Source organism: Serratia sp. Tan611, assembly GCF_905188235.1.
Classification (GTDB): Bacteria; Pseudomonadota; Gammaproteobacteria; order Enterobacterales; family Enterobacteriaceae; genus Serratia_B; species Serratia_B rhizosphaerae.
Genome location: NZ_LR994655.1, coordinates 115343 through 173013, shown reverse-complemented (window position 1 = coordinate 173013; position 57671 = coordinate 115343). Strand labels below are relative to the sequence as shown.

Annotated in this window: 41 protein-coding genes and 5 tRNA genes (1 of these 46 cut by a window edge); 10 read left to right on the top strand and 36 right to left on the bottom strand. The window is 59.7% G+C overall.

What is annotated here, in order from left to right; genetic code table 11:
* On the bottom strand, positions 1-833 hold the start of the coding sequence (locus TAN611_RS00695; protein ID WP_187043820.1) for a class I adenylate cyclase. The gene continues 1723 nt to the left of window position 1, outside the view; the window shows 833 of its 2556 coding nt (coding positions 1-833); the start codon lies at positions 831-833; the stop codon falls past the left edge of the window.
* Positions 834-1149: 316 nt separating this feature from the next.
* On the opposite strand from TAN611_RS00695, the gene hemC reads away from it, so the two are divergent.
* From hemC to hemY, 4 genes are read left to right on the top strand one after another with little or no spacing between them, the layout of a single operon-like run.
* Complete coding sequence (gene hemC / locus TAN611_RS00690) at positions 1150-2091, top strand: hydroxymethylbilane synthase (protein ID WP_203067097.1); 942 nt, start codon at positions 1150-1152, stop codon at positions 2089-2091.
* Positions 2088-2828 carry a uroporphyrinogen-III synthase gene (gene hemD, locus TAN611_RS00685; RefSeq protein WP_105229337.1) on the top strand — a complete coding sequence of 247 codons (741 nt, stop codon included), beginning with the start codon at positions 2088-2090 and terminating at the stop codon, positions 2826-2828. The genes hemC and hemD overlap by 4 nt, the downstream gene beginning before the upstream one ends.
* A 23-nt stretch (positions 2829-2851) precedes the next feature.
* Complete coding sequence (hemX, locus tag TAN611_RS00680) at positions 2852-3979, top strand: uroporphyrinogen-III C-methyltransferase (protein WP_197950246.1); 1128 nt, start codon at positions 2852-2854, stop codon at positions 3977-3979.
* Positions 3980-3982: 3 nt separating this feature from the next.
* On the top strand, positions 3983-5176 hold the full coding sequence (gene hemY / locus TAN611_RS00675; RefSeq protein WP_203067096.1) for a protoheme IX biogenesis protein HemY: 1194 nt from the start codon (positions 3983-3985) through the stop codon (positions 5174-5176).
* Positions 5177-6251: 1075 nt separating this feature from the next.
* Here the strand turns inward: hemY and TAN611_RS00670 are convergent.
* From TAN611_RS00670 to trxA, 17 genes are all read right to left on the bottom strand, one after another.
* Positions 6252-6328, bottom strand: a tRNA-Pro gene (locus TAN611_RS00670).
* A gap of 75 nt (positions 6329-6403) precedes the next feature.
* A tRNA-Leu gene (locus TAN611_RS00665) sits at positions 6404-6490 on the bottom strand.
* A 48-nt stretch (positions 6491-6538) separates the two neighbouring features.
* Positions 6539-6614 (bottom strand) — tRNA-His (locus tag TAN611_RS00660).
* A gap of 59 nt (positions 6615-6673) precedes the next feature.
* Positions 6674-6750 (bottom strand) — tRNA-Arg (locus tag TAN611_RS00655).
* 135 nt (positions 6751-6885) lie between these two features.
* Positions 6886-8289 (bottom strand): amino acid permease, encoded by a 1404-nt coding sequence (locus TAN611_RS00650; RefSeq protein WP_203067095.1) that lies wholly within the window; start codon positions 8287-8289, stop codon positions 6886-6888.
* 360 nt (positions 8290-8649) lie between these two features.
* Positions 8650-9390 carry a lipopolysaccharide N-acetylmannosaminouronosyltransferase gene (gene wecG, locus TAN611_RS00645; RefSeq protein ID WP_203067094.1) on the bottom strand — a complete coding sequence of 247 codons (741 nt, stop codon included), beginning with the start codon at positions 9388-9390 and terminating at the stop codon, positions 8650-8652.
* A gap of 8 nt (positions 9391-9398) precedes the next feature.
* Entirely contained in the window at positions 9399-10781 is a 1383-nt protein-coding gene (wzyE, locus tag TAN611_RS00640; protein WP_105229331.1) for an ECA oligosaccharide polymerase, read from the bottom strand.
* Positions 10778-11863 carry a TDP-N-acetylfucosamine:lipid II N-acetylfucosaminyltransferase gene (locus TAN611_RS00635; RefSeq protein ID WP_203067093.1) on the bottom strand — a complete coding sequence of 362 codons (1086 nt, stop codon included), beginning with the start codon at positions 11861-11863 and terminating at the stop codon, positions 10778-10780. Before TAN611_RS00635 ends, wzyE begins: the two co-directional genes overlap by 4 nt.
* The gene (gene wzxE / locus TAN611_RS00630) at positions 11860-13110 is read right to left on the bottom strand and encodes a lipid III flippase WzxE (RefSeq protein ID WP_111736208.1); all 1251 of its coding nucleotides are present in this window, start codon (positions 13108-13110) and stop codon (positions 11860-11862) included. The genes TAN611_RS00635 and wzxE overlap by 4 nt, the downstream gene beginning before the upstream one ends.
* A 1-nt stretch (position 13111) precedes the next feature.
* On the bottom strand, positions 13112-14242 hold the full coding sequence (gene rffA / locus TAN611_RS00625) for a dTDP-4-amino-4,6-dideoxygalactose transaminase (RefSeq protein WP_105229328.1): 1131 nt from the start codon (positions 14240-14242) through the stop codon (positions 13112-13114).
* Positions 14229-14951, bottom strand: coding sequence for a dTDP-4-amino-4,6-dideoxy-D-galactose acyltransferase (gene rffC / locus TAN611_RS00620; protein WP_105229327.1), 723 nt, complete (start codon positions 14949-14951; stop codon positions 14229-14231). The genes rffA and rffC overlap by 14 nt, the downstream gene beginning before the upstream one ends.
* Positions 14952-15048: 97 nt before the next feature.
* Positions 15049-16311: a UDP-N-acetyl-D-mannosamine dehydrogenase gene (wecC, locus tag TAN611_RS00615; RefSeq protein ID WP_105229326.1), complete on the bottom strand. Its 1263-nt coding sequence runs from the start codon at positions 16309-16311 to the stop codon at positions 15049-15051.
* On the bottom strand, positions 16308-17438 hold the full coding sequence (gene wecB / locus TAN611_RS00610) for a non-hydrolyzing UDP-N-acetylglucosamine 2-epimerase (RefSeq protein WP_105229325.1): 1131 nt from the start codon (positions 17436-17438) through the stop codon (positions 16308-16310). The genes wecC and wecB overlap by 4 nt, the downstream gene beginning before the upstream one ends.
* Before the next feature lie 83 nt (positions 17439-17521).
* Complete coding sequence (wzzE, locus tag TAN611_RS00605; RefSeq protein WP_105229324.1) at positions 17522-18574, bottom strand: ECA polysaccharide chain length modulation protein; 1053 nt, start codon at positions 18572-18574, stop codon at positions 17522-17524.
* Between the two features lie 21 nt (positions 18575-18595).
* On the bottom strand, positions 18596-19678 hold the full coding sequence (gene wecA, locus TAN611_RS00600) for a UDP-N-acetylglucosamine--undecaprenyl-phosphate N-acetylglucosaminephosphotransferase (protein ID WP_105229323.1): 1083 nt from the start codon (positions 19676-19678) through the stop codon (positions 18596-18598).
* A gap of 302 nt (positions 19679-19980) precedes the next feature.
* Positions 19981-21240, bottom strand: a complete 1260-nt coding sequence (gene rho / locus TAN611_RS00595; protein WP_015344121.1) for a transcription termination factor Rho — start codon at positions 21238-21240, stop codon at positions 19981-19983.
* 539 nt (positions 21241-21779) lie between these two features.
* The gene (gene trxA, locus TAN611_RS00590) at positions 21780-22106 is read right to left on the bottom strand and encodes a thioredoxin TrxA (RefSeq protein WP_105229322.1); all 327 of its coding nucleotides are present in this window, start codon (positions 22104-22106) and stop codon (positions 21780-21782) included.
* 132 nt (positions 22107-22238) lie between these two features.
* On the opposite strand from trxA, the gene rhlB reads away from it, so the two are divergent.
* Complete coding sequence (rhlB, locus tag TAN611_RS00585) at positions 22239-23528, top strand: ATP-dependent RNA helicase RhlB (RefSeq protein ID WP_105229321.1); 1290 nt, start codon at positions 22239-22241, stop codon at positions 23526-23528.
* Between the two features lie 123 nt (positions 23529-23651).
* The gene (gene ppx / locus TAN611_RS00580) at positions 23652-25151 is read left to right on the top strand and encodes an exopolyphosphatase (RefSeq protein WP_199776392.1); all 1500 of its coding nucleotides are present in this window, start codon (positions 23652-23654) and stop codon (positions 25149-25151) included.
* A gap of 45 nt (positions 25152-25196) precedes the next feature.
* Here ppx and rep read toward each other — a convergent pair whose 3' ends face one another.
* Positions 25197-27221: a DNA helicase Rep gene (rep, locus tag TAN611_RS00575; RefSeq protein ID WP_105229319.1), complete on the bottom strand. Its 2025-nt coding sequence runs from the start codon at positions 27219-27221 to the stop codon at positions 25197-25199.
* Between the two features lie 146 nt (positions 27222-27367).
* Here rep and ppiC point away from each other — a divergent pair, with 146 nt between their 5' ends.
* Positions 27368-27649: a peptidylprolyl isomerase PpiC gene (ppiC, locus tag TAN611_RS00570; RefSeq protein ID WP_105229318.1), complete on the top strand. Its 282-nt coding sequence runs from the start codon at positions 27368-27370 to the stop codon at positions 27647-27649.
* 32 nt (positions 27650-27681) lie between these two features.
* Here the strand turns inward: ppiC and TAN611_RS00565 are convergent, their stop codons facing one another.
* The 10 genes from TAN611_RS00565 to bcsR all read right to left on the bottom strand — a co-directional run bounded on the left by TAN611_RS00565 (position 27682) and on the right by bcsR (position 45283).
* On the bottom strand, positions 27682-29169 hold the full coding sequence (locus TAN611_RS00565) for a pitrilysin family protein (RefSeq protein ID WP_105229317.1): 1488 nt from the start codon (positions 29167-29169) through the stop codon (positions 27682-27684).
* A 253-nt stretch (positions 29170-29422) separates the two neighbouring features.
* Positions 29423-30715: a dicarboxylate/amino acid:cation symporter gene (locus TAN611_RS00560; protein WP_105229316.1), complete on the bottom strand. Its 1293-nt coding sequence runs from the start codon at positions 30713-30715 to the stop codon at positions 29423-29425.
* Positions 30716-31005: 290 nt separating this feature from the next.
* On the bottom strand, positions 31006-32385 hold the full coding sequence (locus tag TAN611_RS00555) for a DASS family sodium-coupled anion symporter (protein WP_105229315.1): 1380 nt from the start codon (positions 32383-32385) through the stop codon (positions 31006-31008).
* Between the two features lie 156 nt (positions 32386-32541).
* Positions 32542-34551, bottom strand: a complete 2010-nt coding sequence (gene hmsP, locus TAN611_RS00550; protein WP_105229314.1) for a biofilm formation regulator HmsP — start codon at positions 34549-34551, stop codon at positions 32542-32544.
* Positions 34552-34841: 290 nt separating this feature from the next.
* Positions 34842-38312, bottom strand: coding sequence for a cellulose synthase complex outer membrane protein BcsC (bcsC, locus tag TAN611_RS00545; protein WP_203067092.1), 3471 nt, complete (start codon positions 38310-38312; stop codon positions 34842-34844).
* Positions 38294-39403 carry a cellulose synthase complex periplasmic endoglucanase BcsZ gene (gene bcsZ / locus TAN611_RS00540; protein WP_203067091.1) on the bottom strand — a complete coding sequence of 370 codons (1110 nt, stop codon included), beginning with the start codon at positions 39401-39403 and terminating at the stop codon, positions 38294-38296. Before bcsZ ends, bcsC begins: the two co-directional genes overlap by 19 nt.
* A 4-nt stretch (positions 39404-39407) precedes the next feature.
* On the bottom strand, positions 39408-41705 hold the full coding sequence (gene bcsB, locus TAN611_RS00535) for a cellulose biosynthesis cyclic di-GMP-binding regulatory protein BcsB (RefSeq protein WP_203067090.1): 2298 nt from the start codon (positions 41703-41705) through the stop codon (positions 39408-39410).
* Positions 41706-41762: 57 nt separating this feature from the next.
* A complete protein-coding gene (gene bcsA, locus TAN611_RS00530) occupies positions 41763-44366 on the bottom strand; it encodes a UDP-forming cellulose synthase catalytic subunit (protein WP_197950262.1) in 2604 nt (867 codons plus the stop codon).
* Complete coding sequence (bcsQ, locus tag TAN611_RS00525; RefSeq protein ID WP_105229310.1) at positions 44363-45088, bottom strand: cellulose biosynthesis protein BcsQ; 726 nt, start codon at positions 45086-45088, stop codon at positions 44363-44365. The genes bcsA and bcsQ overlap by 4 nt, the downstream gene beginning before the upstream one ends.
* Before the next feature lie 3 nt (positions 45089-45091).
* Complete coding sequence (gene bcsR / locus TAN611_RS00520; protein WP_105229309.1) at positions 45092-45283, bottom strand: cellulose biosynthesis protein BcsR; 192 nt, start codon at positions 45281-45283, stop codon at positions 45092-45094.
* A gap of 202 nt (positions 45284-45485) precedes the next feature.
* Between bcsR and bcsE the strand changes: the two genes are divergently transcribed.
* Genes bcsE through bcsG form a run of 3 tightly spaced genes read left to right on the top strand, consistent with a single transcriptional unit; the run spans position 45486 to position 48900 of the window.
* Complete coding sequence (bcsE, locus tag TAN611_RS00515) at positions 45486-47042, top strand: cellulose biosynthesis protein BcsE (RefSeq protein ID WP_105229308.1); 1557 nt, start codon at positions 45486-45488, stop codon at positions 47040-47042.
* Positions 47039-47242: a cellulose biosynthesis protein BcsF gene (gene bcsF / locus TAN611_RS00510; RefSeq protein WP_105229307.1), complete on the top strand. Its 204-nt coding sequence runs from the start codon at positions 47039-47041 to the stop codon at positions 47240-47242. Before bcsE ends, bcsF begins: the two co-directional genes overlap by 4 nt.
* Positions 47239-48900 carry a cellulose biosynthesis protein BcsG gene (gene bcsG / locus TAN611_RS00505; protein WP_111736200.1) on the top strand — a complete coding sequence of 554 codons (1662 nt, stop codon included), beginning with the start codon at positions 47239-47241 and terminating at the stop codon, positions 48898-48900. Before bcsF ends, bcsG begins: the two co-directional genes overlap by 4 nt.
* A gap of 306 nt (positions 48901-49206) precedes the next feature.
* Here the strand turns inward: bcsG and dppF are convergent, their stop codons facing one another.
* From dppF to eptB, 7 genes are all read right to left on the bottom strand, one after another.
* Complete coding sequence (dppF, locus tag TAN611_RS00500; protein WP_105229305.1) at positions 49207-50193, bottom strand: dipeptide ABC transporter ATP-binding subunit DppF; 987 nt, start codon at positions 50191-50193, stop codon at positions 49207-49209.
* On the bottom strand, positions 50190-51170 hold the full coding sequence (gene dppD / locus TAN611_RS00495) for a dipeptide ABC transporter ATP-binding protein (RefSeq protein WP_105229304.1): 981 nt from the start codon (positions 51168-51170) through the stop codon (positions 50190-50192). The genes dppF and dppD overlap by 4 nt, the downstream gene beginning before the upstream one ends.
* Before the next feature lie 14 nt (positions 51171-51184).
* Positions 51185-52087: a dipeptide ABC transporter permease DppC gene (gene dppC / locus TAN611_RS00490; RefSeq protein WP_111736199.1), complete on the bottom strand. Its 903-nt coding sequence runs from the start codon at positions 52085-52087 to the stop codon at positions 51185-51187.
* Between the two features lie 11 nt (positions 52088-52098).
* Complete coding sequence (gene dppB / locus TAN611_RS00485; RefSeq protein ID WP_105229302.1) at positions 52099-53118, bottom strand: dipeptide ABC transporter permease DppB; 1020 nt, start codon at positions 53116-53118, stop codon at positions 52099-52101.
* Between the two features lie 176 nt (positions 53119-53294).
* Positions 53295-54902, bottom strand: a complete 1608-nt coding sequence (gene dppA / locus TAN611_RS00480) for a dipeptide ABC transporter periplasmic-binding protein DppA (RefSeq protein WP_105229301.1) — start codon at positions 54900-54902, stop codon at positions 53295-53297.
* A gap of 738 nt (positions 54903-55640) precedes the next feature.
* A tRNA-Pro gene (locus tag TAN611_RS00475) sits at positions 55641-55717 on the bottom strand.
* A 123-nt stretch (positions 55718-55840) separates the two neighbouring features.
* Positions 55841-57580, bottom strand: a complete 1740-nt coding sequence (gene eptB, locus TAN611_RS00470; protein WP_105229300.1) for a kdo(2)-lipid A phosphoethanolamine 7''-transferase — start codon at positions 57578-57580, stop codon at positions 55841-55843.
* Positions 57581-57671: the final 91 nt, after the last annotated feature.

Here is a 57671-nt window from a genome sequence, read left to right as displayed (position 1 = left end):
GTGTTCGGGTATTCCCAGGAGTAAGCTTCCAGCAGCAGGGTTTTCAACACTGCCTTATACGGCGAGTCGATGCTTTTATACAGCTGCCACAGGCTGGCGCCGAAGTACTCTTCCGCCGACAGCGTGCCAAGCCCGCCGAGATCCAGCCACTCGTTCGGCGTCAGCGCACCCTGCGCGTACAGCGACAGCACATATTCATCGTAATGCGCTTCTTCTTCGCACGGCACCATATTCCACAGGATGCGTTTGCCGGCCAGGCGCACGGCGGTACGGTAAAACTCGTCAAGCAACAGGATATGCTGCGTAGAACCGCAGTCTTCACCGCCCAGGCTGCCGCTTTCATTATGGCGGAAGCGGTTTTCGTCGATCAGGAAGAAGCTGACTTCCACGCCCATCGAGGCCGCCCACTTCTCCAGCAGGCTGCATTTTTGCTGCAGGCGATTACGCTCTTCGTTATCAAGCCAGGATTGGTGGCAGACCCAGATATCCAGATCCGAACTGCAGCTCTGCCCGATCGAGGAGGTGCTGCCCATGGAGTAAACGCCGGTGATCGGCAGTTCGCCGCTGGCCAGCGTTTCAAACGGACTACCCCACTTGTCTTCCAGATCGTGCAGATAAGATTGTTGGTTTTCATCAGGCGTGTAGAGGCAAATGCCATGGGGAACGTTACCATTCAGGTAACCCGGCATCAGCGGGTGGTGGTGGTGCAGTAAGGTAGGCAGCAGACTGTATACCCGTTGAAAGGCAGGTTTCATGGCCGCCAGGGCGCGATCGACACGTAGTTGGTTGATCGCATCCAGTCTCTGCTTCAATGTCTCGATATAAAGGTACAAGACGTCTCGCCTGATTATCCCGGTGCTTAGAAAAAAACCCGTATTCCATAAGCGTCGTTAGGTTAGAAAGAGTATTTGACGACTTATTGCTGGAAACGTGATCAATTTAACACCTTGCTGATTGACCGTAAAGAAAGTAACGCGACACACTTATTATCGCCTCACCCTAAACGACGTATCCGCGGTGTTAACTGCCCAAAACACATCACACGTCCTGTTGATTCCGTTGTCCTTTTCTGGCCCCCTTCCTTCTTGCACTGACAGTTTTCGTCCTCAGTGGTAGGATGGCTGGCGAAATATAAAAACGGTAACAAGCATGTTAGACAAAATTATTCGAATTGCCACCCGACAAAGCCCTCTGGCGCTCTGGCAGGCGCACTATGTGCAGCAACGCCTGATGGACAGCCACCCCGGCCTGCAGGTAGAGCTGGTGCCGATGGTGACGCGCGGCGACATCATTCTGGATACGCCGCTGGCGAAAGTCGGCGGTAAGGGTTTGTTTGTCAAAGAACTTGAGCTGGCGCTGCTGGAAGGCCGCGCCGATATCGCCGTGCACTCGATGAAAGACGTGCCGGTAGAATTCCCGCAGGGGCTGGGTTTGGTGACCATTTGCGAGCGTGACGATCCGCGCGACGCATTTGTATCAAACCGTTTCGAATCCCTCGACCAACTGCCGCAGGGCAGCGTGGTCGGCACCTCCAGCCTGCGTCGCCAGTGTCAGCTGCGCCAACGTCGTCCCGATCTGATCGTGCGCGATCTGCGCGGCAACGTCGGCACCCGCCTGTCCAAACTGGATAACGGCGAGTATGACGCCATTATTCTGGCGGTCGCCGGCCTGAAGCGGCTGGGGCTGGAGCAGCGCATCCGCAGAGCGATGAGCCCGGAAGAATCCCTGCCGGCCGTCGGTCAGGGCGCTGTCGGCATCGAATGCCGGCTGGATGACGAGGTGACCCGCGCGCTGCTGGCGCCGCTGAACGATGAGGCGACCGCCCTGCGCGTCAGCGCTGAACGCGCCATGAACACCCGCCTGGAAGGCGGCTGTCAGGTGCCGATCGGCAGCTATGCCGAGCTGGATGGCGACACGCTGTGGCTGCGCGCACTGGTCGGCGCGCCGGACGGCAGCCAGATGGTGCGCGGCGAACGCCGCGGCCCGGCGGCGCAGGCGCAGCAAATGGGCGTCTCGCTGGCGGAAGAGCTGCTGGCCAACGGCGCCCGTGAAATCCTGCAGGACGTGTATCAGGGGAATCCGCCGGCATGACGATTTTGGTAACCCGCCCTTCCCCCTCCGGGGAGCAACTGGTCAGCCGGCTGCGCGCGCTCGGCCGGGTTGCCTATCATGCCCCGCTGATTGATTTCGCCCCCGGTGCCGATTTGCCGCGGCTGGCGTCGGCGCTGCACAACCTGAGCGCCGGCGATTTGGTGTTCGTCCTGTCGCAGCACGCGGTGAATTACGCCGACTCGGTGATCGGGCGCACGGGCATCGCCTGGCCGGCCCAGCCCGCCTATTACGCCATCGGGCGCACCACCGCGCTGGCGCTGCACCGCATCACCAGCCTGCCGGTGGACTATCCGCACGAGCGCGAAATCAGCGAAACGCTACTATTATTACCCGCGCTGCAAAAACTGACGGGCAAGCAGGCGCTGATCCTGCGCGGCAACGGCGGACGCGAGCTGCTCGGCGATACGCTGCGCGAGCGCGGCGCCAATGTCAGCTATTATGAATGTTACCAGCGCAGTCCCGTCCATTATGACGGCGCGGAACAGAGCGCCCACTGGCAACGCGTGGGCATTGATACGCTGGTGGTCACCAGCGGTGAAATGTTACAACAGTTGTATACTTTAGTTCCTGATTACTACCGTTCTTTATGGCTGCTGCGTTGCCGCCTGGTAGTGGTCAGCGAACGTCTGGCTACCCTGGCCCGGGAACTGGGCTGGAGCAGCATTCGGGTAGCTGAAAATGCCGATAATGACGCGCTGCTACGCGCGCTACAATAAACCTGACAATGGGATGCGCCACTATGACGGAACAAAATACCCCATCCGCACCGGTTGAAGAGAACAACCAGGCGGTTGAGAGTCCCCAACAGCCAGAGACCGGCAGCCGTAAAAGTAAAAACAGCGGCCCGGTGCTCGGCGCGATCGCCATCGTGCTGGTTATTGCGCTGGCCGCCGGCGGTTACTACCACACACACCGACAGGCACAGCAGCTGATTGCGGCAAACCAGTCTCTGCAGCAACAGCTGGCGGATCTGAAGCAGAGCCAGCAGCAGGAGAAGAGCGCGCTGGAAGGGTTGCTGCAGCAGCAGGGTAAAACCCTCGATGCCGCTGACCGCGAGCAGACCTCGCTGGCGCGTCAGCTCAGCGAACTGCAGGAAAAAGTCGCCACCATTTCCGGCAGCGACGCCAAAACCTGGCTGTTGGCGCAGGCCGACTTCCTGGTCAAAATGGCGGGCCGCAAGCTGTGGAGCGATCAGGACGTGACCACCGCCGCCACCCTGCTGAAAAGCGCCGATGCCAGCCTGGCGGATATGAACGATCCCAGCCTGATGAACGTGCGTCGCGCCATTACCGAAGATATCAGCGGGCTGTCCACCCTGTCCCAGGTCGATTTTGACGGCATCATTCTGAAGGTGAACCAGCTGTCTAACCAGGTCGACAACCTGCGCCTGGCAGATAACGACAGCGACGAAGCGCCGATGGATGAAGACAGCGGCGAACTGTCCGCCTCGCTGAGCGAATGGCGACAGAACCTGAGCAAGTCCTGGCATAACTTTATGGCCAACTTCATTACCATCCGCCGCCGCGACACCGGCGCAGAGCCGCTGCTGGCGCCGAATCAGGACATCTACCTGCGCGAAAATATCCGCTCCCGCCTGCTGGTCGCCGCCCAGGCGGTGCCGCGCCATCAGAACGAAGTGTATAAGCAGTCGCTGGAAACCATCTCTACCTGGGTGCGCGCCTATTTCGATACCAGCGATCCGGCCACCAAAGCCTTCCTGGAAGAGCTTGACGCCCTGAGCCAGCAGTCCGTATCGATGGACGTGCCGGATCAGCTGAAGAGCCAGCCGCTGCTGGAAAAACTGATGCAGACCCGGGTACGCAATCTGCTGGCGCAAGGCGCTGCCGCCACTCACCAGGAGGGATAAGCCATGTTACGCGTGTTATTCCTGTTTCTGGTGCTGATCGCCAGCGTGGTGCTCGGGCCGATGCTGGCCGGTCATCAGGGCTATGTCCTGATCCAGACCGACAACTACAACATTGAAACCAGCGTCACCGGTCTGGTGATCATGGGCATTCTGCTGTTTGTGGCGCTGTTTATTATCGAATGGATCCTGCGCCGCATTTTCCGTACCGGCGCCCGCACCCGCGGCTGGTTCCTCGGCCGTAAACGCAGCCGCGCGCGCGCGCAAACCAAAGCGGCGCTGATTAAGCTGGCGGAAGGTGACCATAAACAGGTCGAACAGTTGCTGACGCGCAATGCCGATCATGCCGAACAGCCGGTGGTGAACTACCTGCTGGCGGCAGAAGCGGCACAGCAGCGCGGCGACGAGTTCCGCACCAACCAGTATCTGGAACGCGCCGCCGAAGCGGCAGACACCGACCAGCTGCCGGTCGACATTACCCGCGTACGCATTCAGCTGGCGCAGGGTGAAATACATGCCGCGCGCCACGGTGTCGATCGTCTGCTGAATCAGGCGCCGCGCCACCCGGAAGTGCTGCGTCTGGCGGAGCAGGCCTACCTGCGCACCGGCGCTTACGCTTCTCTGCTGGAAATCCTGCCGTCGATGAGCAAAATCAAGCTGCATGACGAAGAGAAACTGCAGGCGCTGCAACAGCAGGCCTATCTCGGCCTGATGAACCAGGCGATGGCGGAGGAAGGCAGCGACGGTCTGAAACGCTGGTGGAAGAATCAAAGCCGCAAAGTACGCCATGAAGTACCGCTGCAGATCGCCATGGTGGAGCACCTGATCGAATGCAACGATCATGAAATGGCGCAGGAGATCGTCCTCGACGGCCTGAAACGCCAGTATGACGAGCGCCTGGTTCTGTTGATTCCGCGCATCAAATCCGGCAACCCGGAGCAGTTGGAAAAAGCGCTGCGTCAGCAGATCAAACAGCATGGCGCCACGCCGCTGCTTAACAGCACGCTGGGTCAGCTGCTGATGAAGCACGGTGAATGGCAACAGGCCAACGACGCCTTCAAAGAAGCGCTGAAACAGCGTCCGGATGCCTATGACTATGCCTGGCTGGCCGACGTACTGGAAAAGCTGCACCGCTCCGAGGAGGCAGCACAAATGCGCCGTGAAGGCCTGATGCTGACCCTGCGGCAAAACGGCGAATAACGCCGGATAAACCGCTGAACAAAGCGTGGCTACGGCCACGCTTTTTTTCGCCCGCGTCCCTTTACGCGGCAATATGCCCTAAATAATTCGAGTTGCAGGAAGGCGGCAAGGGAAGGAATCCCGATGAGCTGACTCAGGTCAGTGATTCGGGTGACTGAGCGCAGCCAACGCATCTGCTGTTTTAAGTATGGCGGGTAGATACCCTAAATAATTCAAGTTGCAGGAAGGCGGCAAGGGAAGGAATCCCGATGAGCTGACTCTGGTCAGTGATTCAGGTGACTGAGCGCGGCCAACGCATCTGCTGTTTTAAGTATGGCGGGTAGATACCCTAAATAATTCAAGTTGCAGGAAGGCGGCAAGGGAAGGAATCCCGATGAGCTGACTCTGGTCAGTGATTCGGGTGACTGAGCGCAGCCAACGCACCTGCAGCTTGAAGTATGACGGGTATGGGCAAAAAAAAACACTTGCCGGTCCGGCAAGTGCATAAAGAAGCAATCAGGTCTAGGACAACAGGGGTGGTGCCTCACTCAACGTTGTGCCCGCAGTGTGATGTCGGCGTCGCAAGCGAGGCTTTCATCGTTCTGGTGGGCAATAGGCACCCTAAATCGGCTCTGCGTCATTCCCAGGGTTTATGAGGCCTAGGGCGAACATAAGAAGTGGAATGAGCATCTACGCTATAGATATTGCACTTCGCGTGCCAACTCTCCCATTCTGGCGTCAGTCTTGTAAAAAATAAATTTAATCACCTGAATTCAAAAGGTTTATTTTTAACTTTCCTATCACCCTGCGGCCGGTGCCTATCCATCCCGTCATCGCGGCCATCGGCCCGCCTGTCGCCAAAAAACGACGACTTAAGGTAAAGTTATTTTTTATATTATTTTTCAATGCATTGCGTGTCTCTCACCGACGACAGGCGGCCCTTCTGTTGTCGCTAAAAACCAACGGCAGACAAATAGCGGGCATGCCCACGGTCTAAACAGCGGGTGGATGCGGCGGATGGACACGGAAAAGATGGCAGGCGGAGGATAAACTACAGACGAAAAAAAACCTGCTTTAAAAAGCAGGTTTTTCGAATTGGTCGGCGAGAGAGGATTCGAACCTCCGACCCACTGGTCCCAAACCAGTTGCGCTACCAAGCTGCGCTACTCGCCGATTCTGTGGTGCTGATACTACAAGATTTTAAAGCCCATGTCCATGTAATCGTTAAGATTTACATGACGTTTTGTGTGGTGCGAAGAGAGGGACTTGAACCCTCACGTCCGTAAGAACACTAACACCTGAAGCTAGCGCGTCTACCAATTCCGCCACCTTCGCACGGTCACAAAACAGCTTTTTATCTTCTACTCTACCCCTAGGGTAAAGTGGGGTGGCTAATGGGACTCGAACCCACGACAACTGGAATCACAATCCAGGGCTCTACCAACTGAGCTATAGCCACCATTTCTTTACTACTTCACGCGGTAATCATACCACCGCAGCTCTTGCGCACAAACTAAATGGCGCGCCCGACAGGATTCGAACCTGAGACCTCTGCCTCCGGAGGGCAGCGCTCTATCCAGCTGAGCTACGGGCGCGTAGCGCCGTTGCGGGTGGGGATACTACGGATTTAAAGCAATCCTGTCTAGTGCTTTTTCGCAGAAATGTTGCGTTTGATTACGCTTTGCTCACTCCTACGCATAAAAGCGCAATCCGCAGCCCCTTTTTCACCTTTACTGCTGGTTTTTTATCCCAATTTCAGCCTGATGGCGTTTTTTATGCATCCCGCAGGCGAAGTAGCACAGGCTAACCGCCGCCAGGAAAATCGCCCCGACCAGCAGAGAAATACGCGTATCCGGGTTAATGCCCATGCCAACCAGCACACACGCCAGGAAAGCGATGGTCAGGTAGTTCACATACGGGAACATTATCGATTTAAAACCGTGGTTTTTGATCGCCTCTTTATGTTCACGGCGGAAGTAGAGCTGGCTGATCAGCACCACAAACCACGGCACCATGCCCGGCAGTACGCTGGCGCTGTAGACATACACAAACACCTGCTGCGGGTTCGGGATAAGGTAATTCAGCGCCGACCCGGCCAGCAAACAGACGATGGTAATGGCGATGCAGTTTACCGGCACGCCGCTGGCGGACAGTTTGGTGAACACGGAAGGCAGCTGTCGGTTCTTCGCCAGCGCATACAGCATGCGTCCGCCGCTGTACATACCGCTGTTGCAGCCGGACAGCGCTGCGGTCAGCACCACAAAGTTAATGATGCCGGCGGCGGCCACAATGCCGATTTTGGCAAAGGTCAGCACAAACGGGCTGCCTGCGGTGCCGATGCCGTTCCACGGGAAGATAGTGACGATAACGAAAATTGCGCCGACATAGAAAATCAGGATGCGCCACAGAATATTGTTGATGGCGCGCTTCAGGGTAACCTGCGGGTTCTTCGCCTCACCGGCGGTAATGCCCACCAGCTCTACGCCCTGATAAGAGGCCACCACGATACACAGCGCAAACAGGAAGCCTTTCCAGCCGCCGGCAAAGAAGCCGCCGTGCTGCGTCAGGTTGGCGAACCCGGTCGGTACGCCGCCGTTGCCAAAACCAAAGAAGATGACGCCCAGCCCCACCAGAATCATTACGATAATGGTGGTGACCTTAATCATCGCAAACCAGAACTCCAGCTCGCCGTACAGCCGCACCGCCGCCAGGTTGGCCAGCGCCACCATCGCCACCGCCAACAGCGCCGGCAGCCACTGCGGGATCTCCGGGAACCAGAACTGCACATACACGCCGATGGCGGTAATTTCCGAAATCCCGACCGCAATCCACATAAACCAGTAGCCCCAAGCGGTCAGGTAGCCGAAATAAGGGCCCATATATTTGTGGGCATAGACCGCAAACGAGCCGGCCACCGGCTCCAGAAACAGCATCTCGCCCATCGAACGCATAATAAAGAACACAAACAGCCCGGCGATAATGTATGCCAGCAGCACCGAAGGCCCTGCCCATTTCAGGGTGCTGGCCGAGCCCATAAACAGGCCGACGCCGATCGTGCCGCCGAGCGCGATAAGTTCAATGTGCCGGGCTTCCAGCCCGCGATGTAGTCCTTGCGGTTTATCTTTAGTTGGCATAGATCCTCAGTCGTTATGTCTGCGTCGTGCGTGCATCGACCTGCAACGGCCTTATTGTTTTAAACAGAAAGCGGCATCACTCCCGCCGGCGCGACCGATCGCCAGCAAGGATGAGGGCAAATTGACAGCGAAAAATAGGGTATTCAGCACTGCGATTAGCGGCATCAGCGGCCTGGGGTGATTTCCGGACGGTATCGTTCCGTATTTTGCTGCTATAAGCAAACCGCGAATTAAAACTTTATGGAATAAATGAAGGGATAATTCTTAGATGAGGTTATAGTTGTGCGGCGATTTTATACAACTGCCGCACAATAGCGGCGAGCAGCCATGCCGGGGCAGCATTAGCCCCGGCCGGCGAGGTTACAGTTTGCCACCGTAATAGTAGCCGACAAAGCGCAGCAGTTTGATCTGCCGGCGGATGCGGCTTGGCTGCGACAGCAGGCGATACAGCCACTCCAGCCCGAGGTTCTGCCACACCCTTGGCGCCCGCTTCACATGGCCGGTAAATACGTCATAGGTGCCGCCTACGCCCATATACAGCGCCTGCGGATGCACCTTGCGGCAGTCGCGCATCAGGATTTCCTGCTTAGGTGACCCCATCGCTACGGTTACGATCGCCGCACCGCTGGTATGAATCCGTTCAAACAGCGCTTCACGCTGCTGCGCCGTGAAGTAACCGTCCTGGCTGCCGACAATGTTGACGTTCCATTGGCGACGCAGTTTCTCTTCGGTTTCCGCCAGTACCGCCGGTTTACCGCCGACCAAAAATACCGGCGTACCCTCCTGCCCGGCACGCTGCATCAGCGCCTCCCACAGGTCGGCGCCCGCCACGCGCGAAACATCGGCCCCCGGATATTTACGTCGCATCGCACGCACCATGCTGATGCCGTCGGCATATTTAAATTCGCAGCCGTCCAGCAGCGCCCGCAGATTAGCGTCCTGCTCCGCCGCCAGCATTTTCTCGGCGTTCATCGCCACCAGCGTCCCCTGCTTCATCCGGCCGCCGTCAAACAGGAAGTCCAGGCAGTGCGCCATATTGCGAAATCCCCAAAGCTTAATGCCGCGCAGCGCGTACTCTGGAGCCGAAACCTTTGTATCCATTATTCTCATTACCTTTGCAGTAGGCTGTCGGACCCCGATGCGGCGGTCGCTTGCGCCGCAGGCGGGCGGGGGCCCATACGCGTCTTGATCAGACCTGCCGTATCAAGCAGCCAGTACAGCAACTTCGCCAGCACCAGACAGGCGCCGAAAATCAAACAGAAAAACACCACGCGCGAAACGAACGAATCCAGCCCTTCGCGCGCCAATACAATGATGTTGAACACCGCGCCAAAGCAGAAGCCCTGCAAAATGGCCGCCTTATAGCGGTTTGGCTCATGGCGTCCCAGCTCGTACAGCCAGTCGAACCATTTGATGATAAGCCCGACCACCACCGCGCCAAGCGGAATAAACAGCGCGCCGCCCATCACCACCAGCGATCCGATCAACGTCGGTGAAATCGCCAGGCCGGAGTTATTCTCCAGTACTTCCCAGGTAAAGTAGTTGGCGGTATTCAGCACCACGTCCGGCCGCCCCGGCCACAGCCAGGAAGGGATGAAGACGTAGAAGTCGCGAACGATCGGCGCCAGCCCCTGGAAGTCGATTTTGTCGTAGTTCTGCAGCAGCAGCGCCAGGTTCTCCCAGGGGGAGAAGGTGTCGCGCGTTAAATACAGGAAGGTGTAAAACGCTTCATCGCCGCTGACGTCCAAACCATAGCGTTTCAGCGCCAGCCAGAACATGCCGACAATGCCCATCACGCCCGCCGCCGCCAGCATCCACAGCGTGATCCAGCCACGCACGATGCCGATAAACAGGAACAGGGCAAACGCGATAATGATATTGGCGCGCGTGCCGCCGACGATCACATAGGTCAGCAGGCCGAACGACACCGTCGCCACCAGGAAGAAGAACCAGGCGCGCAGACTCTGTCTGAGGAAGAACACCACCAGCATCGCCGGGATAAAGAAGTAGAAGAAGCGTTTAAGCGCCACGCCGGAAACGTCGCTGGAAAAGATCTGGCTGTAGGAGTTCAGTTTAAACAGCAGGAAACCGTTCTGCATAAAGAACAGGCCCACCGTGCCGATCGCCACCAGCGCCAGCAATCCCCAGGTCAGATTGGTTTCCACCCGGTTCATGTTGAACAGCGGCTGACGCGGCTCGGTGCTGCGCTTGCGCAGCCGGGTCTTATAGCTGACGTAATAGATAGCATAGAAACAGGTGGCGGAAAGCATGGCGTACAGCAGAAACTCGACCGGCACGATAGCCACGTCAAAGCGGAACACCAACAGACAGCTGAGCGGAAAACCGAAGTAAAACGTCAGCAGGAACAGCAGCGAAAAGAATACGTTAAAGTTAAAACGAATGCGCCGGAACTCCTGATAGGTCACCGTCAGAATAAAGGTGACGCTAATCAGGTAAACCACCAGCAAACCGCCAAATTGGGCCAGCGTCATGCCGTTTCTCCCGCCGCCAGCGCCAATGCCTGCCGCCAGCCGTCAACATAGTTCGGGTTAAAGAAGGCAATATCCTGCTTGTCCACCGACGCCAGCTGACGCTGCGCTTCACGCACCACCGCCTCATCCAGCGTATCGCCGTAAAACAGCACCGGCAGGTGCTGCTCGGCCAGATCCTGCCAGAACGGGTTCTGCCGGCTGAGCACAAACGGCACGCCGAACTGAATCAGCAGGCAGAGCGTGCCGATGCCCTGCTGGCGATCGAAGATAAAGTAGCCGAGGTCGCACTCGCGCAAAATATTCAGGTAATCGTCAAACGCCACCTGCTGGGTGAGCAGCTGCAGATTTCTTTCGCTGAACAGCCGCAGGCCGGCGCTGCGCACCTGCTCGATATAGTCGTCGTTATTGGCCGGATAGCCCATCGGCACAATCACCCGCACATTTTCGCCGAACTGCTGATGGATAGCAGTCAGCGCTTCGATATGGCGGTTGGTGCGGTCGCCGGAGTTGCCCACGAGAATGGTCATCGGCCCGGCGACGTTTTTCTCGACCTCAACGCCGGTCAGCGCCGGATCCATACGCGTCGGGAAGTAAAGCAGCGATGCCGGCACCCGCGCATGGCGCTGCTGATAGTGAATCAGATCGCCGCGCGTGGCGAACACATGCCCAACCCGCCCCTGCGCCACCCGGCGCAGCAGATAGAACAGGCGGAATTTCCAGTCGGTGGCGTTTTCATACAAATCGGCCCCCCAGATATGCCAGCTGACCTGCTGCGGCTTGATTTTACCGCTCAGCAACGCCAGCCACAGCGTCGGGTTAAACTGCCCGTGCCAGAAAAAACGGCGGCTGCGGTCGGCTTTGGCGCAGGCGATCACCGCCTCCGCCAGGCTCTTCTTATCCGGATAGCTGTCAATCGTCAACGCCGGGTACCCCCCCAGCGCGGCCACGTCTTTGGCGGCGACCATAAACCGGCTCACCTGCTGCGACGGCAGTTGGTTGGCCAGCACGTCGTTGAAGAAGCGCAGCACCGTCTGATTATGGTGCGGGATATCAGATCCCAATACGTGAATCAGTGTGGTCATACTCGTCTACGGTAAAGAATAAATACGCAGCTACACAGCGTAAAATACACGATGTAAGTTGCCATATAAGCCTGAGCCGCCCCCAGCGCCCCGTGCTGCGGGATCAGCCAGTGCGAGAACAGCGTCAGCAGCAGGAACTGGCTGACCTCAGTCATAATATAAAAGCGCAGCGACGCCTTGGCGATCACCAGATAGCCGTACACATAGGCGCCAACCTTCAGCACATCGCCCACCAGCTGCCAGGCGAATAAATCGCGCATGGCGATAAACTTGTCTGAAAACAGCAGCCAGATGGCGAAATCACGCAGCAGCCACACGGTAAAACTGGCCGCCGCCACCGCCGGCAGCACGAACTTCAGCGCGCGGACGATTTCACGGCCGATCGCCGCCTTATCGCTCAGCCGCGACAGCGTCGGCAGCAGATATACGGTGAAAGAGGCGGTAATAAACTGCAGATACGCGTCGGAAATGCTGCTGACGCCCTGCCAAATGCCCACTTCATCCCAGCTATAGTGCGCCGCCAACAGGTTACGCATCATGACATACGCCACCGGCAAGGTCACGGAGGTGATCAGTGCCATAATGGTGAACTTGCCCAGGTGGCTGGCCAACGCCTTATCCCACGCCAGCGCCAGATAGCGCAGCGGCAGGGTTTTACGCCGCCACAGCAGCGTAGCGGCCGGCAGCGCCACCAGCGCCGGTACCAGCGCCAGCCCCGCCAGCGCACCTTCATAGCCGCCCAGTTTAAAGCACAGCACAAAGGCCACCAGACCTATCAGGCTGCCGCCGATCACCGCCAGCGCGTTGCCCATGGCGTCGCGATAGCCTTTCAGAATCGCCAGAAACAGGTTGGCGTAGGCGATGCCCATTTGCATAAACGCCAGCGCGCGCACCACGTTGATATAGCGCGTATGGCCGAACAGCCCCTGGCTTATCGGCTCGGCGGCAAACAGAAACACCAGCGCCAGCAGGGTAGAGAAGCCCAGCACAATGCTGGAGCCGGTGCCGACTGCCAGGCGTAAACGCTGCGGATCCTGATGATATTCCGCAACATACTTGGTGATGCCGTTGAAGATGCCGGCGCCGGACAGTACGCCCAGCACGGTGATCAGCTGACGGAAGTTGCCCGCCTGCCCCACGCCGCTCGGCCCGAACGCCACCGCCAGCAGTTTCACCACCAGCAGCCCCACGCCGATTTTGACCAGCGTGGAACCGGCGGTCCAGATGGATGCTTTTGCCAGGGACATATCAGGCGAGGAAGCTCAAAATGGTATGAATCACCGTACGTTGGTTAACATCGGACATGTTGTAATACAGCGGCAGACGCACCAGACGCGCGCTCTCGCTGCTGGTAAAGCGGTCTTCGCCGGCAAAGTGGCCGAACTTCTCGCCCGCCGGACATTCATGCAGCGGAATATAGTGGAACACCGCCATGATTTCCGCCTCTTTCAGGTAGTTGATAAACGCCGTACGATCCTGCACGTCTTTCAGCTTGATGTAGAACATATGGGCGTTATGGCGGCAGTCCTTCGGCACCACCGGCAGCTCGATGCGCCCGGCGTCAGCCTGCGGCTTCAGCGCATCATAATAGTTTTGCCACAGCTTCAGCCGGCGCTGGTTGATACGCTCGGCCGCCTCCAGCTGCGCCCACAGGTAGGCCGCCTGCAGGTCGGCCATCAGGTAGCTGGAACCGATATCGCGCCAGGTATATTTATCCACCTGGCCGCGGAAGAACTGGCTGCGGTTGGTGCCTTTCTCGCGAATGATTTCAGCCCGGTCAATCAGCGCCGGATCGTTGATCAGCGTCGCGCCGCCTTCGCCGCCCGCGGTATAGTTTTTGGTTTCATGGAAGCTGAACGCGCCGATATGGCCGATGGTGCCCAGCGCCTTGCCCTTGTAGGTCGACATTACGCCCTGCGCGGCGTCTTCCACAACGAACAGGTTGTACTTTTTCGCCAGCGCCATAATGGCGTCCATTTCACAGGCAACGCCGGCGTAGTGCACCGGTACGATCGCGCGGGTTTTATCGGTGATGGCCGCTTCGATTTTGCTTTCATCAATATTCATCGTATCCGGACGCACGTCGACAAATACGATGGTGGCGCCGCGCAGCACAAAGGCGTTGGCGGTGGAGACAAAGGTAAAGCTTGGCATGATCACTTCGTCGCCCGGCTGGATGTTCAGCAAAATCGCCGCCATCTCCAGCGACGCGGTGCAGGACGGCGTCAACAGCACTTTGCGCGCGCCGAAATGCTGCTCCATCCACTGCTGGCAGCGGCGGGTAAAGCCGCCGTCGCCGCACAGCTTCCCGCTGCCCATGGCAGCCTGCATATAGTCGATTTCCGTGCCAACAACCGGTGGTGCGTTAAATGGAATCATGTGAACCTCTGTATAACCAATACGCGGTGCTGTCGATAACGGCACCGTGCCGTTGATAAAGCCGTAGCGCGGCAATATTACTGATTTGTGTCGCTACCCGCAGGCGCTGTAATTGTTGTTGCTGACACCAGGCGGCGGCGGCGGTCATCAGCCGCGAACCAATACCTTTGCCACCGGCGCCGGGGAACGCGGCCAGCAGGCCGATACGCGCCTCACCGTCGCCAATATCCCGCAGGCTGACAAATCCTTCCGGCTGCCCCTGACGATCCAGCGCCAGCAGGCAAAGGTGGTCAAACGTGCCAAGCACCGCTTTCTCAATCCAGGTGGCGTAAAATCGCCCGCTGTCCGCCGGCTGATACCAGGGGGCGCGGAAACGGCTGGCGGCGAACGCCTGCGCGGCGGCGGCCTGTAAAACGGGAATATCGTCGGCCGCCGCCGATCGCACGTCGGAAGCCGTTTTAGAAGCAGTTTCCGTGCCAATCTGCATAACCAGATCGACTTCCCCTTCCGCCAGCTGAAAACCAAACGTAGTCAGGGCATCAGCGAGATCGAGGCGGTGAGACGGGATTTTAGCCTGAACCAGCGTAAAGCGATCCAGCGCGGCGGCGGTCAGCGGCGGCGCCGATGCGGCAATATTCAACCTGGCGCTGTTAATACGGAAATAGTCGCTTTCCCAGGTTAACGGGTCGACGGTAGCGCGGAGAATCATAGCGTTATCCATTCAGTTGATGACCGACGTCTGCGCCAGAGTGTAGGAAACAAGCTCCGCCCCGGCGGCTACTCTGCCGACGGGGCGAAGGCGGCGCTTAACGCCAGACGCCTTTGGTATCGACGATCCAGTTCTGCTTGACGGCTTCCGGCGCTATGGCCTTGAACTCATTGTGATCCACCAGCATCACCAGCACATCGGCCTGCTGCAGCGCATCGCCGATGCTTTTCAACGTGACCTGGCCGGCCAGCGCCTTCGGCAGTTGCTCCACGTTCGGTTCTACCGCCAGCGTTTCGCCCTGATGCCAGTCGGCAATCAGCTGGGTCACTTCTACCGCCGGGCTTTCACGCAGGTCATCGATATTGGGTTTGAAGGCCAGACCGAAGCAGGCGATTTTCAGTTCGGACGCCCGCTTGTCGGTGGCCGCCAGGCAATCTGCCACTGCCGCTTTCACGCGGTCGACCACCCACAGCGGCTTGCCGTCGTTGACCAGTCGCGCCGTGTGAATCAAACGCGCCTGCTGCGGGTTCTGCGCCACGATAAACCACGGATCGACGGCGATACAGTGGCCGCCGACGCCCGGACCGGGCTGCAGAATATTGACGCGCGGATGGCGATTGGCCAGGCGAATCAGCTCCCAGACGTTAATCCCCTGATCGGCGCAGATCAGCGACAGTTCATTGGCGAAGGCGATGTTGACGTCGCGGTAGCTGTTTTCCGTCAGCTTGCACATTTCCGCCGTGCGCGAGTTGGTGATCACGCACTCGCCTTCCAGGAAGATTTTATACAGCGCGCTGGCGCGCTCGGAACATTTTGGCGTCATCCCGCCAATCACGCGGTCATTCTGAATCAGTTCCACCATCACCTGCCCCGGCAATACGCGCTCCGGGCAGTAGGCGATGTTGATGTCCGCCTCTTCGCCGGCATCCTGCGGGAAGCTCAGATCGCTGCGCGCCTGCGCCAGCCATGCGGCCATCTGTTCGGTAGCGCCAACCGGCGACGTCGATTCCAGAATCACCAGATCGCCCTTTTTCAGCACCGGCGCCAGCGATTTGGCGGCGGACTCCACAAAGGCCAGATCCGGCTCGTGATCGCCTTTGAACGGCGTCGGCACCGCGATCAGGAAGGCATCCGCCGCTACCGGCTTGTTCACCGCCTGCAGATAACCGCCGTCGACCGCTTCCTTCACCACTTTGTCCAGATCCGGCTCGACGATGTGAATCTCACCGCGGTTAATGGTTGCCACCGCGTGGGCATTAACATCAACGCCGATGACTTGCTTCTTGCGTGAGGCAAACGCCGCCGCCGTCGGCAGGCCGATATAACCCAGGCCGATAACTGAAATCGTGTCAAAACTCATAATGTCACCTGATAATTCTTTAACGCTTCGAGGATACGCTGGCAGGCATGACCATCGCCGTAAGGGTTATGCGCCCGGCTCATTGCGTGATATTCGTTTTCATCCGTCAGCAGACGTCCCACCGCTTCGACGATCTTCGCCACGTCGGTGCCTACCAGACGCACCGTGCCGGCATCAACCGCTTCCGGGCGTTCGGTGGTTTCACGCATCACCAATACCGGCTTGCCAAGCGACGGCGCTTCCTCTTGAATGCCGCCGGAATCCGTCAGGATAATGGTCGATCTGGCCATCAGATAGACGAACGGCAGGTAATCCTGCGGGTCGATCAGCATGATGTTGTCGATGCCTTTCAGAATACGGTTAACCGGCTCGCTGACGTTCGGATTCAGATGCACCGGGTACACCACCTGTACGTCAGGGTGCTGACGGGCAATTTCCGCCAGCGCGCTGCAGATACGCTCAAAACCGCCGCCGAAGCTCTCACGGCGGTGGCCGGTTACCAGAATCAGTTTCTTGTCATCATCCAGGAAGGGGTAGCGCTGCGCCAGTTCATCGCGCTGCTGCGTATCGCTCATCACGCGATCGCGCACCCAGAATAATGCGTCAATCACCGAGTTGCCGGTGACAAAAATCTGGCTGTCCGGCACCTGCTCACGCAGCAGGTTCTGACGTGAATTCTCCGTCGGCGCGAAGTGGAACATCGCCAGGTGGCCGGTCAGCGTGCGGTTCGCCTCTTCCGGCCAGGGGGAATATAAATTGCCGGTACGCAGGCCGGCCTCGACGTGGCCGACCGGAATGCGCTGATAAAATGCCGCCAGGCTGGTGGCCAGCGTGGTGGTGGTATCTCCGTGCACCAGCACCACGTCCGGTTTAAACTCTTCCAGAACGCCCTTCAGCCCTTCCAGAATGCGGCAGGTGATCTCCGTCAGCCCCTGCCCCGGTTGCATGATATTGAGATCGTAATCAGGAACAATTTCAAATAAGCGCAAGACCTGATCCAACATCTCACGATGCTGGGCGGTCACACAGACTCTTGCTTCAAAGGCTTCGTCCTGAGCCAAGGCATGTACCAACGGGGCCATCTTGATGGCCTCAGGTCGGGTGCCGAAAACGGTCAACACTTTCACAGCGGATCTCTTTTGGTCAGTTATCGCAGGCAAACCTGCAAAGAGGGCGCTTACGCGCCCATCAACGAATTATTATAATATTTTCAATTGCGTGAACGACGAACCAAAGCCACCCCGGCGCCGGCCATCGCACCGATAGCGCCCCATAGGATCAGCCAAAATACTCTTCTTGGACTATCACGTTTTACCGGCTCTTCCGGCGTGCGCAAATAGCGGTAAGTCTGAAACTGTTTATCCAGCGTCGGGCCGACGTTCAGCGTCGCCAGCATGGCGCGGTTTTGATCGTAATCCAAATCATAGCTTGGACCGGAGGCTTGTAAACCTTCCAGACGCGCCTGCAGCATCGGTTTGCCCAGCAGGAACAGGTCGGAGTCCGGCAGCTGTTCGGCCGGCGTATCGGTCTGCGCACGGGCGATGCCCTGCTGCTCGGCGATTTTCAGCGCCTGCTGCACCGAGCTCAGCTGACGCTTATAAATCGCGTCCGCCACCGCTTCCTGGCGCTTAACCTGCGCTTTCATCGAGGTGGTGCGCGCCGCCCAGGCGCCCTGAATCTCTTCGTTCAGATGCAGCGCCGCGCGATGGCTGGCAAACAGCACATATTCGCGCAGTAAACGGTTGGCATCCGACGCCGTTTCAGCCGTCAGTTTAACCCCGTCGTTCGGCACTTTGTTATCATCACGCGGCGTAAACTGAATATTGGCGATCAATTCATCAAGTAACGCGGCATCCGCGCGCTCATCCCCTTCCTGCCGCTGCTTGTAGTAATCGCTCTGCAGCCAGAAATCGCGCCGGGTATCGTAGGCCGCCAGCTGCATGATGAACTCTTTGTAGGCTTCATCGGCAATGCTCGGCTGGTCGGTCGCCACGGCCGGCATGGTGCGCACATCCAGATTCCTCAGGAACTGCTGCTGGGAGTAGTATCCGCCCAACGCATTCACGGTCGGCCGATCGGTGATCGCCGTTGCGCTCCACTCCTGTTTGACCAGGTAAGAGACCGCCAGCGCGACCGCTGCAAACAAAACGGCAAGACCAATAATCCAGACCTTGCCGCGCCACAAAGTGCGGCACAGGCCACGAATATCGAGTTCGTTATCTACCGCCGGGCGGTTCTTGTCTGACGTTGTATCTGGAATCATCACTGCCCAAAAGCCTCTGGTTTAAGGTACTTGCTTATTGTCCACCGAGCGACGCATACGGCGTTTGATGCGCTTAATATAACGCGCAACACGCCAGGCGCGCTTGATGCAATAACCGTAGAACAGAAATGCTAGCAAGAATAATGCCAACATGAACCATTCCGGGATAAATGTTAACCATTCGCCCAGCACGCCGACCGCCGCCAGCAGCGCTGCAGCCAGGGTAATCAGGACAAAAGCCTGACGCGGCGTAAAGCCGGCACGCATAATCAGATGGTGAATATGCTGCCGGTCGGGGGAAAACGGACTCATGCCCTTACGCAAACGGCGATACATAATGGCGATCATATCCATCAGCGGAATCGCGATGATCCACAGCGCGGTCACCGGACGAATCGCCGGCGTCTGGCCTTGCGAACTTTGCAGCAGCAGCCAGATGGCGGTAAAGCCGATCAGCGTACTGCCGGCGTCGCCCATAAACACTTTATAGCGACGGCCAAGAATGCCGAGGTTCAGCAAGATATAGGGAACGATGGCGGCGATCATGGCAAAACACCAGAATGCCAGCTCAGAATGACCGTTGAGATACAGCAGCACGCCCAGCGCGCCGAATGACACGCAGGACAAACCGCCCAGCAGGCCGTCGATGCCGTCCACCATATTGAAGGCGTTAATCGCCGCCCACACCGCAAACAGCGTTACCAGATAGCCGAACGGCCCCAGCTGCATTTCCCATCCGCCCAGAATATAGCCGAAGCTATGCAGGTACAGGCCGGCAAACACCATCATAATCACGCCGACCAGCGCCTGAACAAAGGCACGGATTTTTACGCTGATATCGAAACGGTCGTCCAACACGCCGACAAATACCAGCAAACCGGCGCAGGCGAGATATAACTTGCTGTGCGCAATCGTTTGGTCAGAGATCAGGAAGGCAAAACACAGTCCGGCATAAACCGAAATCCCCCCGACCAGCGGAATTAACCCCTGGTGACGCTTGCGATAATTGGGTTTATCCACCAGGCCGATCGGTTTCGCTGCCTTACGGGCAACAAATAAAAATGCCAAGGAGAATAGAAAAACAAATAGAATTTCAGTACTCATGTGAGTAGTTCACAGTTAACAGATCTCTGAGAAGATAAGGCAGCTTAACACGGGCTGAATCTGGCACCAGATGTCTCGCTTCCTTTCAGTCATTTCCTATGACGAACGCGATTGAGTTTCATTGCACTATATAGCATTTCTCATCGTGAACGACCGATGCCGCAAATGGATATGTGCGTAACCCAATCAAACACGCCGCGATCAGAAAAGTAAATTAAATTTCTATTTCTGCCGCGTATCCTATCTGCCAAAAGCAAAAAACGCCACGGCTTGGCGTGGCGTTGATTAAATTTTTTATGTAATTATGAGCGCTTCATCATATCGAAGAACTCATCATTGGTCTTGGTCATCGCCAATTTATTAATGAGGAACTCCATCGCGTCGATCTCCCCCATCGGGTGGATAATCTTGCGCAGGATCCACATCTTCTGCAGCTCTTCAGAACTGGTGAGCAGCTCTTCCTTACGGGTACCGGAGCGGTTGTAATCAATCGCCGGGAAGACACGTTTTTCCGCAATCTTACGCGACAGGTGCAGTTCCATGTTGCCGGTGCCCTTGAACTCTTCGTAAATCACTTCGTCCATCTTCGAGCCGGTATCCACCAGCGCAGTGGCGATAATGGTCAGGCTGCCGCCCTCTTCCACGTTACGCGCCGCGCCGAAGAAGCGCTTCGGACGGTGCAGGGCGTTGGCGTCCACACCACCGGTCAGCACCTTGCCGGAAGCCGGCACCACGGTGTTGTAAGCGCGCGCCAGACGGGTGATGGAGTCAAGCAGGATAATCACGTCCTTCTTGTGCTCAACCAGACGCTTGGCCTTTTCGATCACCATTTCCGCAACCTGCACGTGGCGGGAAGCCGGTTCGTCGAAGGTTGAGGCGATCACTTCGCCCTTCACCAGACGCTGCATCTCGGTGACTTCTTCCGGACGTTCGTCGATCAGCAGCACCATCAGCACGCAGTCCGGGTGGTTGTAGGCAATGCTCTGGGCAATGTTCTGCAGCAGCATGGTCTTACCGGCTTTCGGCGGTGCGACGATCAGGCCGCGCTGGCCGCGACCGATCGGCGATGCCAGATCCAGTACGCGAGCGGTCAGGTCTTCGGTTGAACCGTTGCCGCGCTCCATACGCAGACGCGAGTTGGCATGCAGCGGCGTCAGGTTTTCGAACAGGATTTTACTGCGGGCGTTTTCCGGTTTGTCGTAGTTGACTTCGTTAACCTTCAGCAGGGCAAAGTAACGTTCGCCTTCTTTTGGCGGACGAATCTTACCGGAAATGGTGTCACCTGTACGGAGGTTGAAGCGGCGGATTTGGCTAGGGGATACGTAGATGTCGTCGGGGCCTGCGAGGTAGGAACTGTCTCCGGAGCGGAGGAAACCAAATCCATCCTGCAATATCTCCAGCACGCCGTCACCGAAAATATCCTCTCCGCTTTTCGCATGCTGCTTGAGAATGGAAAAGATAATGTCCTGCTTACGCATGCGGGCCAGGTTTTCCAGCCCCATATTTTCGCCGAGTGTGATCAGGTCAGAAACCGGCGTGTTCTTTAATTCGGTAAGATTCATAGTGGTGGGTTCTTAAAATCGGGGTATGTCTCGAACTTTAACGTGAATAGTATGGCAGCGTGATGTTCCCGCATCGGGATTTTCGTGCCTGTTTACTGGACGTTCAATCACCGGGCCGCTTAGCCGTCGTGGTAAGAGATGGCTTACATTGGACGCGCACGCTGGCGGTTTAGGATCGAAGGTGCCTTAAAACTGATTTTTGCAAAACCATTGATTGTCAACGCGCGGGCCAAGTCCAGGTATGAAGACAACGCCGATGCTATGACACAGAGTAACGCTTTAGATTCAAACTCTTTAGACTTAAAACTTCGGGCAAGTTCTATATGCAGTGTGATTAAACTTAACACGCTTCTCGGCGGGCGTCTATAGCCGCCGCAAGCAAACTGCATCTTTAGTCGCAGACGGGCCATGTTTACCCACATCGCCGTGCGGAGCCTGCCTGGAGAGCCGCGGACACTGCTGCCGCAAACCGGAAAAATTGGGCCGGCGCCGATGCGAAAACTCGCGACCGGACGCCAGACCCGGGGCATCCCGCCCGGTTACAGATTGGCGGTCAGGAAATCTTTCAGCTGACCTTTGGACAGTGCGCCCACTTTGGTCGCCGCCACTTCACCGTTCTTGAACAGCAACAGCGTTGGGATGCCGCGGATACCGTACTTAGGTGCGGTAGCCGGGTTCTCGTCGATGTTCAGTTTGCTGATAGTCAATTTGCCGTCGAACTCTTCGGCAATTTCATTAAGAATCGGAGCAATCATCTTGCACGGACCACACCACTCAGCCCAGAAGTCGACCAGGATTGGCCCTTCGGCATTCAGCACCTCTGTAGCAAAGCTGTCGTCAGTCAGGTGAATAATTTTATCGCTCATGTTCTACTCCACAGGATTATGTCTACCTTGTTGGTGTAGCATTAAACCAACTCAAGGTGATTTTATTTCACCGCGTTTATTTCAACGGATGTGCTTTCGTAAAGCAATAGTTAGCTGATATTCTACCACACTATGAGCAAAACACACTTGACTGAACAGAAGTTTTCCGACTTCGCCCTGCACCCGTTAGTCCTTGAAGCCCTTGAAAAAAAAGGGTTTCACAACTGCACGCCTATTCAGGCGCTGGCATTACCGCTCACGCTCTCCGGGCGTGACGTTGCAGGTCAGGCGCAAACCGGTACCGGAAAGACGTTGGCATTTCTGACGTCTACTTTTCACTATTTACTCTCCCACCCGGCGAAACAGGATCGCCAGACCAACCAACCGCGCGCCTTGATCATGGCGCCTACGCGCGAGCTGGCGGTGCAGATCCACGCCGATGCGGAAATGCTGTCGCAGTCCACCGGACTGAAGCTGGGCCTGGCCTACGGCGGCGACGGCTACGACAAACAGCTGAAAGTGCTGGAAAAGGGCGTAGATATTCTGATCGGCACTACCGGCCGACTGATTGACTACGCAAAACAAAACTATATCGACCTGAGCGCCATTCAGGTGGTGGTGCTGGATGAAGCCGATCGCATGTACGATCTGGGCTTTATCAAAGATATCCGCTGGCTGTTCCGCCGCATGCCATCGGCCGATCAGCGTCTGAACATGCTGTTCTCCGCCACCCTCTCCTACCGCGTACGCGAGCTGGCGTTCGAGCAGATGAACAATGCCGAATATGTGGAAGTCGAACCGGAACAGAAAACCGGCCACCGCATCAAAGAAGAGCTGTTCTACCCGTCCAACGAAGAGAAAATGCGCCTGCTGCAGACGTTGATTGAAGAAGAATGGCCGGATCGCGCCATCGTCTTCGCCAACACCAAACACCGCTGCGAAGACATCTGGGGCCATCTGGCCGCCGACGGTCACCGCGTGGGCCTGCTGACCGGCGACGTCGCCCAGAAAAAACGCCTGCGTATTCTGGAAGACTTCACCAAAGGCAGCCTGGATATTCTGGTGGCCACCGACGTTGCTGCGCGCGGCCTGCATATTCCTGCGGTTACCCACGTCTTCAACTACGATCTGCCTGACGACTGCGAGGACTACGTCCACCGCATCGGCCGTACCGGCCGCGCCGGCGCCAGCGGGCACTCCATCAGCCTGGCCTGTGAGGAATATGCCCTCAACCTGCCGGCGATCGAAGCCTATACCGGCCACAGCATTCCGGTCAGCAAATACAACAGCGACGCACTGCTGGATGATTTGCCGGCGCCGAAACGCCTGTCGCGCCCGCGCGGCGGCAACAATTCGCGCCGTAATTCGTCGCAACGCCGCAGCGGCGGCGCGCCGCGCAACAACCGTAAACGTTCAGGCTGAGATAACTCCATGAATTTCACATTGCATCCCGACAGCCAAGGTTACTTTCCCCACAGTCCGGCGCCGCTCGGCAACGGCGGGCTGACAGCCACGATGCGATGTGAAACTTCAGGGAGATAAATTATGCTCAGTTCCAGCACGCTGTATGCCGCCATCGATCTGGGGTCCAACAGCTTCCATATGTTGGTAGTGCGCGAGGTCGCCGGCAGTATTCAGACGCTGGCGCGTATCAAACGCAAAGTCCGGCTGGCGGCCGGGCTGGATCGGGACAATAACCTGTCGCACGACGCCATGCAGCGCGGCTGGCAATGCCTGCGGCTGTTTTCCGAACGTCTGCAGGATATTCCGCGCGAACAGATCCGCGTGGTGGCGACCGCCACGCTGCGTCTGGCGAATAACGCCGATGAGTTCCTGCATACCGCACAGCAAATTTTAGGCTGCCCGGTACAGGTGATCAGCGGCGAAGAAGAGGCGCGCCTGATTTACCACGGCGTGGCGCACACTACCGGCGGCCCCGATCGGCGTCTGGTGGTCGATATCGGCGGCGGCAGCACCGAACTGGTGACCGGCAGCGGCGCCCAGGCCGAGCAGCTGTACAGCCTGTCGATGGGCTGCGTCACCTGGCTGGAACGCTTCTTCAGCGACCGTAACCTCGGGCGCGACAACTTTGACCGCGCCGAACTGGCCGCGCGCGAAATGGTGCGACCGATTGCCTCCGCTTTACGTGAGCACGGCTGGCAGATCTGCGTCGGCGCCTCCGGCACCGTGCAGGCGCTGCAGGAAATCATGGTGGCGCAGGGTATGGACGAACGCATTACCCTGCCGAAATTGCGCCAGCTCAAACAGCGCGCCATCCAATGCGGCAAGCTGGAAGAGCTGGAAATTGAAGGCCTGACGCTGGAGCGCGCGCTGGTGTTCCCCAGCGGGCTGTCGATTCTGCTGGCGATCTTCCAGGAGCTGGGCATTGAGAGCATGCTGCTTTCCGGCGGTGCGCTGCGCGAAGGGCTGGTGTACGGCATGCTGCACCTGCCGGTGGAGCAGGATATCCGCCACCGCACCATTCGCAATCTGCAGCGGCGCTACCTGCTGGATACCGAGCAGGCGGCCCGCGTTGCCCAGTTGGCGAGTAACTTCTCACAGCAGGTAGCCAATGAGTGGCAGCTGGATACCCGCAGCCGTGAACTGCTGCACGCCGCCTGTCTGATTCATGAAATCGGTCTGAGCGTCGACTTCAAACAGGCGCCGCAGCACGCCGCCTATCTGATTCGCCATCTGGCGCTGCCCGGTTTTACCCCGGCGCAGAAAAAACTGCTGGCCGCCCTGCTGCAAAACCAGAGCAACACGCTCGATCTCACGCTGCTCAGCCAGCAAAACGCCGTGCCGCCGCGCATCGCCCAGCATTTGTGCCGCCTGCTGCGCCTGGCGATTATCTTCGCCAGCCGCCGCCGCGACGACACGCTGCCGGCGGTCAGACTGCGCGGCCACCAGAACGACGACGCGCTGCGCGTGATTGTGCCGCACGGCTGGCTGGAGCAGCATCCGCTGCGTGGTGAAGAGCTGGAGCAGGAAAGCCGCTGGCAGAGCTATGTCCACTGGCCGCTGATGCTGGAAGAACAGGCCTAACCCGATGCGGGCTCGCCCAGGCGAACCCCGCTTTTTCCCCGCGACTCAGCCGCCGCCCTTGGCCTTCGCCAGCATGGCGCGGATATTGGCGACGTTGCTCTGCCCCTTTTGCATCCGTTCCTGCGGGCTAATTACCTTACGCTCCGTTTCCCACGCCAAATCATCCTGCGGCAGCTCCAACAGGAAACGGCTCGGCTCCGGACGCACCAATTCACCATACTGTCGGCGCTCACGGCACAGGGTGAAAATCAGCTCTTTTTGGGCGCGGGTTATCCCCACATAGGCCAGACGCCGCTCTTCCTCGACATTATCTTCATCAATACTGCTCTGATGCGGCAGTAAACCCTCCTCCATCCCCACCAGGAACACATAGGGGAACTCCAGCCCCTTGGAGGCGTGCAGCGTCATCAGTTGCACCTGGTCCAGCTCTTCCTCGCTTTCGCCGCGCTCCATCATGTCGCGCAGCGTGAAGCGGGTGACCACCTGCGTCAGCGTCATCGGCTCTTCCAGATCGCTGCCTTCCAGCATTTCCGTCATCCAGCCGAACAGCGTATTGACGTTTTTCATGCGCATTTCCGCCGCCTTCGGGCTGGCGGAGGTTTCAAACAGCCAGCTTTCGTAGTCGACGCCGCGAATCAGGTCGCGCACCGCCGCCACCGGCTCGCGCTCGGCCTGCCGGGCGATGCCGTCCATCCACTGGGTAAAACGCTGCAGCGACTCCAGGCCGCGGCCGGTAAGGTGCTGGCCCAGCCCCACGTCGAAGCTGGCGGCAAACAGGCTCTTATTGCGCAGGTTGGCCCACTCTCCCAGCTTCTGCAGCGTCGCCGGGCCGATTTCCCGCTTCGGCGTATTGACGATGCGCAGAAAGGCGCTGTCGTCGTCCGGGTTGGTCAGCACCCGCAGGTAGGCCAGCAGATCCTTGATTTCCGGGCGGGAGAAGAACGAGGTACCGCCGGAAATCTTGTACGGGATGCGGTTCTGCATCAGCATTTTTTCGAACACCCGCGACTGGTGGTTGCCGCGGTACAAAATGGCGTAATCGCCATAGTTGGTCTTCTTCACAAAGTGGTGGGCGATCAGCTCGCCAACCACCCGCTCGGCCTCGTGGTCTTCGTTATTGGCGGTCACTACTTTCAGCTCTTCACCGTAGCCCAGCTCGGAAAACAGCCGTTTCTCAAACACGTGCGGGTTATTGGCGATCAAAATGTTGGCCGCTTTCAGAATACGCTCGCTGGAGCGGTAGTTCTGCTCCAGCTTAATCACCTGCAGCGCCGGGAAATCCTCTTTCAGCAGCACCAGGTTCTGCGGCCGCGCGCCGCGCCAGGAGTAGATTGACTGGTCATCATCGCCCACCACGGTAAAACGGGCGCGGTTGCCCACCAGCAGCTTCACCAGCTCATACTGGCTGGTGTTGGTATCCTGATACTCATCCACCAGCAGATAGCGCAGGCGGTTTTGCCAGCGTTCACGCACCTCTTCGTTGCGCTGCAGCAGCAGCGTCGGCAGCAGGATCAAATCGTCGAAATCCAGCACGTTACAGGCGCGCATATGCGCATGGTACAGACCGTAACAGTGGGCAAATAGCTTGTCGCGCTCGGAGCGCGCCAGCTCGGCAGCACGCTGGGGGTCCACCAGATCGTTCTTCCAGTTGGAAATGGTGGAGATCAGCTGCGCCACCAGCGTTTTGTCATTTTCCAGCCATTTTTCCGTCAGCTCTTTCAGCAGCGCCAGCTGATCCTGGTCGTCAAACAGCGAGAAGTTGGACTTCATCTCCAGCGCTTTATATTCGCGCTTGATGATCTCCAGCCCCAGCGTATGGAAGGTCGAAATCATCAGGCCGCGCGCCTCTTTCCGCCCCAACGTCTGCGATACGCGCTCTTTCATCTCGCGCGCCGCCTTGTTGGTAAAGGTCACCGCGGCGATATGCCGCGCCTGATAGCCGCAATGGTGGATCAGGTGGGCGATTTTATTGGTGATTACGCGCGTCTTGCCCGAGCCGGCGCCGGCCAGAACCAGGCAGGGACCGGTAACGAATTCAACGGCTTGTTGTTGGCTGGGGTTTAATCGCATGGGGCTTTATGGCTCGACAATCTTAACGTGGGACAGGCAGTGTAGCAGAAAGCGCCGGCAAGATTGATACCCGTCGCGTCAATGCCGCCCTGCCCGGATAAAACGGGTATAATGCGCCCTCCACCGTAAGCACACAGGGTAATACCATGGCGAAGAGCGCATCCGCACTGCATATTTTGGTTGATAACGAGAAGCTGGCCAATGAACTGCTGGCCAAACTCAAGCGCGGCGTCAGCTTCGACACGCTGGCGCGCAAATACTCGACCTGCCCGTCGAAACGTAACGGCGGCTCACTGGGCGAATTCAACAAGGGCGCGATGGTGCCGGCGTTTGATAAAGCGGTGTTCAGCATCCCGCTGCTCAAACCGTACGGGCCGGTGAAAACCCAGTTCGGCTACCACATTATCAAGGTGTTGTACCGAAACTGACCGGCAGCGCCCGAAGGGGCGCCGCCGGGGCGTTATTGCGCGCCGTTCTCCGGCGTCGCCGCTTCGCCTTCAGGCTTCGGCTCTTCGCTCACCACCGCCGGTGGCGGCGCCATAATGCCGTTGTAAACATCCTGCAGCTGCTTCATATTGGTTTCCGCTTCGCCTTTCGGCTGCTGCAGCACCAGCGTAGCGTCCTGCGACAGTTGCAGTTTCAGCGCCTGGTGCAATGATTCCGGCGTCAGCGACGCCAGAAACGCCTGACGCAGCTTCTGATACATCTCCGGGGAAATGTCCACCACGCCGCTCTGCTGCGAACGCAGACGCTGGCTCATCAGCACATCGGTATCGGTACGGGCATAGGTGGCGAACAGCTTGCTCAGCTGATCGTTCTTCTGCGCCAGCAAATCATCAAATTCCTGCTGGCTGAGCCCGTTATCACGCACCGCCGCCATTTCCGTCGCCACAAACTCCAACGCGGACTTCAGGTTGGCGTTGCTGGTGTTGAGATGAATAGCGCACTGTGAACGCTGATACTGCACCCGGCAGTCGAAGCCCAGCTGCGCATCCTTCTGCGGGCTCTTTTCCAGCGCGCGCTGCAGGTGCCAGAACAGCGCCTCGCGCGCCAGATCGCTGCGCCAGTAGCGGCTCAGCTGCTGGGAGTCGCGAATCGGCTGCCACGGCGTATCCCACATAATGGACAGCATATCCTGCTGGATAGACTCATTCATCAGGCTGACCGGCTGCGGCGGCAGCGGCGCCAGGGTCGGCATGGTGGCAGGCGTTTCCCGTTTGCCGCTCAGCGGCGAAAAGGCCTTGTTGATCTGCTCGCTCAGGCTGCGGCTGTCCACCCGACCGACCACATACAAGGTCATCATGTCCGGGGTGTACCACTGCTGGTAAAAATCTTTCAGCTGTTCAAGATTGACCGGCCGCTTCACCGCCTGGCCCGGGTCGTGCGCCAGCAGCGTAGAGCCTTTCAGCCGATAGCGCCACCAGGCATCCTGGGTATTGGCAGGGAACAGGCCGATCGGATCGGCACCGGAATTCACCACCTTATGCACCGTCTGCTCGTCGATCGGCAGCTTGCCGCTGGTTTCCGCCAGCCAGCTCAGCGCCTCTTTCAGCAGATCCGGGCGGTTATTCGGCAAACTCAGGTTATAGAGGGTGAAATCATACGAGCTAATAGCCGGCGGCAGCGGCTGTTCGTCATCCACGCCCTGCTGCCACAGCGAACGCAGCTGCGGCGAACTTTCGTTGCGCGCCATCGCCAGGCGCGGCAGCAGGTGGGCGAAACCGATCTGCTGGGAAGATTCGACCAGCGATCCGGTATTCACCAGCAGCCGCAGTTCAATGCGGTCGCTTGGCCGCTGCGGCGTATCCAGCACCTGCCAGGAAAACCCGTTATCCAATTTTCCCTGCTGCCAGGCAGGATCGGGTTGTAGCGCTTCAGCCTGCACGCCGCCGCTGGCGGCCGCCAACAACAGCCCACCCACAAGAAGATGAATTCTGGTGCCCTGCATGTGAACCCCTACTTAATGGCTATCCAATTTATCTTTGATACACGTATTCCATTCACTGGAATCATAAAAGCACGCCCTGAGTTTCACAGTGGGGCGGAAAGTAGAAAGTGTACCATTGTGTTGGACCGCGCGCCTTGTTCGATGTTACCCAATGCGGCGAAAAATAGTCGTTGAGGGAGTTTTACAAGCGGAAAAGGTGGAAAACGCCATCGGCCGCCACAACAGCCGATGGCTTGACTTCAACAACCGGCCGTCACGTCGAGCGTTGGCTCTCGTCCGCCACGCCGGCAGGCCGTTTGTTATTCAGCGTATCTTTCAGCTGCTGGCTGTCCAGCTGGTTGCACCATTTGGCCACCACCACCGTCGCCACGCCGTTGCCCACCAGGTTGGTCAGCGCACGCGCCTCCGACATAAAGCGGTCGATGCCGAGAATCAGCGCCAGCCCCGCCACCGGAAGATGACCGACTGCGGAAAGGGTCGCCGCCAGCACGATAAAGCCGCTGCCGGTCACCCCCGCCGCCCCTTTCGAGGAGAGCAGCAGCACTATCAACAGCGTAATCTGATGCATAATATCCATATGAGCATTGGTGGCCTGGGCGATAAACACCGCCGCCATGGTCAGATAAATCGAGGTGCCGTCCAGGTTGAAGGAGTAACCGGTCGGGATCACCAGCCCCACCACCGATTTCTTGCAACCCAGCCGCTCCATCTTGTCCAGCATGCGCGGCAGCGCGGATTCGGACGACGAGGTGCCCAGCACGATCAGCAACTCTTCTTTGATGTAGTTAACAAACTTGAAGATGCTGAAGCCGTTGGCGCGGGCAATCGCCCCCAGCACCACCACCACGAACAGGATACAGGTGAGGTAGAAGCACAAAATCAGCTGCCCCAACTGCACCAGAGTGCCCACGCCGTATTTACCGATGGTGAACGCCATCGCGCCGAAAGCGCCCAGCGGCGCCAGACGCATGATCATATTGATGATGCCGAAAATCACGTTGGAGAAGCTTTCGATCACATTAAAGATCAGCTGCCCCTTTTCTCCCAGGCGATGCAGCGCAAAACCGAACAGCACCGCAAACAGCAGCACCTGCAGGATATTGCCGCTGGCGAAGGCGCCGATCACACTGCCGGGAATAATATCCAACAGGAACGGAATAATCCCCTGCTGCGAGGCCTGTTCGGCGTACACCGCCACGGCTTTGGCATCCAGCGTAGCGGGATCGACGTTCATCCCCGCTCCCGGCTGTACCACGTTCACCACCACCAGGCCGATAATCAGCGCGATGGTGCTGACTATCTCAAAGTACAGCAGCGCAATGGCACCGGTGCGGCCGACGGCCTTCATGCTCTCCATGCCTGCGATGCCGGTTACCACGGTACAGAAGATCACCGGCGCGATAATCATTTTGATTAACTTAACAAACCCATCACCCAGAGGTTTCATCTGAGTGCCGAGGTCAGGGTAGAAATGGCCGAGTAGCACACCCAGCGTAATGGCCATAAGCACCTGGAAATAAAGGCTCTTAAAGATATTTTTTTTCATATGAACATCCTTTGAAGGGGACGCGGACAGGCGGTTATCGGTACTTTTCATGCCTGCTCAACGCCTGCGCGAAAATAACACCCGATTAACAAGATGGGAACAATTTGCTGAGATCGCGCCTGTCGTTGATATGAATTTAAGAGCTGAAACGGTACAGCAGAAATGAAACGAAAAAACAGCGTAAAACCGGGTTTACGCGCGTTTTTTACAGAAGATTGTATTGTGGCCCCGCAGACCGGGGCGCAGAGATAGACAGCCTGCCGGCGGCAAAACGCCGCCGGCAGCAGGGGTCAGCGCCAGATAAACCAGGCGAACAGCGACACCACCAACACGCAGAGGATATTCAGCCAAAAGCCGACTTTCACCATCTCGCTCTGGCGGATCTCGCCGGTGCCGTAAACAATGGCGTTCGGCGGCGTCGCCACCGGCAGCATAAAGGCACAGGACGCGCCAATGCCGATCACGATGGTCAGCAGCGCCGGCGGCATGCCCAGCGCTTCCGCCACCGTAGCGAACACCGGCACCAGCAGCGCGGCGCTGGCGGTGTTGCTGGTGAATTCGGTCAGGAAAATAATAAATGCCGCCACCGCCAGAATAATCACAAACCAGTGGCTGGCGCCAAACAGCGACGCCATCCCTTCAGCCATCACCGCACTGGCGCCGGAGTCTTTAAGGATCACGCTCAGCGTCAGGCCGCCGCCGAACAGCATCAGCACGCCCCACTCGGTGTTCTGCTGAATCTGCGCCCAGCTGGCCACGCCGCTGATGCCGATCAGCACCGCCGCACCTACCGCCACCAGGGTGTCGAACTGCTTCACGCCGCCGAGCAGCGCGCTGATCTGGCTGCTGAGGATCCAGCAAAAGACCGTCAGCAGGAAAATACCCAGCGTAATCCAGCGTGGTCGCGTCCACGGGAAGTTTTCCAGCGTGATGTCAAAGCGGTGCTTCAGATTCGGCCGCATCATCAGGTACAGCGTGCCGACCATCAGCGGCAGCAGCACGATCATCACCGGCACGCCGAACTTCATCCAGCCGACGAAATCCAACCCCAGCTGCGCTGCGGCAATGGCGTTCGGCGGGCTGCCGACCATGGTGCCCAGGCCGCCGATACTGGCGCTGTAGGCGATGCCCAGCAGCAGGAAGACGTAAGTATTGTGATCCCGTTCGCGGTCAAGGTTGCTCAGGATCCCCATCGCCAGCGGCAGCATCATCGCCGCCGTCGCGGTATTGCTGATCCACATCGACAACACCGCCGTCGCGCCAAACAGCATCAGCGCCGCCAGCAGCATTTTACCGCCCGCCAGCAACAGCAGCCGGTTGGCGATCAGCCGGTCCAGCTTTTGGATATGCAGCGCCGTCGCCAGCGCAAAGCCGCCGAAGAACAGGAAGATGGTCGGGTTGGCGAACGACGCCAGCGCCTTATCGACATTCATCATGCCGAGCGCCACCGCCATCACCGGCACCAGCAGCGCCGTCACGGTGACGTGGATCGCCTCGGTCAGCCAGAGAATACCGATAAACGCCAGCAGCGCCAGGCCGGTATTTTCCTGCGGGGAAAAAGGCAGCGTGTAGAGCAAAACCGCAAATAGCACGCAGTCGGCCGCCAGAATCAGCAGCCCGCGCCGCGTCGCCGGCGAAGAAGTAGAGGGTGTCAGAGGAGTATCAGCCATGAATTTCGCATCCCTTGGTCATCAAATGTGGCAGCTTGTAACAAAATGTGCCAACCAAGACGCCAGCATAAGGGTTGTTTACGGCCTTGTTGAGAAAAAGTTTCTATTTATGCGAGCAGTAACACACCGATAACCGCAGATGGACGCAATAACGGCCTATTTATCGCCGCCGGCGATAAACCGCCGTTCAAACTCGTCGCGCGGCAGCGGGGCCGAGAACAGGAAGCCCTGGCCGTGTTCGATACCGTTTTGCAGCAGCCAGTCGCGCTGCGCCGCCGTCTCCACCCCTTCCGCCAGCACCGGCAACTGCAGCACCTGCGAAATCTGGCCGATAATACGCGCCATGGCATCATCCGCCGGCAGGCTGCAGATGAAGCTTTTGTCGATCTTGATCTGATCGACCGGCAGGCTCTTGAGGCGGTTGAGGTAATGCAGGTTGGAATACCCCATGCCGAAATCGTCCAGTGAGATAGACAAGCCCAGCTCATGCAGCTCGCGCAGCTTCGCCAGCAGGTGGTCAAAGTCGTCGATACGCACCGTTTCGGTGATTTCCAGCTGCAGCTGACGCGGGTCGATCTGGTGCTGCGCCAGCAGCTGTTTCAGGTGGGGGATAAACCCGGCGTCGCGCATCTGCAGCGGTGAAATATTTACCGCCAGCGGCAGGCCGATGCCCCGCGCCCGCCAGTCGGCCAGCATGCGGCAGGCCTCTTCCAGCACCCAGTTGCCCAGCGGCACCATCACCCCCAGCTCTTCCGCCAGCGGGATGACATCCGCCGGCAGGCTGAAGCTGCCGTCATACTGCTGCCAGCGCAGCAGGGCTTCCGCGCCGACCGGCGTGTTGCTGCGCATCGCCATCTGCGGCTGCAGGAACAGGGCAAACTGGTTATGTTCGATACCGTGCAGAATTTCGCTTTCCTGCGTCAGGCGCTTTTGCGTGCGTTCCGTCAGCCGCGGCTCAAAGAACAGGATGCGGTTCTTGCCGTCGCGGTGGGCCGACATCATCGCCGACATGGCGCTGCGCAACAGCTGTTCGGCGTTTTCCCCCGGCTGGAGGTAATGGGCGATGCCGATGCTGGCGCTCGGCCGCAGCGACAACGGCTCAATGCTCAGCGGCGCATTAAGCTGCCGCATGATGCGCTGCGCCAGCTGCATGGCGTGAAACGGCCGTTCAACGCCCTTTGCCAGAATGGCGAACTCGGCATTGCTCAGCTGCGCCAGCAGCGAATCCTTATCCAGGCACTGGCGTAATTTTTCTGTCAGCGCCAGCAGCAGCTTTTCCCGCTGCTGCTGCGACAATACGCCGGTCGCCTCATGCAGCGTTTCAATGCCGATCACCAGCAGGTTAAACCGCTGGGGACGCAGGGTCGACGCGATATGCTGCTCCAGCAGGGCGGTCAGCAGTACCTGATTCGGCAGCCCGGTGACCGAGTTGCGCGTACTGAGGCGGCTCATATCCGCATATGCCCGCGCCAGCCGCTGCTGATTGCGGTTGTAATTGCGCACCAGCAGGCCCAGTTCGTCATCCTGATGCAGCGTCGGCAGCATCAGCTGATGATACGGCGCATCCTCTTCGGAGATATTTTCCAGCTCTTTCGCCATCGCGCGCAGCGGATAGACCATCAGCCGGTTCATGCACCAGGTGATGGCGATCGACAGAATCAGCGCCAGCAGCAGATAGGTCGACAGCATGGTCGACAGCGCGCTGAGGATAAATTTGTACATGCGGTAGGAGTCGGCCTGCAGCACCAGATAGGCCAGCGGCTGCGGATTGGCCGGCACCCGCTCCAGCGAATAGAGCGGCACCGAGATGCGCACCGGCAGGTCGAACAGCCGCGCGATCGCCGCCGGCACCGGGCGTTCCGGCGGGAAGTTGGCGTGCAGCGCCTGCAGTTCATTCGGCAAGACAATATCTGCCTGCGTCAGAATACCGACCGGCAGCAGCGAGTTCAGCACCCGTTTGCTTTCCCGCATATCCATGCGCAGCACCGCGTCCGCCAGCGGCTGACGCACAGAATGGGCGATATTCTCCAGCTGTTGGGCGTAGTCATCCCTGCGCTGCTGCACAAAATGGAACAACTGAATCACGATAAAAATACAGATCGTCACCAGCGCCACGCCGGACACCGTCGCCATCTGCTTAATCGTTAATGAACGCCTGACGCGCAAATCTGCTCTCCGTTAATCGGACTGAAAGAATAATCAGGGACGAGAGTCACGCCACGCCCTTTTTGAATCGGTTCGAGTATACGCGATCGCTGCGTGTTTTTATCTTGCCATTGTTATGGAAGAACTTAGAAATACGCGGGTTTCAGTCTTTTCCTAACCTGAACACAGGGTAGCAAAACTACCCTGTGGGCGACACTCTGAATCTGTCTGATTATTTCCGGGGGCGGACGGGGATGAAAAGAGGCCGGCGCGCCGTTACCCCGGGAGGGGAACCCGCGCCGGCCAGCGCATTACTTGAAGTCGGCGTACGGCGTTAGCGGCTGCGGCGGCAGATCCAGATCGCCCTGCCAGCCGCCCTGCGAATAGCGCAGATAAATCAGCGCATGGCTTGGCGTGTAGTCTTTCGCCTGCTGGATATCCACGCCGGCGCCGAGCGTCCAGTGCGACGTCAGGCGGCGCTCGACGATGGCGCGCAGCGTATAGCCCACCCCGGTGGAGGAGCTGCCGCTTTCGACGGCCTGTTTATCCGGCAGCGAATCCGGAATCAGCCCCTGCAGCGGATAACGCCGCTGGCTGTCGGTTTTCGAGTGGGACAGCGACACCGAACCGCCCACCTCAAACGACCAGTTCTCGGTGCGCTGGCGATAGTTGACCGGCAGCGCCAGCGACATATAGCGCTGCGGGCTGTAGTAGCCGCCCTGCCCCAGCGAATAGCCGCTCAAATCCTTCTGGTAGTGCCACAGCATGGTATTGAGGCCGATGGTCGCCCGCCGGTTGTCCTCGTTGATCAGCTTGTAGTAATAGCCGGCCATCAGACGTTCACGCTGGTTATCCGCCACGTTTTTACCGGTCAGTTGATGAGCGCTGAGATCGGCCCAGACGCCGTGCGCCTCGCCGCGGTCGTAGCTGGCGCTCAGGCTGACGCCGGTGGCGCGGACGCCGCCCCAGGTTTTGCCGGTATTGGGATCGCGGGTGCCGCCATAGGCCAGCAGCGAGCTGGAGATCGGCCGCTTTGATGCGCCGAGCGTCCAGCCGATATGCCGCCAGTCGCCGCTGTAGGCCAGGCCGCCGACCCAGTCGACCACCTCAAAGCCCATCGGCGTAGTGCCGATATCCGCCTGCCAGCGGTCGTTCTTCCAGCCCGCCGCCACGCTGGTGCCGTTGGTTTTTTGCCGCTCATCGCCGCTGCAGCCCACATCATGGCAGGTGCCGAAGGTTTCGTACGATTTGCCGTCGCGGGTCGAGAAGCGCCCGGCGTTCAGCTGGACGGTATCGGTGCGCAGGAAGGCGCGCCCGTCATACAGCGGCAGGTCCACCTGCAGCATGGTGTCATGCGCCCGATAGTCCGACACCCCGCCGGTGCCGCTGGAGCCCCAATAATCGTGATCCAGCGTCACATTCACATCCTGCTGGCGGTACAGATCCGCCGCGTCGGCGCGGATGCCGCGTTTGAGCCAGTCATCGCCCGGCGTATTGCGCGTCAGGCGAGTATAATCGTCATTATTCTGCGGAATGCCCGGCGTGATGCCGCCGGCCACCATCGCCTGCTGATAATCCTGCCGCGCCAGATCCGGCTGCCGCTGTTCGCGCTCCAGCCTGGCCGCATCACGGTAAATCAGCGCTTTGCCCTGGCCGTTCTCTTCCTGCGCCGCCGCCGTCTTCAGCTGGCTGAAGATCTCGCCCGCCTTCTGCCGCTCGCCCACCGCATGCCAGGCGTTGGCCTCGCGGCGCCGGCCGTTAAGCGACGTATCCTGCGCCGGTGATGCACTCTGCAGCCGCTGACGCGCCGCCGGCAGATCGCCCTGCGCCACATAGGCTTCAATCTCGCCCAGCCGCGCATCCGGATTGTTTGGCTCACGCGCCCGCACGCGCCGGTAATCCGCCAGCGCGCTCTGGTAGTCGCCGTTCGCCAGCGCCCAGTCGGCCAGCGTCAGATCGATACGCGTGGCCGTCGGCTGCCGTTTCAGGTAGGCGATCGCCGCCGCCTCATCGCCGCCGCTGCGCAGCTGTTCGGCATGCTCCAGCGTCGCCTGCAGCCGCAGCCGCTGCGCCAGCTGGCGGATATCGTCATTCCAGCGCGCCCGGGGCAGCGTATCCAACTGCGCCAGCGCCTGCCGGTCGCGATCGCTGGCGGAGAGATACAGCGCGTAGGCATACGCCTGCTGCGGGCTGTCGGGGTGCCGCTGCGCCAGAGAACGGAACAGCTCGTCGGCCTGCTGCGGCTGTCCGGCCTGACGCAACGCCTGCGCATAACGGTAGGTCAGCCACACATCGTCCGGATCCTGCCGCTGCGCCTGACGGTATTTCTCCGCCGCCTGGTGCCACTGCTGCCGCTGCGCCAGCGCCTCGGCGTCCTGCTTCAGCATATTGAGCCGCAGGCCGTCGAGCGTACTGCGCATTTGGTTCTGCTGCGCGCGCGGCAGGCTATTGAGATAGGCCAGCGCCTTCTGCGGCGACTGACGCTGGTAGATATTCGCCAGCCCGCGCACCGCGCTGCCGCTGTTGCGGTCAAGACGCAGCGCCTGCTGGTAATAACGCTCCGCCGCGGCGTCGTCATGACGCGCCACCGCCACGTCGGCGAGGCCGATCAGGGCGTCGCTGTCGCTGTTATCGATCTGGCGCGCCCGCAGGTACTGCTGCTGCGCTCGCGCCAGATTGCCGGCCTTCAGCGCCCGGTCGCCTTCGGCAACCGCCAGCCAGTAACTGTTGGTTTTGATCAGGCTCTGCCATTTACCGCCGTCATAGCCGCTCTTGTCGGCCTGTTGCGCCTGACGAAACAGCGCGATGGCCTGCGCGCGGTTGCCGGCGCGCGCATAGGCCAGCCCCAGCGCCCCCAGCACTTCCGGATCGTCCGGGGAGGCGGCCAGCGCCTTTTTCAGTTCCGGGATCGCGGCGCGGCCGCCGCCCTTGCCGACCTGCGCCAGTCCGCGCGCCCGCGCCTGATAGGCCGGATCCGCCAGCAGCGTCTGCTGCCGCGCCAGCTCCTGCCGGGCGCCGGCGGCCTGATCGCCACTGCTGAACACGCCGAGGAAACGGTTAAGCGCCGCCACGCTGTCGTTGCTGACCGGCATCGCCTTCACCTTATCCAGCCACAGATCGGCGGCTTCACCCCGACCGGCGCTGTCCGCCGCCACCTGTTGCAGCAGCGCGTAGGCCTGCGCGTTCTTATCCTGACTGAACAGCATACGCGCCAGCGCCATGCGCAGCGGCACGCTGCCGGGATACTGTTTATCCAACGCCTGCAGTTTGCTCGCCGCCGCCGCTTCCTGCCCCGGCAGCCGGGCCACCAGCCGCCAATATTCGATCGCCAGATCGAGCGTCGGCGGTTCGCCCTTGAACAGCGCGTCGTAGGCGGCCTTCGCTTCCGGCAGCCGTCCCGCCGTCGCCATCAGCCGCGCCTGCTGCAGCTGCTGCCGCGTTTCCGGCTGGGTCAACAGCATATTCATCTGCGCCTGCCGGTAGGCAGCCGACTGCGGCGCAACGCCCTTTAATTTCTCCAGCTGCTGCTGCGCCAGCACGTGGTTGCCCTGACGCAGCGCCAGACGCATCCGCGCCGAAATCACCTCGGGATTATTCGGATCCATCAGCTCCAGCCGGTGCAGCGACTGGCGCACCAGCTCGTCTTTATGGCTGGCTTCGCCAACCCGCACCTGTTCCAACAGCCACCGTTCGGGCGATACGGCATCCGCCCCCAGCGCCGGCGGCAGCAGGGCCAGACTCAGGGGAAACAGCCCCAGCCAATTTATTCTGAAGTTGCGCATTGACGATCCCAGGCAGGTTGCAGTTCACCCTGACGGTTAAAACGGTAACGTTGTTCATCCCAACCCTGGCCAAACAGCGTCAGCGACGCGCTGAAGTAGGCGTCGTTGCCCGGCGGGTGGTCGATGACTTTCTGCCGCTGCGCCGCCAGCACCTCAGGCTGCTCTGCCAGCAGCGGCAGCAGGGCGGCGGAAAAGCCCACCGGGCCGCTGCCGTGGGTTTTTCCGCTGGCTGTATCGGTTTTTTCCGGCGGCACGCCCTGCTGTGCGGTCAGCTGCGCCATCGGCTGAAAGCGCCGCACCAGCGCGGCCTTGAGCGGATCGTCGTTCGCCAGCATGCCCGCCCACAGGTAAACGCGGATGGCATCATAACTGCCGACGTTCGGCTTGGCCTCATCGGGCCGCCAGCCCTGCGCTTTGCGCCATACCACCCAGTCCGGCGAGAAGCCGTGCGGCGCACTCTCCAGCCACAGGCGCTGATTGGACTCACGCATCGCCTGCCACGGTCCGCGCAGCGCGGCAAAACGCGCCAGCAGCTGCGGCGGCAGGTAGCTCGGGTTGAGCCGCCAGCCGTCATCTTTCACAAAGCCGACTTTACCGGGCAGCAGCATCGGCCCCAGCCCGGGAATATCCGCCACCTCTTCGCGCGCGATGCGTTGCAGCAACAGAGTGCCCAGCGTCTGATAGCGGCGGCTGTCCCACAGGCGGCCGGCCTCCAGCAGACTGTAGGCAATCCACAGATCGGAATCGGATGCCGAGTTGTCATCCAGCACCGTCCACGTTTTCTGCTCATTTTCGCCCCACAGCCAGGCCGGCAGGCGGGCGCTGAGATCGCCCTGCGCCAGATTGTCTTCGGTCCAGCCCAGCAGGCGGTCAAAGGCAGGGCGGTCGCCGGCCACCAGCGCAAAGAACAGGCCGTAGCTCTGCCCTTCCGAGGTGGTGATGCGGTTAGGCGAACTCGGATCGATCACCCGGCCGCCTTCGCTGATGTAGTCCTGCTTATAGCGCTGCCAGGCCGGCCAGTCGCAGCCGGCTGCCGCGCCGAACGCGCACAGCAGCAGCAGGCTCAGGGAATATTTCAACAGCACGCCCATGGCGTTAATCCCGATCTTCCGGCGCCAGACGACGACGGCTGTAGGCTTTCAGAGCGCGCCACAGCATCAGCGCCAGGATCACCACCACAATCACCGCCAGCACCGCCAGCAGCACCGGATGGGTCGACAGCGCATGCCAGATGCGCTCCCACCACGGCAGGTGGCCGACGTAATAAATATCGCCCACGCGCAGGCTGTTGACGCCGGACTCACGGATCACCGCCACCGAACCGAACATCGCGGCGCGCTTGCCGCTGTCCAGCAGCGCGTTGTTCAGCAGTTCATAGCCGCGCGGGCTGTCGGCCAGCAGCGCCACCATACTGCGCTGCTTATCAAACGGCGACTGCACGCCGATAATCGCCGACATCGCCCCTTCCGAACGTACGCTGGTTTTACTGTCGGCCTGCGCATCTTCCGCCTGCACGTCCGCCATCGGCAGCGTCGGCTGGCGACGCGGCTGTTTCACCCAGCTCTGCGTTGCATCCACCAGCAGGCTGACTTTTTTATCGTCACGCAACTCCGGCGGGATAGCGCCGATCAGCAGCAGATCGCTGTCCGCCTGTTTGGCCTGTCCCCAGTCGTCGCTCAGTTTGACCGCCAGCGCCGGGTAGCCGGTTTGCGCGCCGATATTACCCAGCGCGTTCAGCATGGCGCTGACCTGCGCCGGCTGCTGCTGTTTATTCACCAGCACCAGCGTCTGCGACAGATCCGCCAGGCGGCTGAACGGGAACGAAGCGTTGGCGAAGGCGCGCAGATCCGGCATCGCCATAAAGTGGCGGTAGCCGGAGAAGTCGATGGTCGAATTGCCGTCAATGACCGCGTGGTTTTGCGTAAAGGAGTAAGTCTCACAGCGCCCTTCCGCACCGCTGGCCAGCAGCGTGGTGTAATCAAAATCGAAGCGCAGCTGGTTGATCGCCCCCAGCCGCAGCGCCGGGATATTGACGTTCTTATCCGAGTCGATCAGCCCCTGCGTCAACGGCAGACGCAGCAACTGCGAACCTTGTTCATGCTCCGGCAGCAGTGAATACGCCTGCATAAACTGGTTATTCAGGCTGACGTTCAGCCGCGAACCGTCCTGAATACGCGGCGGGGTATAGCGATATTTCAGGCGCATATCGATGCCGGTGCTGCGGATCAGATACAGATCCGGCGGCAGGTTCATGGTCAACGAAATCGGGCCGGGCTGAATGCCGCTGGTTTGCAGCTGCTCGGCATACTGCTGCAGTTCGGTGAAGGTCATCGGCCGGTCGGTGCGCACCCAGTTCGGCGCGTCGTACGGCTGCCGCGGCTGCAGCTGTTCCACCTTGTCCACCAACACGTTCTGGCCGCGGAACAGAATATTGCCCTGGGCGATACCCTTCACCGCCGTTACCAGATCGTTGTCATCGCGGCCCTGAATCAGCAGCAGCTTGACGTAAGGATTATCCGGATGGCTGATCATCTCCACCGTCGGGCCTTTCACCGCCGGGTAATCGCGCAGGAAATCCGGCCGCCGATCGTTGGTGGCGAACACCACCGCGTGGCGTTCAGGCAGCTGATTAAACAGCGTCGGGAAGGACTGCCCGCGCCACTGCGCCTTGCTGCCGAACCAGGAAGCCAGAATACCGGCGGCGCGCTGCTGGGTGATATCCGGCTGGCCGGCAAACACCATCGGCAGCGTCAGCGGACGGTTGTCGCGGCTGTCGAAGAATGGCTCCGGGAAGTGCGACAGCTCATTTTTCAGCGGCAGCGTCTGGTAACGCAGCTTCAGAGAACTGCCCTTGCCGACGTCGAGCCACAGCGCGCTGCTGGCCGGGTTTTCACAGATGTTCTGATAGTGGCCGACAAAAACCAGCTTCACGCGGTTAAAATCGGTGATATAGCGCGGATCGATCGCCATCTGGACACGATTGGGCTTACCCAACTGCTCTTTGGTCAGGGTGGTGACGCCCATCAGTTCGTCGTTAAGGTACACTTTGACGTGCGATTCTACCGGGATCAGCGCCGGCGACGGGGTAAACTCCAGGTCCAGCATCGCCTGCGACACCACCTCGTCGCTGCGCACGCCGAACTCAATCTGCCCGTCAGGATGGGTGCCGCGCAGGGTAAAAGTGCCCGGCGGCGGCGCAATCTGCGCAAACGGCAGCTGTACGTCGCGCACCGGCGCGTTCGGATCCTGCGGCGCAGCCGGGTTGAGCGGCGCGACAAGCGGCGCATCGGCGTTCGCCGGCGGCGTCACCTCCGGCGCGGTGGCGGGTGAGGCCTGCGACAACGTACTGATGCCTAAGGCCAGCGCGGTTAACCAGGTAATTTTTCTCGTCATCGTATCATCATCAAAGTTAGCGCCGGCGCGGAAGCCCGCCGGCTGTTGTTACACGGCCTACACCACGGTTTCTTTCTGGCTGAACGTCGCGCTGCGCCCGACGCCGTGCGGGATAAACGACAGCAGCCAGCTCAGCAGCGACATCGCGCCGACCAGCACGCCGCGCACCAGCGGCGGCGCATAGTCCGCCATCCGCAGATAGCCGCGGAAGCCCAGCGCCAGCACGTCCCGCAGGCTGTCAATCGGCTTGTCTTCAGGGAAGCCGTCCTGCCACAGCGCCCAGGTATCGGCGCGGGCAAACGTGCACTGAATAAAATCAATGTGCTGGCGGGTGGTCAGCGCCACCATGCGCAGCCCGATCTTGGCGCCGAAGGCGCGCGTCACCACGCAGGGGAAGCTGTATTCCTGCCGGCCGCGTTTGAGCAGCAGCCCGACCTTGTCGCCCTCTTGCAGCCGATCCGGCAGGCGCATTTCCACCCCGACGCCGCCGTCAGAGTAATCGCGCAGCGTGCAGGGATACAGGTGGCCGTCTTCGCACGACAGCGCGGCCGGCATGGCGATCTCCACCCGGTGCGACTGACGCACCTGTTTGGCTTCCACCGCCACCGCTACCGCCCCGCCGAGAATGGTCATGTTGTACAGCACCCACACCAGGCTGACGATCACCGTCATGATTTCATCCGCCGGGCCGTACATCATGCGCCAGACGCCGAAGCACAGGCCGGCCAGATTCAGCAGCACCAGCACCATATATGGCCGGGTAATCACCCAGTCGACGTGTTCCTCTTCCACCAGGCCGCCCTTGGCGGTGACGTTAAACTTACCCTTGTGCGGGTTGAGCAGCGCCACGGTGGTCGGCCGGGCGATATACCACGCCAGCACCGTTTCGTAGATTTCGCTCCAGAACGAGTGGCGGTATTTGCCCTGAATGCGCGAGTTGGTCAGGCTGGAGTGGATCATATGCGGCAGCACGTACAGCGCGATGGCCAGCGCCGGGGCGAAGATGATATAGGCGTGCAGCAGCAGAAATGCCAGCGGCGCGGTCAGGAAGATCAGCCGCGGGATGCCCGACAAGAAGTGCAGCATGGCGTTGGCGTAGCACAGTCGCTGCGCCAGCTTCAGCCCCTTGCCGAACAGCGGGTTGTCCAGCCGGAAGATTTGCACCATGCCGCGCGCCCAGCGGATGCGCTGACCGATATGCGCCGACAGGCTCTCGGTCGCCAGCCCGGCCGCCTGCGGAATGCGGATATAGGCCGAGGTGTAGCCCAGACGGTGCAGGCGCAGCGAGGTATGCGCGTCTTCCGTGACGGTTTCCACCGCGATACCGCCAATTTCATCCAGCGCCGAACGCCGTAAAATAGCGCAGGAACCGCAGAAGAAGGTGGCGTCCCACATATCGTTGCCGTCCTGCACCAGCCCGTAGAACAACGTGCCTTCGTTCGGCGTCTGGCGGAAGCGGCCCAGGTTGCGCTCAAACGGATCCGGCGAGAAGAAGTGGTGCGGCGTCTGCAGCATCGCCAGCTTGCGGTCTTTAAAGAACCAGCCCATGGTCAGCTGCAGGAAAGAGCGCGTCGGCACGTGGTCACAGTCGAAGATCGCCACGAATTCGCCGCTGGCGTGCTGCAGCGCGTGGTTGATATTACCGGCCTTGGCGTGCTCGTGCGTGGCGCGCGCAATATACTTCACCCCCACCTCTTCGGCGAAAGCGCGGAACTCCGGGCGGTTGCCGTCGTCCAGAATAAAGATATTCAGCTTGTCGCGCGGCCAGTCGATGCCCAGCGCGGCATAGATAGTCGGTTTCACCACGCTGAGATCTTCGTTATAGGTCGGCACCATCAGATCGACCGTCGGCCACTGGCGGCTGTCCGGCGGCATCTCAACCGGCTGACGGTTCAGCGGCCACACGGTCTGGAAATAGCCCAGCACCAGCACCACCCAGGCGTAGGTTTCCGCCACCAGCAGCAACAGGCCGCAGATCAGGCTGAGCGGGTCATCCCAGTTCAGCGTGGCGGTATAGCGCCACCACAGATAGCGGCAGGAGACGGTCAGCGACAGCACGATCAGCATCAGCGCCGGCAGACGCCCCGGCACCCGCCGCACCACCAGCGCAATGCCCCACAGCAGCAGCACAAACACAAACTGCGCGGACAGATCGAACGGCTGGGAGATGCACAGCAGCGCCAGGATCGCCGCCAGCACGCCGGCAAAGATAAACAGGATACGGCGCAGATGGCGGTTCATCCGCCCCAGGCGCGCCGTGGTCTGCTGCTCGACGCCGGCGTCCGCCAGCCGGTGCGGCAAACGCTGCATCCAGTTGAGGTAGCGCAGGCGCAGCGTGCGCCAGCCGCTGAAGGTAAAACGTGTGCGCGACCCGCGCCCGCTGCGAAACAGCAGCAGCCACAGCGCCTGCAGCAGATAGCGCAGCGCGTCGGCCGGACGCGGCCGGGTAGAGGAAAGATGCGGGAACCAGTAAGTCCGGCCGGCGCGAATGCGCTGCCAGGACGGTGATTCAAAGCGCAGCATCGCCCAGCCGCAGGCGACCAGCAGCGTGGTCAGCAGGGCGGTCAGCGCTGACGAACCGTTGCGCCGGTAGCCGCGATAGCGCGTCTGCACCGCCTGATAGACCGGCGGCATCAGCAGCAGATGCATCACCCGGCTCATGCAGCGCTGTCCTGCAGATGCAGCAGGCACCAGTTGGCCAGCGTCAGAATTTCATCCGCCGCCAGGCTCTCCGGGCGGTATTCCCCCAGCGGCTGTTTCATCGCCGGCGCCTCCGCCAGCGCCTCATCGCGATGCACCATCACCGGCAGCAGGTTATGCAGACTTTGCAGCCACAGCTGGTGCAGATCCTGCTGCAGCTGGCTGTGCGGATTGTAATGATTAATCAGAAAATGGCCGTGCTCCGGCAACGGCTGCTGATGCAGGCGCGCATGGCAGTTGGCGTCCGGCGTCAGCAGCACAAACGCCCGGTCGGCGGCGTCGAGCGCCTGCCGTGCCGGCGCATCGTCACCCGCCGGGACGTCCAGCAGGATCCAGCGATAGCGCCCGGCGTCCTGCAGCTGACGGATCTTTTCCCGCCACGGCGTCGGGCTTTGCTGCAGATTTCGGCGTTCCGCATCGCTCAGCCGGCCAAACGGCAGAAAGTCGAGGTTTTCGCTATAGCGCATCGCCCCTTGTCGCCAGTCGCCGTCGTCCAGCTCCGCGCGCGCCCAGCCGCGCGCCAGCGCGAACGGCGTGTTGAAATGCAGGCGCAGTAAATTATCCGCCGAACAGTCGATCGCCAGCACCGATTCACCCAGTTGCTGAAATGCCCAGGCCAACGCCGCCGTGACCGACGTCGTTCCTATTCCGCCCCGCATCCCCTGCAGCGCAATTACCGGCATAAATTAGTGACTCCCTGATTCTTTGGACAATTCATCCAGCAGCGGCCAACGCGTCATCATTTGCATTAAACGTTCCTGCTGCAAAATATCGATATAACGTAATGGGGGTAAGGAGAAAGCGTGACGCAGCGCCTGCAGGTCATCCGGCGTTTCTGACGATAAATCCGCATCGGAGCGTATTAATTGATTATCCATCCTGCGGTCTCTGAAAATAGGCTAATATTACATAACTATAGCAATGATATGGAAAGAAACGCCCAATAAGATAAATCCCGTCGGATATTATTACTCAGGTGGCGAATTTGTTATTATTGATGACAATGTTACAATCGTTTATTAATTTAATCCAGTTGCCAGTTATTGACCCGCGACGCTTTCAACGAAAGTAGAAAAACCTATGGCGCACTCTTTCTCATTAGGAATACGACAGATTTGGGAAGAACTTTCTGTCATGCAGTCCCCTGGATTTTATTGGATTAACTGCGACCGCCAAACCGACGCCAACCTGCTTTGCCGTCAAATCATCGCCGCGCAATCCGCAGACAGCCGCGGCGCCTTGATCTGCAGCGGCGACAAACCCGACGCACTGTTAAGCGAACTGGCTGCGCCGGCGCTGCACAAGCTGCCGTTGTATACCCTGCCGGAAAAAAAAGCCGCCCTGCTCAGCCTCAGCGACGATCTGACCCGCGCCCTGAAGCCACACAACCGTCTGCTGATCCTGCTGGCCCACGCCAGCCTGTGGCAAACCTTCACCCGTGAAGAGCTCCACGCCTGGCTGCGCGAGCTGGGTCACTGGCTGCGCCGCCGGCAGTGCACCCTGGTGGTGCTCAGCCATGGCAACGGCGTCAATAAACTGCGCGGCCAGCTGGCGGCACAGCATCGCGCGCTGGACGGGCTGGCCAGCCTGCTGTGGCAGCAGGACAGCGCGCAGTACCTGGTGAACTGGTGGGGCACGGCAAACGGCGTCAACGCCAATCAACTGCTGACGCTGTACGCCGCGCAGCAGGGCTGGCAGGGGGAAGACGACCAGAAACCCGCCCCCAGCGCCGCACGCAACGACGACCATATCTACCTGGCGGAACAGCGCGTGCTGGAAGGCGCGCCGCCGCTGTCCGCCAACTGGCAACTGCTGGAAAACAACGCCCAACTGGCGCAGCAGGGCATGCTGATGCTGTCTGCCACGCTGGTGTTCGCCCTGTACCACAGCGAAGAGATCGATACGCTGGCGCAGCAGATCCACAGCCTGCGCCGGCAGCGCGGCAACGGTCTGAAAATCGTGGTGCGTGAAATGCGCGCCAGCCTGCGCTACAGCGACGAACGCCTGCTGCTGGCCTGCGGCGCCAACCTGATTGTGCCGCACGTCGCGCCGCTGTCGCGCTTTCTCACCATGCTGGAGGGCATCCAGGGGCAGCGCTTCTCACGCCACGTGCCGGCAGATATCGACGTGCTGCTGTCCGGCCTGCGCCCGCTGCAGCTGAAAGGCTATCTGCGCCCTGAGGCGTTTACGGCGGCGGTGCGCTCGCTGATGGGTAATACCCTGCTGCCGGAAGACGGCAAAGGCGTGATGGTGGCGCTGCGTCCGGCGCCGGGGCTGCGCGCCGAACAGGCGATGACGCTGTGCCAGCTGCGCCGTTTCGGCGACGTGATGACCGTGGCGCAGGGACGGCTGCTGCTGTTTCTCTCCACCTGCCGCATCAACGATCTGGACACCGCGCTGCGGCACATCCTGCGCCTGCCGGTGGAGGAGGCGTTCAGCAACCGCGTAGTATGGTATCAGGACGTCGATATCAACTCGGAAATCAAGCGTATGGCGCAGGGCGTCGCTACCCCCGCCGCCCGGCAGGAAACGCCGATCGCTGCCAAAACGGCGGAGAAAAACGCGGACGCCGCGCCGCCCGTGCGCCGTCAGCCGGTGGCCATCACCCTGCCCGTCGCTCAGGAGAAACAGGCATGATCAATCTGGACGACATCGTACAGCTGGTGCTGCTGTGCGCGATTATCTTTCTCCCGCTGGGCTATGGACTGCACCGCCGCTTCCCCCACGGCTGGCGCAATATAAAAAACCGTTTTCTTTCACCGCGTTATCTGCAGTCGGCCGGACTGTGGTCGCGCGATGGTTCCACCTCTCAGACTAAGCGTAAGAAACCGCAATGAACGATAAAAACACGACGCACACCACGCACGCGCTGTGGCGCTACTGGCGCGGTCTCGGCGGCTGGAACTACTATTTTCTGATTAAATTCGGTCTGCTGTGGTTCGGATATCTGAACTTCCACCCGCTGGCCAACCTGGTATTTATGGCTTTCCTGCTGATGCCGCTCCCTTCGCTGCGGCTGCACCGCTGGCGCCACTGGCTGGCGATCCCGATAGGTTTCGCGCTGTTCTATCACGACACCTGGCTACCGGGTATCAGCAGCATTCTCAGCCAGGGCTCGCAGCTCACCGGCTTCAGCGCCGACTACCTGCTGGAACTGGTAACACGCTTTATCAACTGGCAAATGGTCGGCGCGGCTTTTGTGGCGCTGATCGGCTACCTGTTCCTGTCGCAGTGGATCCGCGTGACGGTGTTTACCGTCGCGGCGCTGGTCTGGCTCAACCTGCTGGCCATCGGCGGCCCGGCGTTTTCCCTGCTGCCATCCGCCCCCAGCACCGCGGCGACGCCGGGGCCTGCCGCTACGCCGGCGTCCGCTGACGATACCGCCAACGGCCAGCTGCCCGCCGCCAGCGGGCCGCCCACCAGCGCTAATCTGACGGCCTACCTCGATCGGTTCTATCAGCAGGAGAAAAAGCGCGCCACCGCCTTCCCGGCGTCGCTGCCGGCCGATGCCCAGCCGTTCGACCTGCTGGTGATCAATATCTGCTCGCTGGCCTGGTCGGATATTGAGGCCTCCGGGCTGCAGAACCACCCGCTGTGGGCCAAAATGGACATCATGTTCGACAACTTCAACTCGGCGACCGCCTACAGCGGCCCGGCGTCGATTCGCCTGCTGCGCGCCAGCTGCGGCCAGACGTCGCACCGCGACCTGTACCAGCCGGTGAACCAGCAGTGCTACCTGTTTGATAACCTGGCGAAACTGGGCTTCAAAGAGCAACTGATGATGGACCACTCCGGCGTGTTCGGCAATTACCTGAAAGAGCTGCGCGAGGAAGGTGATATGCAGGCGCCGTTGATGTCGCAGAACGGCATCGGCAATGAGCTGGCCTCGTTTGACGGCGAACCGATTTACAACGATCTGCAGTTGCTGAGCCGCTGGCTGGAACAGCAGAAAAACGGCGGCGAAGCGCGCACCGCGACCTTCTTCAACCTGATTCCGCTGCACGACGGCAACCGCTTCGTCGGTTCGAAAAAGACCGCCGACTATGCGCCGCGGGCGCAGCAGCTGTTCGACCAGTTGAACACCTTCCTCGACCAGTTGGAGAAGTCCGGCCGTAAAGTCATGGTGGTCATCGTGCCGGAGCACGGCGCGGCGCTGGTCGGCGACAAAATGCAGATGTCCGGCCTGCGCGATATCCCCAGCCCGAGCATCACCCATATTCCGGTCGGCATTAAGCTGGTCGGCATGACAGCGGCGCACCCGGGCAGCCCGCTGCAGGTGAAAACACCAAGCAGCTATCTGGCAATTTCCGAACTGGTGGCGCGCCTGGTGGACGGCAAAGCCTTTAGCGCCGACCAGGTGGACTGGCAGACGCTGACTCAGGGGCTGCCGCAGACCGCGCCAATCTCTGAGAATGATAATGCGGTGGTGATGCAATATCAGGGTAAAACCTATATTCGCCTTAACGGCGGCGACTGGGTGCCCTACCCGCAATAGCAAGGATGGCAAAGAGAAAACGGGCGCATAAAATATGCGCCCGTTTTATTTGAATCATGTCAAAATCGAGACTAGGAACATTCTGAATACAAATACTATTCTTGTTTTTAACCGCGGTAAAAAAATAATTACCCTGCTAGTCACTCTGCATACTTTCGCCATTTTATGACATAAAAAGGCGACGCTATTTAACCTTTCCGACATCAGGAAAAATGGCCGTATTCCTTATCCGCTCGTCGCCGGCGACCTTATTTCTGCCTGGCTGAATAACAGGGGCCGCCGCTACGGCCCCTGCTCCCCTGCGGGTTATCCGCGCTCCTCATCCTGATCGACGGCAAAACACGCCACCATCTGCTCGCCATACTGGCGCAGCTGCGGCTGGCGCTGCGTACAGGCGCCGAACGCCCGGCGGCAGCGGGCGTTGAACGCACAGCCCGGCGGCGGGTTCATCGGGCTGGGCAGCTCGCCGCTCAGCTTGATGCGCTCCCGACGCATATCCGGGTTCAGGCGCGGTGTCGCCGACAGCAGCGCCTGAGTGTACGGATGGCGCGGATTGTTGAAAATGGCGTCCTTACTGCCCTTCTCCACGCAGCGCCCCAGATACATCACCATCACCTCGTCGGCGATATGCTCCACCACCGACAGGTCGTGCGAAATAAACACGTAGGACAGCCCCAGCTCCTGCTGCAGGTCCATCATCAGGTTAAGCACCTGCGCCCGCACCGACACGTCAAGCGCGGAGACCGGCTCATCGGCGATCACCACGTCCGGATTCAGCATCAGCCCGCGGGCGATGGCGATACGCTGCCGCTGGCCGCCGGAGAACATATGCGGATAGCGGTCGTAATGCTCGGTTTTCAGCCCGACTTTGGCCATCATCGCCAGCGCCTTCTCCCGCCGCTCGGCGGCGCTGAGCGAGGTGTTGATCAGCAGCGGCTCCTCAAGGATCTGCCCGACCTTCTTGCGCGGGTTGAGCGATCCGTAGGGGTTCTGGAACACGATCTGGATCTTCTGCCGGCGCAGCTTTTCCGCCGTGACGTCCGGCTTCAGCAGATCCTGCCCCTGATAGTACAGCTCGCCGTCGGTCGGCGTCTCAATCATGGTCAGCAGGCGGCCCAGCGTGGACTTGCCGCAGCCGGATTCCCCCACCACCGCCAGCGTCTTGCCGCGCTCCAGGGTGAAAGAGACGCCATCCAGCGCTTTCACCAGCCGCTCCGGCGCAAACAGGCCTTTCTTCACCGGGTAATACTTCTTCAGCCCGGTGGCCTGCAGTAAAGGTTGATTCTGGCTCATACGGTCGGCCTCCCCGCATCATCCAGCGGTGTGTGACATTTAACCTGACGGCCGGGAATGCTGCGCAGTTCCGGCTCCTCATTGCGGCAGCGCTCGGTGGCGTACGGGCAGCGCGGGTTGAGCAGACAGCCGCCCGGGCGGTCATACTTGCCCGGCACCACGCCCGGCAGCGACGCCAGGCGCGCCTTGTCGGCGGCAAACTCCGGCAGCGCGCGCAGCAGCGCCTGGGTATACGGATGGCGCGGCGCGCGGAAGATTTCCGACGCCTTGCCGGACTCCACCACCTGGCCGGCGTACATCACGATAATGTGCTGCGCCGCTTCCGACACCAGCGCCAGGTCGTGGGTAATCAGCACCAGCGCCATGTTTTCACGCTGCTGCAGCTCCAGCAGCAGCTCGATGATCTGCGCCTGGATGGTGACATCCAGCGCGGTGGTCGGCTCATCGGCAATCAGCAGCTTGGGCCGGCAGGCGATCGCCATGGCGATCATCACGCGCTGGCTCATACCGCCGGACAGCTGATGCGGGTAGACGTCCAGCCGCGACGCCGGGTCGGGAATCCCCACCTGCGTCAGCAGATCGACCGCGCGCTGACGCCGGGTGCGGCGGCTGCCGCCCTGGTGCACCTTCAGCGCTTCCATAATCTGAAAACCGACGGTGTAGCACGGGTTCAGACTGGTCATCGGGTCCTGGAAAATCATCGCCACTTCGGCGCCCACCAGCTGGCGGCGCTCTTTCTCTGACAGTTTCTGCAAATCCTGGCCGTTGAACGCCAGGTTATCGGCCATCACCCGGCCGGGATAATCAATCAGCCCCATAATCGCCAGCGAACTGACGGACTTGCCGGAGCCGGATTCGCCGACAATGCCCACTACCTGCCCCTGCTCCACGCTGTAGCTGATGCGATCAACCGCGCGGAACGGCGCGCCTTCGTCACCAAAGTGCACCGAAAGCTTATCTACATTTAATAACGCCATGATCCATTCCTCAGTTACTGCTTGAGTTTGGGGTCGAGAGCATCGCGCAAACCGTCCCCCATCAGGTTAAACGCCAGCACCGTCAGCAGAATCGCCAGCCCCGGGAAGGTCACCACCCACCAGGCGCTTTGCGCGAACTGCAGTACGTCGGAGAGCATCGTGCCCCATTCCGGCGTCGGCGGCTGTGCGCCCATACCGAGGAAACCCAGCGCGGCCATATCGAGAATGGCATTGGAAAAACCGAGCGACGCCTGCACGATCAGCGGCGCCAGACAGTTAGGCAGAATATTGACAAACATCTGGCGCAGCGCCCCGGCGCCCGCCACCCGTGAGGCGGTGACGTAGTCGCGGTTGACCTCCACCAGCACCGCCGCGCGGGTGAGGCGCACGTAGTGCGGCAGGGCGACAAAGGTCAGCGCCAGTGACGCATTGACGATCGACGGCCCGAATACCGCCACCAGCACCAGCGCCAGCAGCAGGCTCGGCAGCGCCAACATGATATCGACGACGCGCATGATGACGGCGTCCACCACGCCGCCGCAGTAGCCGGCCAGCAGGCCGAACACCACGCCCATAATCAACGACAGCGCCACCACCAGACAGCCGACCAGCAGCGACAGGCGTGCGCCGAACATCAGGCGCGACAGCACGTCGCGACCCACGTCGTCGGTGCCGAGAATAAACTGCCAACTGCCGCCCTCCTGCCAGACCGGCGGTTTGAGCAGCGCGTCGCGGAACTGTTCCGCCGGCGCATGCGGCGCCAGGAAACCGGCGCCCAGCGCGATAACCAGCATAATGATGATATAGACCAGGCCGACCACGGCCCCTTTATTGCGCTTGAAGTAGTGCCAAAACTCCTGCAGCGGCGTCATGGGCTTCGGCGCGCCGGTGGCTACCGGCTCAGTTACTTGAGTCATTACGGCGCCCCTTATTTCTTGTGACGAATACGTGGGTTAACCACGCCGTAGAGCACGTCTACCAGCAGGTTAACCAGGATGATCATACAGGCGACCAGCAGCACCCCACCCTGCACCACCGGGTAGTCGCGCCGCTGCAGCGCTTCAATCAGCCAGCGGCCAAGGCCCGGCCAGGAGAAGATGGTTTCGGTCAGAATGGCGCCCGCCAGCAGCGTGCCGACCTGCAGACCAATCACCGTCACCACCGGCAGCAGCGCGTTGCGCAGCGCATGCACCACAATCACCCGCATACGGCTGACGCCCTTGGCGCGCGCGGTGCGGATATAGTCCTCCCCCAGCACTTCCAGCATCGACGAACGGGTCATACGCACGATCACCGCCAGCGGAATGGTGCCCAGCACTACCGCCGGCAAAATCATATGCATCACCGCATCGACAAAATCGCCGGGCTCGCCCCAGAACAGGGTGTCGATCAGCATAAAGCCGGTCAGCGGCAGAGTATCGTCAAGGAACACCGTATCGCTGATCCTGCCGGAGACCGGCGTCAGGTTCAGCTGCACCGATACCAGCATGATCAACATCATGCCCCACCAGAAAATCGGCATCGAATAGCCGGTCAGCGAGATGCCCACCGCGGTATGGTCAAAAATCGATCCCCGCCTCACCGCCGCCAGCACGCCGACCGGAATGCCCACCAGCACGGCGAATATCATCGCGCAGATGCCCAGCTCCAGCGTCGCCTTAAAGCGCGGCACGAACTCGTCCCAGACGGAAATACGGCTCTTGAGGGACGTACCCAAGTCGCCCTGCAGCACATTGGATACGTAAGTGAAATATTGCTGATACAGCGGCTTGTCCAGCCCCATTTCCGCCATGATCTGCGCATGGCGCTCTGCGGAGATCCCGCGCTCCCCGGCCATGATCGTCACCGGATCGCCGGGGATCATGTGCACAAAGACAAAAGTCAGCAAAGTAATGCCGATAAACGTTGGGATAACTAACCCCAAACGTCGGAGTATGAACTGCAACATATCCCGAACTCTCTGTATAGGCGCCCGACAGCTCATCGTCCGCCGGGCTTATTAAGCTCACATCTTCTGAAAAGATCCTGGCGGGGACGGGCAGCCGCAGGCGCAACGCGTTGTGCCTGCGGCTGATGCGCCATCCCCGGCTTGTCAGGGCCGGGTAAACCCGGCCCGGTTAAGCATTAATCCAGGGATACGTTCTCGAAGTGATGTTTACCCAGCGGATCCACCACGTAGCCTTTGACTTCCTTACGCACAGGCTCGTAAACGGTGGAGTGGGCGATGATCAGCGCCGGCGCCTGGTCGTGCATCACCACCTGCGCCTGCTTGTAGAGTTCGATGCGCTTGTTATGGTCAGAGGCGGCGCGCGCCGGCTGAATCAGCGCTTCGAACGACTTGTCGCACCAGCGTGAATAGTTGGAACCGTCCTTCGCCGCCGCGCAGCTGAACAGCGTGGCGAAGAAGTTATCCGGATCCCCGTTGTCGCCGGTCCAGCCCATCATCACCGTCTGGTGCTCGCCGTCTTTGGCGCGCTTGAGGTATTCACCCCACTCATAGGAAACGATTTTGGCCTTGACGCCGATCTTCGCCCAGTCGGACTGAATCATCTCCGCCATACGGCGGGCGTTCGGGTTGTACGGACGCTGTACCGGCATCGCCCACAGGTCGATGGTGAAGCCTTCCGCCATGCCGGCCTCTTTCAGCAGCGCCTTCGCTTTTTCAGGGTCGTAGGCGTAATCCTTCACCGCGTCGTTGTAGCCCCACATGGTCGGCGGGATCAGGTTTTTCGCCGCCTGACCGGCGCCCTGATAGACCGCATCGATAATGGCCTGCTTGTTGACCGCCATGGTCAGCGCCTGACGCACCTTCACATTATCCAGCGGTTTTTTCTCGACGTTAAACGACACATAGCCGACGTTCAGCCCCGGCTGTTCCATCAGGTTGATCGTTTTGTCCTGCTTCATACGCGCCAAGTCGGCCGGGTTCGGATACGGCATCACCTGACATTCGTTTTTCTGCAGCTTGGCGTAACGCACGGAGGCATCCGGGGTGATGGAGAACACCAGACGGTCGATCTTCGGCTTGGTGCCCCAATAGCCGTCAAACGCTTTATACAGGATGCGCGAGTCTTTCTGGTACTGCAGCAGCTGGAACGGACCGGTGCCGACCGGGTTGAGGTCCACTTTTTCCGGCGTGCCGGCTTTCATCATGTTGTCCGCATATTCCGCCGACAGAATTGAGGCGAAATCCATGCCCAAATCGGCCAGGAACGGCGCTTCCGGACGGGTCAGCACAAAGCGCACGGTGTGATCGTCCACCTTCTCCACCTTGGCGATCAAATCCTGCATGCCCATGCCCTGGAAGTACTCATAGCTGCCGCCGGAGACCTTGTGGTACGGGTGTTTGGGATCCTGCTGGCGTTCGAAGGAGTAGACCACGTCGTCGGCGTTGAAATCGCGCGTCGGCTTAAAGATTTTGCTGCTTTGCCACTTCACGCCTTTACGCAGGTGGAAGGTGTAGGTTTTGCCGTCTTCACTGACGTCCCATTTTTCGGCCAGGCTCGGCTCGATTTCGGTGGTGCCGAGCTTGAACTCCACCAGACGGTTATAGATTGGCACCGAGCTGGCATCATAGGTGGTGCCGGAGGTGAACAGCTGCGGGTTAAAACCTTCCGGCGAACCTTCAGAACAGTAAACCAGCGTTTTCGCCTGTACGCTGGCGGCGACGGTCAGCGCCACCAGTCCTATACCGAATTTCAGCATCCCCGATTTGGTCAAGGAACTCGTCATCGTTAGTGCTCCATTTGTGATGTGATGTGTGTATACCCGTCACGTTTCCGCTGGCCGGTGCGGCGGCGGCCCTTACCCGGCCCACTGCCAAGGCAGTGCGCCGTTCTGGGGTGCCGCTTTCCTGCAGCATGAAATCGTGGGGGTTAATGTCCGCCAGACCTGTATTTTTTTATTGCGCGGTCTGTGCGGCGGCCAGGGTCAGAAATGAGCCGGATGGAACGCATCCGGAAATAGGCGTTTAAGCGGGTGGTCGCCACTCAAACAGCTCTCGCTCTAACCCCTAAGGCTATCAAGTTGCCAACTGTTGAGGGTGGCGTCAATATAACCAGTGGGGTTTTACGCAGACTGTGAGAAACAGCAAACAAACATAAAAAAAACCATTTGTTAACATATACAGCATTAAACTTATGCTATGTGACAATTTTTCAGTGTGATTCCCTGAGTAACAAAAATTAACCAGCGTTAAACTCCGAGAAAAAACTAAAAAAGTTTGTTGTTAAATGCTGAAAATCTGAACGGTTATTTTTACGATTGGCTGCAAAAGCAGAACGAAATGCTGACGAATACCCCGAAAGAGTGAGTCCGATGCGCGCTTTTTTCGCGCCGCTCGGCAACTATCTGCGCGCAGGGAAAAAAGTGGGGGGAGCCTGTGGCGGCGTATCTCCATCCTCACGGCCACGGTATGGCCGATCGACAGACGAAAAAAAACCTGCTTTAAAAAGCAGGTTTTTCGAATGGTGGTCGGCGAGAGAGGATTCGAACCTCCGACCCACTGGTCCCAAACCAGTTGCGCTACCAAGCTGCGCTACTCGCCGATGCGGGGCGCATCTTACTGCTGGCGCACAGGGGCGTCAATCACTTTTTCGCCCCGCCGTTGCAAACGGCGATAAAAGCGCCGAATCTGCCAAAAAAGCAGCGACGGCGCCCGGTCGGTCAGGTTACGGCTTGGCGACCGCGCCGGCAGCCGGCGCCGATGGAGCAGGCGTCGCCTTGGCCGATACCGGTGCCGCATTAGGGTTGTTGCACCAGTTATTCTTGGCGACGATACCGCCGTCCGGCGAGGTATAGCCCAGGCAGCCGAGAATGGTGTCAAACAGCTCGACGTGACGGTGGGATTTGCCCACCCGCTGCTGCGCCTGCAGACGCTCAAACGCGCTGCGGTTATGGTCGTCCGCCAGATATTTGTCCGAGGCCCAGACGATCATCGGCACGCGGAACTGCTCCGGCGGCGCCATCTCACGCGGCGTGCCGTGCAGGTGCGAGTTCTCGCCGATCGATTCGCCATGATCGGCAGCGTAGAACACGATGGCTTTCTTATCGCGCACCTGGTCAATCACCTTATCGATAAAGCTGTCGGTATACAGCACGGTGTTGTCATAGGCGTTGATCAGTTGATCTTTGGAACAGAAATCATCCACCCCCATGCACTCCGGCTGATAGCGCGCATAGCTGCGCGGATAGCGCTGCGAGTACAGGTAGTGCGAGCCTTTGGTATGCAGCACCACCAGGTGCTTGCCCTTCGGATAGCGCGCCAGCGACTCTTTCATCTCATCCACCAGCAGCATATCGTCGACCGATTTACCGTCATTGCGCTTCTCGGAGGCGATCATCTCGCGGAAGGAGTAGTTATTCACGTCGGTGTTGTTGTAGAACCATACCTCGCTCTGCATGGCGAACAGCTCGGAGGTAAAGCCCAGTTCTTTCAGCACCGCAAAAATATTCTGCTCTTTCAGTGTGCGCTGCGGGTTGTCCGAGGTGCCGCCTTCGCGCACAAACATGCAGCGCAGCGACAGCTTGGTCGAGGTATCGCAGGACTCGCCGCGGAACGCCACCAGGTTTTTCTCTTTCGACAGCTTCGGCGTGGTGTCACGCTCATAGCCCAGCATGCCCATATGGTCCCAGCGGGTGGTTTCGCCGATGATAAACACCACATAGGTATCATCGAGGCCGTCCGGCGCCACGTAGGTAAAGTGCTGCGCCGGGTCGAACATATTGGCGGCGTCCTGGCTTTCATCGTAGCGGGTATAGGCAAACAGCCCCAGCGCCGACAGCCAGTTGGACGGCAGGTAAGAGTGCGCCACCACGCCGCCATAGCTCGGCAGGTCGATATTGGTGATTTTCTCCTGCGCGGTCTGCTCTTTATCCAGCGTGCGCAGCGGCAGCCACACCAGCGCAACCACCGCCAGCAGCACCAGCAGCGGCTTCAGCCGCCGGCCCGGCGTTTTCAGCTGTTCAATCAGCGTATCACGCAGGTCGTTGCGCCAGATCAGCAGCAGCGGCAGCGCACTGACCACCAGCATCCACACCACAAAGTGCATGCCGACCACTTCTCTCGACAGATCGATATCCGTGGTCATCACCGACACGATAATGCCGTAGCCGATCACCACGTTGAAGAAGGTCATGTAATAGCTGGCCGCCACCGAGATCAATACCAGCAGCGAGGCGACGATGCGGTAAAACAACCGGCCGCCCAGCGATATCAGACGCATGATAAAGAAGGTGAACAGAACGATAGCAACAACTTCCGTTATTGCGGAAACAACCTTAATCCCCTGAATGCCGTGCGCAAATGAATCAAAACGACGATAAAAAACGGAAAGGTTTAAAAAGATGCCGATATAGATCGCTAACAATAACGATAAATTCTGCTGTGATAGCGATTTAACTTTGTTCATGCAACGCGGTAACTCCGGGGGACTTTTAAACTGTTCTGAAACCATTCAGACACTCAATGCGTCGGCAGGTTCAGCCGATCGACAATAAGCC

Excerpts from the sequence above, each read along its gene's own strand:
- rhlB (WP_105229321.1), top strand. The coding sequence starts at position 22,239 with ATGAGCAAAACACACTTGACTGAACAGAAGTTTTCCGACTTCGCCCTG.
- dppC (WP_111736199.1), bottom strand. The coding sequence starts at position 52,087 with ATGACTCAAGTAACTGAGCCGGTAGCCACCGGCGCGCCGAAGCCCATG.
- bcsB (WP_203067090.1), bottom strand. The coding sequence starts at position 41,705 with ATGACGAGAAAAATTACCTGGTTAACCGCGCTGGCCTTAGGCATCAGT.
- bcsQ (WP_105229310.1), bottom strand. The coding sequence starts at position 45,088 with ATGCCGGTAATTGCGCTGCAGGGGATGCGGGGCGGAATAGGAACGACG.
- TAN611_RS00565 (WP_105229317.1), bottom strand. The coding sequence starts at position 29,169 with ATGCAGGGCACCAGAATTCATCTTCTTGTGGGTGGGCTGTTGTTGGCG.
- dppF (WP_105229305.1), bottom strand. The coding sequence starts at position 50,193 with ATGAGCCAGAATCAACCTTTACTGCAGGCCACCGGGCTGAAGAAGTAT.
- dppA (WP_105229301.1), bottom strand. The coding sequence starts at position 54,902 with ATGACGAGTTCCTTGACCAAATCGGGGATGCTGAAATTCGGTATAGGA.
- rho (WP_015344121.1), bottom strand. The coding sequence starts at position 21,240 with ATGAATCTTACCGAATTAAAGAACACGCCGGTTTCTGACCTGATCACA.
- bcsZ (WP_203067091.1), bottom strand. The coding sequence starts at position 39,403 with ATGGGCGTGCTGTTGAAATATTCCCTGAGCCTGCTGCTGCTGTGCGCG.
- TAN611_RS00650 (WP_203067095.1), bottom strand. The coding sequence starts at position 8,289 with ATGCCAACTAAAGATAAACCGCAAGGACTACATCGCGGGCTGGAAGCC.
- hemX (WP_197950246.1), top strand. The coding sequence starts at position 2,852 with ATGACGGAACAAAATACCCCATCCGCACCGGTTGAAGAGAACAACCAG.
- wzxE (WP_111736208.1), bottom strand. The coding sequence starts at position 13,110 with ATGTCCCTGGCAAAAGCATCCATCTGGACCGCCGGTTCCACGCTGGTC.
- wecA (WP_105229323.1), bottom strand. The coding sequence starts at position 19,678 with ATGAGTACTGAAATTCTATTTGTTTTTCTATTCTCCTTGGCATTTTTA.
- TAN611_RS00555 (WP_105229315.1), bottom strand. The coding sequence starts at position 32,385 with ATGGCTGATACTCCTCTGACACCCTCTACTTCTTCGCCGGCGACGCGG.
- wecC (WP_105229326.1), bottom strand. The coding sequence starts at position 16,311 with ATGAGTTTTGACACGATTTCAGTTATCGGCCTGGGTTATATCGGCCTG.
- trxA (WP_105229322.1), bottom strand. The coding sequence starts at position 22,106 with ATGAGCGATAAAATTATTCACCTGACTGACGACAGCTTTGCTACAGAG.
- wecG (WP_203067094.1), bottom strand. The coding sequence starts at position 9,390 with ATGGATACAAAGGTTTCGGCTCCAGAGTACGCGCTGCGCGGCATTAAG.
- ppx (WP_199776392.1), top strand. The coding sequence starts at position 23,652 with ATGCTCAGTTCCAGCACGCTGTATGCCGCCATCGATCTGGGGTCCAAC.
- wzyE (WP_105229331.1), bottom strand. The coding sequence starts at position 10,781 with ATGACGCTGGCCCAATTTGGCGGTTTGCTGGTGGTTTACCTGATTAGC.
- wzzE (WP_105229324.1), bottom strand. The coding sequence starts at position 18,574 with ATGATTCCAGATACAACGTCAGACAAGAACCGCCCGGCGGTAGATAAC.
- rffC (WP_105229327.1), bottom strand. The coding sequence starts at position 14,951 with ATGATTCTCCGCGCTACCGTCGACCCGTTAACCTGGGAAAGCGACTAT.
- hemD (WP_105229337.1), top strand. The coding sequence starts at position 2,088 with ATGACGATTTTGGTAACCCGCCCTTCCCCCTCCGGGGAGCAACTGGTC.
- bcsA (WP_197950262.1), bottom strand. The coding sequence starts at position 44,366 with ATGAGCCGGGTGATGCATCTGCTGCTGATGCCGCCGGTCTATCAGGCG.
- ppiC (WP_105229318.1), top strand. The coding sequence starts at position 27,368 with ATGGCGAAGAGCGCATCCGCACTGCATATTTTGGTTGATAACGAGAAG.
- TAN611_RS00560 (WP_105229316.1), bottom strand. The coding sequence starts at position 30,715 with ATGAAAAAAAATATCTTTAAGAGCCTTTATTTCCAGGTGCTTATGGCC.
- rffA (WP_105229328.1), bottom strand. The coding sequence starts at position 14,242 with ATGATTCCATTTAACGCACCACCGGTTGTTGGCACGGAAATCGACTAT.
- bcsR (WP_105229309.1), bottom strand. The coding sequence starts at position 45,283 with ATGGATAATCAATTAATACGCTCCGATGCGGATTTATCGTCAGAAACG.
- rep (WP_105229319.1), bottom strand. The coding sequence starts at position 27,221 with ATGCGATTAAACCCCAGCCAACAACAAGCCGTTGAATTCGTTACCGGT.
- hemY (WP_203067096.1), top strand. The coding sequence starts at position 3,983 with ATGTTACGCGTGTTATTCCTGTTTCTGGTGCTGATCGCCAGCGTGGTG.
- eptB (WP_105229300.1), bottom strand. The coding sequence starts at position 57,580 with ATGAACAAAGTTAAATCGCTATCACAGCAGAATTTATCGTTATTGTTA.
- dppD (WP_105229304.1), bottom strand. The coding sequence starts at position 51,170 with ATGGCGTTATTAAATGTAGATAAGCTTTCGGTGCACTTTGGTGACGAA.
- TAN611_RS00635 (WP_203067093.1), bottom strand. The coding sequence starts at position 11,863 with ATGACCACACTGATTCACGTATTGGGATCTGATATCCCGCACCATAAT.
- bcsC (WP_203067092.1), bottom strand. The coding sequence starts at position 38,312 with ATGCGCAACTTCAGAATAAATTGGCTGGGGCTGTTTCCCCTGAGTCTG.
- bcsG (WP_111736200.1), top strand. The coding sequence starts at position 47,239 with ATGAACGATAAAAACACGACGCACACCACGCACGCGCTGTGGCGCTAC.
- dppB (WP_105229302.1), bottom strand. The coding sequence starts at position 53,118 with ATGTTGCAGTTCATACTCCGACGTTTGGGGTTAGTTATCCCAACGTTT.
- hemC (WP_203067097.1), top strand. The coding sequence starts at position 1,150 with ATGTTAGACAAAATTATTCGAATTGCCACCCGACAAAGCCCTCTGGCG.
- bcsE (WP_105229308.1), top strand. The coding sequence starts at position 45,486 with ATGGCGCACTCTTTCTCATTAGGAATACGACAGATTTGGGAAGAACTT.
- bcsF (WP_105229307.1), top strand. The coding sequence starts at position 47,039 with ATGATCAATCTGGACGACATCGTACAGCTGGTGCTGCTGTGCGCGATT.